At 64.2% G+C, this 57,671-nt stretch carries 45 protein-coding genes and 1 tRNA gene (2 of these 46 cut by a window edge); 24 read left to right on the top strand and 22 right to left on the bottom strand.

The annotated features are described in order from the left end of the window. On the top strand, positions 1 to 123 hold the 3' portion of the coding sequence (locus F3J43_RS20260) for an AAA family ATPase (protein WP_166890977.1). It extends 1,044 nt beyond the left edge of the window; 123 of the gene's 1,167 nt are visible here — the last part of the coding sequence; the start codon falls outside the window, past its left edge; the stop codon is at positions 121 to 123. A 79-nt stretch (positions 124 to 202) separates the two neighbouring features. On the opposite strand, the gene F3J43_RS20255 is transcribed toward F3J43_RS20260, so the two are convergent. The 7 genes from F3J43_RS20255 to F3J43_RS20225 all read right to left on the bottom strand — a co-directional run bounded on the left by F3J43_RS20255 (position 203) and on the right by F3J43_RS20225 (position 8,570). Further along, complete coding sequence (locus F3J43_RS20255; RefSeq protein WP_166890975.1) at positions 203 to 1,096, bottom strand: ABC transporter permease subunit; 894 nt, start codon at positions 1,094 to 1,096, stop codon at positions 203 to 205. Continuing rightward, positions 1,093 to 2,013 (bottom strand): ABC transporter permease subunit, encoded by a 921-nt coding sequence (locus F3J43_RS20250; RefSeq protein ID WP_166890972.1) that lies wholly within the window; start codon positions 2,011 to 2,013, stop codon positions 1,093 to 1,095. The genes F3J43_RS20255 and F3J43_RS20250 overlap by 4 nt, the downstream gene beginning before the upstream one ends. Beyond that, the gene (gene potA, locus F3J43_RS20245; RefSeq protein WP_166890967.1) at positions 2,010 to 3,152 is read right to left on the bottom strand and encodes a polyamine ABC transporter ATP-binding protein; all 1,143 of its coding nucleotides are present in this window, start codon (positions 3,150 to 3,152) and stop codon (positions 2,010 to 2,012) included. The genes F3J43_RS20250 and potA overlap by 4 nt, the downstream gene beginning before the upstream one ends. Positions 3,153 to 3,224: 72 nt before the next feature. Further along, positions 3,225 to 4,289: a polyamine ABC transporter substrate-binding protein gene (locus F3J43_RS20240; RefSeq protein WP_205297999.1), complete on the bottom strand. Its 1,065-nt coding sequence runs from the start codon at positions 4,287 to 4,289 to the stop codon at positions 3,225 to 3,227. A gap of 191 nt (positions 4,290 to 4,480) precedes the next feature. Continuing rightward, entirely contained in the window at positions 4,481 to 5,578 is a 1,098-nt protein-coding gene (locus F3J43_RS20235) for a polyamine ABC transporter substrate-binding protein (protein ID WP_166890961.1), read from the bottom strand. A gap of 223 nt (positions 5,579 to 5,801) precedes the next feature. Then, a complete protein-coding gene (locus F3J43_RS20230) occupies positions 5,802 to 7,163 on the bottom strand; it encodes an aspartate aminotransferase family protein (RefSeq protein WP_166890959.1) in 1,362 nt (453 codons plus the stop codon). Positions 7,164 to 7,211: 48 nt separating this feature from the next. Further along, the gene (locus F3J43_RS20225) at positions 7,212 to 8,570 is read right to left on the bottom strand and encodes a glutamine synthetase family protein (RefSeq protein ID WP_166890956.1); all 1,359 of its coding nucleotides are present in this window, start codon (positions 8,568 to 8,570) and stop codon (positions 7,212 to 7,214) included. 763 nt (positions 8,571 to 9,333) lie between these two features. Here F3J43_RS20225 and F3J43_RS20220 point away from each other — a divergent pair. Then, on the top strand, positions 9,334 to 10,614 hold the full coding sequence (locus F3J43_RS20220) for a glutamine synthetase family protein (protein ID WP_286184858.1): 1,281 nt from the start codon (positions 9,334 to 9,336) through the stop codon (positions 10,612 to 10,614). A gap of 81 nt (positions 10,615 to 10,695) precedes the next feature. Here the strand turns inward: F3J43_RS20220 and argA are convergent, their stop codons facing one another. Together argA and argE are read right to left on the bottom strand one after the other, a co-directional pair. Then, a complete protein-coding gene (gene argA / locus F3J43_RS20215) occupies positions 10,696 to 11,994 on the bottom strand; it encodes an amino-acid N-acetyltransferase (RefSeq protein ID WP_166890953.1) in 1,299 nt (432 codons plus the stop codon). Between the two features lie 125 nt (positions 11,995 to 12,119). After that, complete coding sequence (gene argE / locus F3J43_RS20210) at positions 12,120 to 13,262, bottom strand: acetylornithine deacetylase (protein WP_166890950.1); 1,143 nt, start codon at positions 13,260 to 13,262, stop codon at positions 12,120 to 12,122. 145 nt (positions 13,263 to 13,407) lie between these two features. Here argE and F3J43_RS20205 point away from each other — a divergent pair, with 145 nt between their 5' ends. Next, the gene (locus tag F3J43_RS20205; protein WP_166890947.1) at positions 13,408 to 14,787 is read left to right on the top strand and encodes a CYTH domain-containing protein; all 1,380 of its coding nucleotides are present in this window, start codon (positions 13,408 to 13,410) and stop codon (positions 14,785 to 14,787) included. A 63-nt stretch (positions 14,788 to 14,850) separates the two neighbouring features. Here the strand turns inward: F3J43_RS20205 and F3J43_RS20200 are convergent, their stop codons facing one another. Next, entirely contained in the window at positions 14,851 to 15,321 is a 471-nt protein-coding gene (locus tag F3J43_RS20200) for an Lrp/AsnC family transcriptional regulator (protein WP_166890945.1), read from the bottom strand. Positions 15,322 to 15,447: 126 nt separating this feature from the next. On the opposite strand from F3J43_RS20200, the gene F3J43_RS20195 reads away from it, so the two are divergent. The 5 genes from F3J43_RS20195 to F3J43_RS20175 all read left to right on the top strand — a co-directional run bounded on the left by F3J43_RS20195 (position 15,448) and on the right by F3J43_RS20175 (position 20,053). After that, entirely contained in the window at positions 15,448 to 15,774 is a 327-nt protein-coding gene (locus F3J43_RS20195) for an ACT-like domain-containing protein (protein ID WP_166890942.1), read from the top strand. A gap of 99 nt (positions 15,775 to 15,873) precedes the next feature. Then, complete coding sequence (locus F3J43_RS20190; RefSeq protein ID WP_166890939.1) at positions 15,874 to 17,556, top strand: GspE/PulE family protein; 1,683 nt, start codon at positions 15,874 to 15,876, stop codon at positions 17,554 to 17,556. A gap of 91 nt (positions 17,557 to 17,647) precedes the next feature. Continuing rightward, positions 17,648 to 17,962 (top strand): DUF2388 domain-containing protein, encoded by a 315-nt coding sequence (locus F3J43_RS20185; RefSeq protein WP_166890936.1) that lies wholly within the window; start codon positions 17,648 to 17,650, stop codon positions 17,960 to 17,962. Positions 17,963 to 18,240: 278 nt separating this feature from the next. Beyond that, the gene (locus F3J43_RS20180; protein WP_166890933.1) at positions 18,241 to 19,644 is read left to right on the top strand and encodes a PAAR domain-containing protein; all 1,404 of its coding nucleotides are present in this window, start codon (positions 18,241 to 18,243) and stop codon (positions 19,642 to 19,644) included. 7 nt (positions 19,645 to 19,651) lie between these two features. After that, a complete protein-coding gene (locus tag F3J43_RS20175; RefSeq protein ID WP_166890930.1) occupies positions 19,652 to 20,053 on the top strand; it encodes a hypothetical protein in 402 nt (133 codons plus the stop codon). A gap of 98 nt (positions 20,054 to 20,151) precedes the next feature. Here F3J43_RS20175 and gcvP read toward each other — a convergent pair whose 3' ends face one another. The 3 genes from gcvP to epsC form a co-directional block, all read right to left on the bottom strand. Next, entirely contained in the window at positions 20,152 to 23,025 is a 2,874-nt protein-coding gene (gcvP, locus tag F3J43_RS20170; RefSeq protein ID WP_166890927.1) for an aminomethyl-transferring glycine dehydrogenase, read from the bottom strand. 114 nt (positions 23,026 to 23,139) lie between these two features. After that, a complete protein-coding gene (gene betT, locus F3J43_RS20165) occupies positions 23,140 to 25,143 on the bottom strand; it encodes a choline transporter BetT (RefSeq protein ID WP_166890924.1) in 2,004 nt (667 codons plus the stop codon). Between the two features lie 190 nt (positions 25,144 to 25,333). Next, positions 25,334 to 26,272, bottom strand: a complete 939-nt coding sequence (epsC, locus tag F3J43_RS20160; RefSeq protein ID WP_166890920.1) for a serine O-acetyltransferase EpsC — start codon at positions 26,270 to 26,272, stop codon at positions 25,334 to 25,336. A 317-nt stretch (positions 26,273 to 26,589) separates the two neighbouring features. Between epsC and tcyJ the strand changes: the two genes are divergently transcribed. From tcyJ to F3J43_RS20115, 9 genes are all read left to right on the top strand, one after another. Next, the gene (tcyJ, locus tag F3J43_RS20155; RefSeq protein ID WP_166890917.1) at positions 26,590 to 27,396 is read left to right on the top strand and encodes a cystine ABC transporter substrate-binding protein; all 807 of its coding nucleotides are present in this window, start codon (positions 26,590 to 26,592) and stop codon (positions 27,394 to 27,396) included. Continuing rightward, on the top strand, positions 27,396 to 28,061 hold the full coding sequence (gene tcyL, locus F3J43_RS20150) for a cystine ABC transporter permease (RefSeq protein ID WP_353618267.1): 666 nt from the start codon (positions 27,396 to 27,398) through the stop codon (positions 28,059 to 28,061). The genes tcyJ and tcyL overlap by 1 nt, the downstream gene beginning before the upstream one ends. 2 nt (positions 28,062 to 28,063) lie before the next feature. Beyond that, positions 28,064 to 28,825, top strand: coding sequence for an L-cystine ABC transporter ATP-binding protein TcyN (gene tcyN, locus F3J43_RS20145; protein ID WP_166890911.1), 762 nt, complete (start codon positions 28,064 to 28,066; stop codon positions 28,823 to 28,825). A 294-nt stretch (positions 28,826 to 29,119) separates the two neighbouring features. Continuing rightward, on the top strand, positions 29,120 to 30,361 hold the full coding sequence (locus tag F3J43_RS20140; RefSeq protein WP_166890908.1) for an SfnB family sulfur acquisition oxidoreductase: 1,242 nt from the start codon (positions 29,120 to 29,122) through the stop codon (positions 30,359 to 30,361). Positions 30,362 to 30,436: 75 nt separating this feature from the next. Further along, complete coding sequence (locus F3J43_RS20135; RefSeq protein WP_166890905.1) at positions 30,437 to 31,618, top strand: SfnB family sulfur acquisition oxidoreductase; 1,182 nt, start codon at positions 30,437 to 30,439, stop codon at positions 31,616 to 31,618. Continuing rightward, on the top strand, positions 31,618 to 33,006 hold the full coding sequence (locus F3J43_RS20130; RefSeq protein ID WP_166890902.1) for an LLM class flavin-dependent oxidoreductase: 1,389 nt from the start codon (positions 31,618 to 31,620) through the stop codon (positions 33,004 to 33,006). Before F3J43_RS20135 ends, F3J43_RS20130 begins: the two co-directional genes overlap by 1 nt. After that, a complete protein-coding gene (locus F3J43_RS20125) occupies positions 32,999 to 33,799 on the top strand; it encodes a MetQ/NlpA family ABC transporter substrate-binding protein (protein WP_166890899.1) in 801 nt (266 codons plus the stop codon). Before F3J43_RS20130 ends, F3J43_RS20125 begins: the two co-directional genes overlap by 8 nt. A gap of 1 nt (position 33,800) precedes the next feature. Beyond that, entirely contained in the window at positions 33,801 to 34,907 is a 1,107-nt protein-coding gene (locus tag F3J43_RS20120) for a methionine ABC transporter ATP-binding protein (RefSeq protein WP_166890896.1), read from the top strand. After that, on the top strand, positions 34,897 to 35,541 hold the full coding sequence (locus tag F3J43_RS20115) for a methionine ABC transporter permease (RefSeq protein WP_166890893.1): 645 nt from the start codon (positions 34,897 to 34,899) through the stop codon (positions 35,539 to 35,541). Before F3J43_RS20120 ends, F3J43_RS20115 begins: the two co-directional genes overlap by 11 nt. A gap of 51 nt (positions 35,542 to 35,592) precedes the next feature. Here F3J43_RS20115 and dibA read toward each other — a convergent pair whose 3' ends face one another. Next, positions 35,593 to 37,488 (bottom strand): phosphodiesterase DibA, encoded by a 1,896-nt coding sequence (gene dibA / locus F3J43_RS20110; protein ID WP_166890890.1) that lies wholly within the window; start codon positions 37,486 to 37,488, stop codon positions 35,593 to 35,595. A gap of 151 nt (positions 37,489 to 37,639) precedes the next feature. On the opposite strand from dibA, the gene desA reads away from it, so the two are divergent. Beyond that, positions 37,640 to 38,824, top strand: a complete 1,185-nt coding sequence (gene desA / locus F3J43_RS20105; RefSeq protein WP_166890887.1) for a delta-9 fatty acid desaturase DesA — start codon at positions 37,640 to 37,642, stop codon at positions 38,822 to 38,824. Positions 38,825 to 38,965: 141 nt separating this feature from the next. Further along, the gene (locus F3J43_RS20100; RefSeq protein WP_166890884.1) at positions 38,966 to 39,955 is read left to right on the top strand and encodes a GGDEF domain-containing protein; all 990 of its coding nucleotides are present in this window, start codon (positions 38,966 to 38,968) and stop codon (positions 39,953 to 39,955) included. A gap of 51 nt (positions 39,956 to 40,006) precedes the next feature. Here F3J43_RS20100 and F3J43_RS20090 read toward each other — a convergent pair whose 3' ends face one another. From F3J43_RS20090 to F3J43_RS20065, 6 genes are all read right to left on the bottom strand, one after another. Then, the gene (locus F3J43_RS20090; protein ID WP_205297992.1) at positions 40,007 to 40,783 is read right to left on the bottom strand and encodes a hypothetical protein; all 777 of its coding nucleotides are present in this window, start codon (positions 40,781 to 40,783) and stop codon (positions 40,007 to 40,009) included. Positions 40,784 to 40,922: 139 nt separating this feature from the next. Next, positions 40,923 to 42,260: a response regulator gene (locus F3J43_RS20085; RefSeq protein ID WP_166890881.1), complete on the bottom strand. Its 1,338-nt coding sequence runs from the start codon at positions 42,258 to 42,260 to the stop codon at positions 40,923 to 40,925. 130 nt (positions 42,261 to 42,390) lie between these two features. Then, positions 42,391 to 43,668 (bottom strand): 4-aminobutyrate--2-oxoglutarate transaminase, encoded by a 1,278-nt coding sequence (gene gabT / locus F3J43_RS20080; protein WP_166890878.1) that lies wholly within the window; start codon positions 43,666 to 43,668, stop codon positions 42,391 to 42,393. A 182-nt stretch (positions 43,669 to 43,850) separates the two neighbouring features. Continuing rightward, positions 43,851 to 45,293 (bottom strand): NADP-dependent succinate-semialdehyde dehydrogenase, encoded by a 1,443-nt coding sequence (gabD, locus tag F3J43_RS20075; protein WP_046853707.1) that lies wholly within the window; start codon positions 45,291 to 45,293, stop codon positions 43,851 to 43,853. A gap of 303 nt (positions 45,294 to 45,596) precedes the next feature. Then, positions 45,597 to 47,270, bottom strand: a complete 1,674-nt coding sequence (locus tag F3J43_RS20070) for an aryl-sulfate sulfotransferase (RefSeq protein ID WP_166890875.1) — start codon at positions 47,268 to 47,270, stop codon at positions 45,597 to 45,599. Between the two features lie 17 nt (positions 47,271 to 47,287). Continuing rightward, a complete protein-coding gene (locus F3J43_RS20065) occupies positions 47,288 to 49,624 on the bottom strand; it encodes a TonB-dependent receptor (protein WP_166890872.1) in 2,337 nt (778 codons plus the stop codon). Positions 49,625 to 49,816: 192 nt separating this feature from the next. On the opposite strand from F3J43_RS20065, the gene F3J43_RS20060 reads away from it, so the two are divergent. After that, positions 49,817 to 50,731: a LysR family transcriptional regulator gene (locus tag F3J43_RS20060; protein WP_166890867.1), complete on the top strand. Its 915-nt coding sequence runs from the start codon at positions 49,817 to 49,819 to the stop codon at positions 50,729 to 50,731. A 63-nt stretch (positions 50,732 to 50,794) separates the two neighbouring features. Here the strand turns inward: F3J43_RS20060 and F3J43_RS20055 are convergent, their stop codons facing one another. Together F3J43_RS20055 and F3J43_RS20050 are read right to left on the bottom strand one after the other, a co-directional pair. Further along, positions 50,795 to 51,700: a TauD/TfdA dioxygenase family protein gene (locus F3J43_RS20055; protein WP_166890864.1), complete on the bottom strand. Its 906-nt coding sequence runs from the start codon at positions 51,698 to 51,700 to the stop codon at positions 50,795 to 50,797. Positions 51,701 to 51,728: 28 nt separating this feature from the next. Further along, positions 51,729 to 52,769, bottom strand: coding sequence for an ABC transporter substrate-binding protein (locus F3J43_RS20050; RefSeq protein WP_166890860.1), 1,041 nt, complete (start codon positions 52,767 to 52,769; stop codon positions 51,729 to 51,731). 299 nt (positions 52,770 to 53,068) lie between these two features. On the opposite strand from F3J43_RS20050, the gene F3J43_RS20045 reads away from it, so the two are divergent. From F3J43_RS20045 to F3J43_RS20030, 4 genes are all read left to right on the top strand, one after another. Continuing rightward, entirely contained in the window at positions 53,069 to 54,655 is a 1,587-nt protein-coding gene (locus F3J43_RS20045; protein WP_205297991.1) for an ABC transporter permease, read from the top strand. Beyond that, on the top strand, positions 54,652 to 55,512 hold the full coding sequence (locus F3J43_RS20040; RefSeq protein ID WP_166890854.1) for an ABC transporter ATP-binding protein: 861 nt from the start codon (positions 54,652 to 54,654) through the stop codon (positions 55,510 to 55,512). The genes F3J43_RS20045 and F3J43_RS20040 overlap by 4 nt, the downstream gene beginning before the upstream one ends. A gap of 183 nt (positions 55,513 to 55,695) precedes the next feature. After that, a tRNA-Arg gene (locus tag F3J43_RS20035) sits at positions 55,696 to 55,772 on the top strand. A 284-nt stretch (positions 55,773 to 56,056) separates the two neighbouring features. Then, a protein-coding gene (locus F3J43_RS20030) for a dipeptidase (RefSeq protein ID WP_166890851.1) crosses the window boundary here: on the top strand, positions 56,057 to 57,671 show its 5' portion. The gene runs 116 nt beyond the window's last position; only the first 1,615 of its 1,731 coding nucleotides appear in the window; the start codon lies at positions 56,057 to 56,059; its stop codon lies off the right edge, out of view.

The following is a 57,671-nucleotide window of genomic DNA, read 5'->3' as shown; positions in this document are numbered from 1 at the left end:
GCGGCGCTGGAGGAGGACGAGGACTGCAACTCGATCCACCTGGAGAAGACCTTGGGGCAGACCGGCATAGCCGGCCAGGGGATGCTCGATGAGCCGGCCTGGAACTGGCCGGACCAAGGCTGAAATGCATCGCGGGGCAAGCCCGCTCCCACCCGTCTGGTGACGGGCCCGTGGGAGCGGGCTTGCCCCGCGACAGGCTGGGTCAGGCCTGGGCGGTAGCCCGGAGCGGACGCTTGACCTGCGTCGGCGCGACGTTCGCCGCGGCGCCTTCCTCGACGGCCAGCTGGATCGCCCGGCGGCGACGCTCTTCGGCCTGGCGGCTGAAGTACCAGACCAGGAAGGTCACCAGCGATACCGACAGCAGGATCAGGCTGGCCACGGCGTTGATCTCGGGCTTCACGCCCAGACGCACGGCCGAGAACACCTCCATCGGCAAGGTGGTCGAGCCCGGGCCGGAGACGAAGCTCGCCAGCACCAGGTCGTCCAGCGACAGGGCGAACGACATCATGCCGCCTGCCGCCAGCGATGGCGCGATCATCGGGATGGTGATCAGGAAGAACACCTTCCACGGCTTGGCGCCCAGGTCCATGGCGGCCTCTTCGATGGACAGGTCCAGCTCACGCAGGCGCGCCGACACCACCACCGCGACATAGGCCGCGCAGAACGTGGTGTGGGCGATCCAGATGGTGACGATGCCGCGCTCCTGCGGCCAGCCGATCATCTGCGCCATGGCCACGAACAGCAGCAACAGCGACAGACCGGTGATCACCTCGGGCATCACCAGCGGCGCGGTGACCAGGCCACCGAACAGGGTGCGGCCCTTGAAGCGGGTCACCCGGGTCAGCACGAAGGCGGCCAGGGTACCCAGCGCCACCGCGGCGACCGCCGTGTAGCAGGCGATCTCCAGCGAGCGCATCACCGAGCCCATCAGCTGGGTGTTGTCGAGCAGGCCGACGTACCACTTCACCGACCAGCCGCCCCACACCGTCACCAGCTTGGAGGCGTTGAACGAGTAGATCACCAGGATCAGCATCGGCAGGTAGATGAACAGCAAGCCGAGCACCAGCATCAGCTTGGAGAATCCGAAGCGCTTCATGCCCGCCCCTCCATCTCTTTGGCCTGGCTGCGGTTGAACAGCAGGATGGGCACGATCAGGATCGCCAGCATCACCACCGCCAGCGCGGACGCCACCGGCCAGTCACGGTTGTTGAAGAACTCCTGCCACAGCACCTTGCCGATCATCAGGGTTTCCGGGCCGCCCAGCAGCTCGGGAATGACGAACTCGCCGACCACCGGGATGAACACCAGCATGCAGCCGGCGATGATGCCGTTCTTCGACAGCGGCACGGTGATCTTCCAGAAGCTGTTGAAGGTACTCGAGCCCAGGTCGGAAGCAGCCTCGAGCAAGCTCTCGTCGTGCTTCACCAGGTTGGCGTACAGCGGCAGGATCATGAACGGCAGGTACGAATAGACCACGCCGATGTAGACCGCCAGGTTGGTGTTGAGAATCTGCAGCGGCTGGTCGATCAGCCCCAGCCACAGCAGGAAGCTGTTGAGCAGCCCGTTGTTGCTGAGGATGCCCATCCAGGCATAGACGCGGATCAGGATCGCGGTCCAGGTCGGCATCATGATCAGCAGCAGCAGGACCGTCTGGGTTTCCTTCCTGGCCTTGGAGATGGCGTAGGCCATCGGGTAGCCGATCAGCAGGCACAGCAGGGTGCTGAAGAAGGCGACCTTGAGCGAACCGAGGTAGGCCGAGATATACAGCTCGTCCTCGGTGAGCAGGCCGTAGTTGGCCAGGTTCAGCACCACCTGGAGCTTGCTTTCGACGTAGGTGTAGATCTCGGTGTACGGCGGGATCGCCACGTCGGCTTCGGCGAAGCTGATCTTCAGGACGATGAAGAACGGCAGCATGAAGAACAGGAACAGCCAGATGAACGGCACACCGATCACCAGGTGCCGCCCCTGCGGAATGATGCGCTGGAGCGCTCGCTTGAGCTTGCGCGGCTTCATGAGCGCAGTACCACGCCGCTGTCGTCTTCCCACCACACGAACACTTCGTCTTCCCAGGTCGGCCGAGTGCCCTGGCGCTCGGCGTTGGCGACGAACGACTGGACGATCTTGCCGGTGGGCAGTTCGACGTAGAACACCGAGTGGCCGCCGAGGTAGGCGATGTCGTGGACCTTGCCACGCGACCAGTTGTGCTCGCAGGTTGGCTGTTCGGTGGTCACCAGCAGCTTCTCCGGCCGCAGGGCGTAGGTGATGTGCTTGTCCTCGACCGAGGTGGTGATGCCGTGGCCGACGTAGATCTTGCGCTCCAGTTCCGGGCTGGCAATGATCGCGTGGCCTTCGGCGTCCTCGATCACTTCGCCCTCGAACAGGTTGACGTTACCGATGAACTCGCAGACCAGGCGGCTGGTCGGCGTTTCGTAGATATCCACAGGCGAGCCGATCTGGGCGATCCAGCCCAGGTGCATGATGGCGATGCGCTGGGCCATGGTCATGGCCTCTTCCTGGTCGTGGGTGACCATCACGCAGGTCACGCCGACCCGCTCGATGATCTCGACCAGCTCAAGCTGCATCTGCGAGCGCAGTTTCTTGTCCAGGGCGCCCATCGGTTCGTCGAGCAGCAGCAGCTTGGGCCGCTTGGCCAGCGAGCGGGCCAGGGCCACGCGCTGGCGCTGGCCGCCGGACAGCTGGTGCGGCTTGCGCTTGGCGTACTGGGTCATGTGTACCAGCTTGAGCATTTCGGCCACGCGGGCGTCGATCTCGGCCTTGGGCATCCTGTCCTGCTGCAGGCCGAAGGCGATGTTCTGCGCCACGGTCATGTGCGGGAACAGCGCGTAGGACTGGAACATCATGTTGATCGGCCGCTCGTAGGGCGGCATGTCGGTGATGTCGACGCCATCGAGGAAGATCCGCCCTTCGGTCGGACGCTCGAAGCCGGCCAGCATGCGCAGCAAGGTGGACTTGCCGGAACCGGAGCCACCCAGCAGGGCGAAGATCTCGCCCTTGCGGATTTCCAGGGACACATCGTCCACGGCTACCGTTTCGTCGAACTTTTTCGTGACCCGGTCGATCTTGACCAGCACCTGCTTGGGTTGCTGGCCACCCTCGAGGGCTTTCTTATAGGCACCGGAGGCAACTGCCATGAGTGAAACTCCCAACAAGATTTATGTGCCCACCCGGCCTGTGTCTGCAGGGGCCGTGGCGGGCCTGGATTGTTACTTGCCCGACTTGACCTTGGTCCAGCTGCGGGTCATCAAACGTTGCACCTTGGGTGGCAACTCGGCGTTGACGAACATCTTGTCCAGCACTTCCTGCGGTGGGTAAACCGCGGCGTCAGTCCTCACGGCCTGGTCCATCAGGTCGCCAGCCTTGGGGTTCGGGTTGGCGTAACCGACGTAATCACTGACCTGGGCGATAACCTCAGGCTTCAGCAAATAGTTGATGAAGGCATGGGCCTCCTTGACGTTGCTCGCGTCCTTGGGGATCGCCAGCACATCGAACCAGAGGTTGCCACCTTCCTTCGGGATGGCGTAGGCCAGCTTCACGCCCTTCTTGGCTTCTTCGGCACGGGCCTTGGCCTGGAACACGTCGCCGGAGAAACCGGCAGCCACGCAGATGTCGCCGTTGGCGAGATCGGTGATGTATTTCGAGGAATGGAAGTAGGTCACGTAGGGACGCACGGCCAGCAGCTTCTTCTCGGCGTCGGCGTAGTCCTTGGGGTTGCTGCTGTTGGGGTCGCGGCCCATGTAGTTGAGCACCGCCGGCAGCATCTCGTCGGCGGAGTCGAGGAACGCCACGCCGCACTTGCTGAGCTTCTTCATGTTCTCGGGCTCGAACAGCACCGCCCAGGAATCGATCTTGTCGGTACCCAGCGCCGCCTTGACCTTCTCGACGTTGTAGCCGATGCCATTGGTGCCCCACAGGTAGGGGACGGCGTACTGGTTGCCCGGGTCGTTCTTCTCCAGGCGCTTCATCAGCGTCGGGTCGAGGTTCGCGTAGTTGGGCAGCAGGTTGCGGTCGAGCTTCTGGAACGCGCCCGCCTTGATCTGCTTGCCGAGGAAATGGTTGGACGGCACGACCACGTCATAGCCGGTGCGACCGGCCAGCAGCTTGCCTTCCAGCGTCTCGTTGCTGTCGAAGACGTCGTACTTGGGCTCGATTCCGGTTTCCTTCTGGAAATCGGCGAGCGTGGTGGGGCCGACATAGTCGGACCAGTTGTAGATGTGCACCGTGGGCGCCGCTTGGACGCTGCAAGCCAGCGTCAGACCCGCTCCAGCCATCAAGGCCTTGCGAAATACAGAAATAGACAAGTGGGTGGTCCTCACAATCAGTGCCTCAAGTGGCGGAAAATCTCGGCCGCACACGCAAAACCGGCGCGCAACTTACCTTCACGGCGTGGATGCCGCAAACTTATTTGCCTTGACTCGCCTCCAGGCCGGCAAACACCGGCCCGGAGGGTGCTGCAACGGGCTTACTTGCCCGACTTGATCTTGGTCCAGCTGCGGGTGATCTCGCGCTGGGCGGTCTTCTCCGGGGCCTTGATGGCGTACAGCTCGGCCTTCACTTCATCGGACGGGTAGATCGCCGGGTCGCTGGTGATGGACTTGTCGACGAACGGGGTCGCCGCCTTGTTGCCGTTCGGGAAGCGCACGGCGTTGGTGATGGCAGCCATGACCTCAGGCTGCAGCAGGTAGTCCATGAACTTGTAGGCGGCCTCGACGTTCTCGGCATCCTTCGGAATGGCGACCATGTCGTAGAAGGTACCAGCGCCTTCCTTCGGAATGGTGTAGCTCAGCTTGACCTTGTCGCCGGCCTCGTGGGCACGGGCCTTGGACTGCTCCAGGTCGCCCGAGTAGCCCACGGCCACGCAGATGTTGCCGTTGGCCAGGTCGGAGATGTACTTGGAGGAGTGGAAGTAGGTGATCGACGGACGAATGCTGAGGAACAGGTCCTCGGCTTTCTTCAGGTCTTCCTTCTTGGTGCTGTCGCTCGGCAGCCCCAGGTAGTGCAGCGCGGCCGGGATCATCTCGGTCGGCGCATCGAGGAAGCTCACGCCGCAGCTCTTGAGCTTGGCAATGTTCTCGGGCTTGAACACGGCGTCCCACGAGTCGATCTTGTCCACGCCCAGCGCGGCCTTGACCTTCTCCGGGTTGTAGCCGATGCCGATGGAGCCCCACATGTACGGGAAGGCGAACTTGTTGCCCGGGTCGCTGGCATCGCCGACGGCCTTGAGCAGGGCCGGGTCGAGGTTCTTCCAGTTGGGCAACTTGGAGCGGTCCAGTTCCTGATAGACGCCAGCCTTGATCTGCTTGGCCAGGAAGTTGTTGGACGGCACGACGACATCGTAGCCGGACTTGCCGGCCAGCAGCTTGGCTTCAAGGGTCTCGTTGCTGTCGAAGACGTCGTAGACCACCTTGATGCCGGTCTGCTTCTCGAAGTTGGCCACGGTGTCCGGGGCGATGTAGTCCGACCAGTTGTAGACGTGCAGCACCTTGTCGTCAGCCTGGACAGCGGTCGCCAAGGTGCCCATCAGGGCGGCGGCCAGCAGCGTCTTGCCCATTTTCTTCATGCGTTATGCTCCAGAATTTATTATCAAGCCATCTGTTCAGCAGCCGGATCCCACGGGTCACGCGCTGGGCGACTAAACAGCCGCTAGTCTGGCAAGTTACAAGGCGCTGTTTCAACAGAAGCAGGGCCTTGTAACGACTTAATGTCACCTCGCCAGCCCAGGTTTTGCACGATAAGTGCCTGCACGACGCTCGGCGACTTTTCGTATCAACCCTAGCAGACCGTCATTTGATCGCTTCGAGCGTCAAATCCAGGCACTTGCGCGCCTTTTCCACCAGTTCGTCCACTTCCTCGCGGCTGATCACCAGCGGAGGGGCAATGATCATGGTGTCGCCCACCGCGCGCATGATCAGGCCGTTGTCGAAGCAGAAGGTGCGGCAGATCATGCCCACGCCCTTGCCTTCGTAACGGGTGCGAGTGGCCTTGTCCTTGACCAGCTCGATCGCGCCGAGCAGGCCCAGGCCGCGCACCTCGCCCACCAACGGGTGGTCCTGCAGCTCACGCAGACGTTTTTGCAAGTACGGTGCCACTTCAGTGCGGGCCTTCTCGACGATCTTCTCGTCGCGCAGGATGCGCAGGTTTTCCAGGCCCACCGCCGCCGCCACCGGGTGGCCGGAGTAAGTGAAGCCGTGGTTGAAGTCGCCACCCTCGCTGAGAACCTTGGCCACCGTGTCACGCACGATCACACCACCCATGGGGATGTAACCGGAAGTGAGGCCCTTGGCGATGGTCATCAAGTCGGGGGCAAGGTCGTAATAGTCGGAGCCGAACCACTCGCCGGTACGGCCGAAGCCGCAGATCACTTCGTCGGCGACGAACAGGATGTCGTACTTGGCGAGGATCTCCTTGACCTTCGGCCAGTAGGTTTCCGGCGGAATGATCACGCCACCGGCACCCTGGATCGGCTCGGCGATGAAGGCGGCGACGTTGTCCTCGCCGACTTCGAGAATCTTCTTCTCCAACTGCTCGGCAGCCCACACGCCAAAGGCGTCCGGGGTCATGTCGCCACCCTCGCCGAACCAGTACGGCTGCGGGATGTGCACGATGCCCGGGATCGGCAGGCCACCCTGCTCGTGCATGCCGCTCATGCCGCCGAGGCTGGCGCCGGCCACGGTGGAGCCGTGATAGCCGTTGACCCGGCCGATGATGGTCTGCTTGTGCGGCTTGCCCTTGAGTGCCCAGTAGTGACGGACCATGCGCAGCACGGTGTCGTTGCCCTCGGAGCCGGAACCGGTGAAGAACACATGGGTCATGCCCTTGGGCGCCACGTCGGTGATCGCCTTGGCCAGCTTCAGCGCTGGCGGGTGGGCGGTCTGGAAGAACAGGTTGTAGTACGGCAGTTCGCGCATCTGCGTCTCTGCCGCCTGCACCAGCTCTTCACGGCCATAGCCGACCGCCACGCACCACAGGCCGGCCATGCCGTCGAGGATCTTGTGCCCCTCGCTGTCCCACAAATGCACGCCCTGCGCCTTGGTGATGATGCGCGGCCCCTTTTCCTTCAACTGCTTGTAGTCGCTGAAAGGAGCCAGGTGATGCTCGCCGCTCAGGGCTTGCCATTCACGGGTTTGCGGGTTGTTGACGCTCATGTGCCTCTCCATTTTCCGGTGGCCGCCCGCAGGCGGCCTCAGGGTTGATCACACAGCAAACAGCAGGAACTCACGCTCCCAGGAGCTGATGACGCGCTTGAAGTTCTCATGCTCGGCGCGCTTGGTGGCGACGTAGCCGGTGATGAATTTCTTGCCCAGGTACTGCTCCAGCGCGCGGCTGTTCTCCATCCGCTCGAGGGCGTCCTCGATGGTCAGTGGCAGGCGCAGGTTGCGCCGCTCGTAGCCACGGCCCTGCACCGGCGCGCTGGCTTCGATGCCCTCGACCATGCCGATGTAGCCGCACAGCAGGCTGGCGGCGATGGCCAGGTACGGGTTGGCATCGGCGCCCGGCAGACGGTTCTCGACACGGCGGTTCTGCGGGCCGGCATCCGGCACGCGCAGGCCGACGGTACGGTTCTCCTCGCCCCACTCGACGTTCACCGGCGCCGAGGTGTCGGGCAGGAAGCGGCGGAACGAGTTGACGTTGGGCGCGAACAGCGGCAGCGCCTCGGGGATGAACTTCTGCAGGCCACCGATGTGGTTGAGGAACAGCGCGCTCATGCTGCCGTCCTCATTGCTGAAGATGTTCTTGCCGGTGGCCACGTCGACCACGCTCTGGTGCAGGTGCATGGCACTGCCGGGCTCGCCGGTCATCGGCTTGGCCATGAAGGTGGCGGCCACGTTGTGTTTGAGCGCCGCCTCGCGCATGGTGCGCTTGAACACCAGGATCTGGTCGGCCAGGTGCAAGGCGTCGCCGTGACGGAAGTTGATTTCCATCTGCGCCGTGCCGTCTTCATGGATCAGTGTGTCCAGATCCAGCTGCTGCAGTTCGCACCAGTCGTAGACATCCTCGAACAGCGGGTCGAATTCGTTGGCGGCCTCGATGGAGAACGACTGCCGACCGGTTTCCGGACGGCCGGAGCGGCCCACCGGCGGCTGCAGCGGGAAGTCAGGGTCTTCGCTACGCTTGGTCAGGTAGAACTCCATCTCCGGCGCGACGATCGGCTGCCAGCCCTTGTCGGCGTACAGCTTGAGGACCTTCTTCAGCACGTTGCGCGGCGACAGCTCGACCGGGTTGCCCTTCTTGTCGTAGGTGTCGTGGATCACCTGGGCGGTCGGTTCGATGGCCCAAGGCACGAGATACACCGCGTTCTCGTCGGGACGGCAGATCATGTCGATGTCGGCCGGGTCGAGCAGTTCGTAATAGATGTCGTCGTCGACGTAGTCGCCGGTCACGGTCTGCAGCAGCACACTCTCTGGCAGGCGCATGCCCTTCTCGGCGATGAACTTGTTGGTGGGCGAGATCTTGCCGCGGGTGATGCCGGTCAGGTCGCTGATCAGGCATTCCACTTCGGTGATCTTGTGCTCTTTCAACCAATCGGTGAGCTGGTCGAGGTTGGTACTCATAAATACCTCAGGAGGTAATGTGGCCCGGTTGCTGGGAACCGACCGCCACTGACGCCAGGCGTCGGACAAAGTCGACGCGCACGGCGTCGAGGGGCCTGGACAGGCCCGCGCCTTGATTCTGTATGGAGTGCAGGGCTAAAGCAAAACCCCTCGCTCGGGATACCAGCGGATATACGCCGAGGAAGGGTATACGGGCTGGGAACGAAGGGCAGAGAGAAAGGAAGACGTACGCCAAAGCGTTACGAGGCATGGTCTTTTTATGCAAACCGTCAATTATTGCGAGCAGAGCGACCGCCCATTGATGCAGGCGCGCAATGACCGGACGGCAACCGGGAGAAATACCTGGACGCACTGCGGGCGCAGTGCTGGCAGGTCTCGACAGGCGGACCATGTGACCCTCGTATTATTGTGTTCTGGGTTGTCGCCGAGCTTAGCCTCGTTCATTTTTTTACACAACCACTCCGTAAAAAATAAAACACGCTGTGCTCTGGATAACCTTTCGCAGCGAAAATAGCGGATAATGGCACGCCCCGATATGCGGCAAATCTGCCGTAGATGTGCCATTTAAGGGCATCATGGGGCTGGCTTGACTTCACCTGGTCTTTCCGATTGACTGGGGTTGCAAGCCCCCCTTGATTGATATTTTTAACAAAAAAGGTGTTGCATCATGTCGGTACCCCCGCGTGCCGTTCAGCTTAACGAAGCGAACGCGTTCCTTAAGGAACATCCTGAGGTTCTCTACGTTGACCTTCTGATTGCAGATATGAATGGTGTGGTGCGCGGCAAGCGCATCGAGCGCACCAGCCTCCACAAGGTTTACGAGAAAGGCATCAACCTGCCTGCCTCCCTCTTCGCCCTGGATATCAACGGCTCGACCGTCGAAAGTACCGGCCTTGGCCTGGACATCGGCGATGCCGACCGCATCTGCTACCCCATCCCCGGCACCCTCTCCAACGAACCCTGGCAGAAGCGCCCTACCGCGCAGCTGCTGATGACCATGCACGAGCTCGAGGGCGAGCCCTTCTTCGCCGACCCGCGCGAAGTGCTGCGCCAAGTGGTGAGCAAGTTCACCGAGATGGGCCTGACCATCTGCGCCGCGTTCGAGCTGGAGTTCTACCTGATCGACCAGGAGAACGTGAACGGCCGCCCGCAGCCACCACGCTCGCCGATCTCGGGCAAGCGCCCGCAATCGACCCAGGTGTACCTGATCGACGACCTCGACGAATACGCCGACTGCCTGCAGGACATCCTCGAAGGCGCCAAGGAGCAAGGCATCCCGGCCGACGCGATCGTCAAGGAAAGCGCCCCGGCGCAGTTCGAGGTCAACCTGCACCACGTCGCCGACCCGCTCAAGGCCTGTGACTACGCGGTGCTGCTCAAGCGCCTGATCAAGAACATCGCCTACGACCATGAAATGGACACCACCTTCATGGCCAAGCCCTACCCGGGCCAGGCAGGCAACGGCCTGCATGTGCACATTTCCGTGCTGGACAAAGATGGCAACAACATCTTCACCAGCGAGGATCCCGAGCAGAACGCCGCGCTACGTCACGCTGTCGGCGGTGTGCTCGAGACCCTGCCCGCCTCGATGGCGTTCCTCTGCCCCAACGTCAACTCGTACCGCCGCTTCGGCGCGCAGTTCTACGTGCCCAACGCACCGAGCTGGGGCCTGGACAACCGCACCGTGGCCCTGCGCGTGCCGACCGGTTCGCCGGACGCCGTACGCATCGAGCACCGCGTGGCCGGTGCCGACGCCAACCCGTACCTGATGATGGCAGCGGTGCTGGCCGGCGTGCACCACGGCCTGACCAACCAGATCGAACCGGGCGAGCCGATCGAAGGCAACTCGTACGAGCAACTGGAGCAGAGCCTGCCGAACAACCTGCGCGATGCCCTGCGCGAGCTGGACGACAGCGAGATCCTCAACAAGTACATCGATCCGAAGTACATCGACATCTTCGTCGCGTGCAAGGAGAGCGAGCTGGAGGAATTCGAGCACTCGATCTCCGACCTCGAGTACAACTGGTACCTGCATACCGTGTAAACGAAAACGCCGCCCACAAGGGCGGCGTTTTTCATTGCACTAGCGCCAACTCAACCGCTCCTGCAGGCGTCATATCCACTCTCAGAGCGATTTTTCGAAGATCTTCGAATTGCGCTGGTAGTTGTACAGCGATGCCCGTGCCGCCGGCAGCCGCTCCACTTCGCTCGGCGCGAAACCACGCTCGCGGAACCAGTGCGCGGTCCGCGTCGTCAGCACGAACAGCGTATTGATCCCCAGCTTGCGCGCCCGCGCTTCGATGCGCTCGAGCAGCTCGTCGCCGCGCCCGCCATGCCGGTATTCCGGATTCACCGCCAGGCACGCCAGCTCGCCGGCCTCGGAGTCGGCAATCGGATACAGCGCCGCACAGGCGATGATCATGCCCTCGCGCTCGACCACGCTGAACTGTTCGATTTCCCGCTCCAGTACCTCCCGCGAGCGACGCACCAGGATGCCCTGCTCTTCCAGCGGGCTGATCAATTCCAGCAAGCCGCCCACATCCTCGATGGTCGCCTCGCGCACCACCTCGAACTGCTCCTGGGACACCAGGGTGCCACCGCCACCGCGGGTGAAAAGCTCGGTGAGCAGCGCTCCGTCCTCGGCGTAGCTGACGATATGGCTACGCGCCACGCCACCCTTGCAGGCCTCGGCGGCAGCGTCGAGCAGTTCGCCCTGATAATCGCTGCCCAGGCGTAGCAGGTGCGGTGCAACCTGCTGCGGACGCAACTCGCGCACCAGTTGCCCATGCTCATCCAGCAGCCCCGGCTCGGCTCCGAACAGCAGCAGCTTGTCGGCGCCCAGCTCGATGGCGGCGCGGGTGGCTACGTCTTCGCAGGCCAGGTTGAAGATCTCGCCAGTAGGCGAATAGCCCAGCGGCGACAGCAATACGATGGAGCGCTCGTCGAGCAGGCGGTTGATACCTTTGCGATCGACCCGGCGCACCTCACCGGTGTGGTGGTAGTCCACCCCTTCGAGCACGCCGATCGGCCGTGCGGTGACCAGGTTGCCGGACGCCACCCGCAGCCGCGAACCCTGCATCGGCGAGGCCGCCAGGTCCATCGACAGGCGCGCCTCGATGGCCAGGCGCAGGGCGCCGACGGCATCGATCACGCAGTCCAGCGTCGCCGCATCGGTGATGCGCATGCCACGGTGGTAGTGCGGGGTCAGGCCACGAGCGGCCAGGCGGCTTTCGATCTGTGGCCGCGAGCCATGGACCAGTACCAGGCGAACGCCGAGGCTGTGCAGCAGCACCAGGTCGTGGACGATATTGCCGAAGTTGGGATGTTCGACGCCGTCACCGGGCAGCATGACCACGAAGGTGCAGTCACGGTGGGCGTTGATGTAGGGGGACGCATGGCGCAGCCAGTTGACGTAATCGGGCATGACGAGGCCTGTGGATAAGTGAACGGAGAACGGAAGGGCGCACAACGTTCGAAAGTCATCGTCGGAACAGGCTTGCGGTCACGCGCGGTCTCCTCTAGGCAGGAACGAATCAGGTCGGTTGACGTTTAGCTCAGGCAATAGTGCCGTATCAGGTCACGCAATAGACGCACGGTAGGCTCGATACGTGACATTTCAAGGTGCTCGCCGGGCTGATGGGCACAGGCGATATCGCCCGGGCCGAGGACGATGGTCTGGCAACCGAGCTGCTGAAGATAAGGGGCTTCGGTGCCGAAGGCCACTGCTTCGGCGCGATGGCCGGTCAGCCGCTCGGCCAGGCGCACCAGTTCGCTGTCGGCAGCCTGCTCGAACGGCGGCACCTCCGGGAACAACGGCGCGTAGTCGATGCGTACGTCGAAGCGTTCGGCCAACGGCACCAGCTTGCTGCGAATCGCGGCGCGCAGTTGCTCGGCATCCATCCCCGGCAACGGTCGCAGGTCGAACTCCAGAGCGCACTGGCCACAGATACGGTTAGGGTTGTCGCCGCCATGGATGCAGCCGAAGTTGAGGGTCGGGGTGGGTACGCCGAACTGCGGGTTGCGGTACTTGTCCTGCCAGCCCTGGCGCAGCGCCATCAGCTCTCCCATGACCGCATGCATGGCCTCCATGGCGCTGCGACCCAGGCTCGGATCCGACGAATGGCCGCTGCGTCCGAGGATATCGATGCGATCCATGAGGATGCCCTTGTGCATGCGGATCGGCCTGAGCCCGGTGGGCTCGCCGATCACCGCCGCGCGACCGAGCGGCTGACCGGCTTCAGCCAGGGCGCGGGCACCCGACATGGAGCTTTCCTCGTCACAGGTAGCGAGGATCAGCAATGGCTGCTTGAAGTCGTGCGCCAACAGCGGCGTCACGGCCTCGATGACCAAGGCGAAGAAACCCTTCATGTCGCAGCTGCCCAGGCCCACCCAGCGGCCATCGACCTCGGTCAGCTTGAGCGGGTCGCTGCTCCACAACTGTGGATCGTACGGTACCGTGTCGCTGTGCCCGGCCAGCACCAGGCCTCCGGGGCCGCTGCCGCGGCTGGCCAGCAGGTTGAACTTGCCCGGGCTGACAGGCTGGATCTCGCAGGTGAAACCCAGGTCGCCCAGCCAACCGGCCAGCAGGTCGATGACCGGGCGATTGGACTGGTCCAGCGCGGGCTGGGTGCAGCTGACCGAGGGGGTGGCGATCAGGGCGGCGAACTGGTCTTTCAGCGACGGCAACGGCATGCGCAAGCTCCTCGGAAGCGTGGCTCATCATAACAACGCCAGCGCCTCGCAAGGCAACCCGGGCAGGCCCGCGCCCACAAACAAGGATTCATGGCGCAAGTGCTGTAGACTGCCCAGCAACGATGCCCCTCCTTCCGAGCCCGCGATGCACAAAGAAACCGAACTCAAACTCCGCGCCAGCCGCGAGACCCTTGCCGCCTTGCGCGAGCACCCCCTGCTGAAGAAGCGCAACAAGTCCGGCTGGCAGACCCGCGAACTGCTCAACCAGTACTTCGACACCCCGGCGCGCGACCTGTCCGCCGCCCGCGTCGCCCTGCGCCTGCGCCGCGATGGCGAGGTCATCATCCAGACCCTCAAGTGCCGCGGCCAGAGTGTCGCCGGCCTGTCCGAGCGCAACGAGTTCGAGTGGCAACTGGACAAGGTCAAGCTCGACCTGAAGAAGCTCGACGCCAGCTGCTGGCCCGAGCAACTGGCCGAACTGGACAAGAAGACCATCAAGCCGCTGTTCACTACCGACTTCACCCGTGAATACGCCGAGATCGCCTGGGGCCGCGGCAAGGCCAAGGTGGTGATCGAGGCCGCGCTCGACCAGGGCTTCGTGGTCGCCGGCAAGCGCAAGGAAGAAATCTGCGAGCTGGAGCTCGAACTGCGCGAAGGCGCGCCCGAGGCCCTGCTGGAACTGGCCGCCGAGCTGTCAGCCAGCCTGGCGCTGATGCCGTGCGACATCAGCAAGGCCGAGCGCGGCTACCGCCTGCTCGAACCGGACAGCTACGAGCTGGACCTGCCAAGCACCGAACTGGACGCCGAGATGGCGCTGGACGACGCCTTCGCCGCCCTCGCCTGGCAGTTGCTGGGCAGCAGCCAGCGCCTGGCCGAACAGTACCGCCACAATGGCCACTGGCGCCTGCTGCAGGACTGGGTCCGCAGCCTGGCCGAACTGCGCGCCCTCACCGCCAGCCTGGGCCAGGCGGCGCCACGCCCGACCACCCGCGCCCTGCGCGCCAGCCTCGACGCGCTGCTGGAAGACTGGCGCCCGCTGGTGCAGGCCGGCAATGACGATGAAGACATCCGCCGCGCCGCGCCCGAGCAGTTCGCCGAGGAACTCGAGGATGTGCGCTGGGGTCAGTTCTCCCTGGAAACCGCACGCTGGCTGAGCGCCCGGGCCTGGACCAGCGAACGCAAGGGCCGTGGCGAACGCCAGGGCAAGGCGCAACTGGCCAGCTGGCTGCATCACCTGCTAGGCGAGGAGTCCCGTGCCCTGAAGCTGCCGCTGTATGTGCAGCGCCCGGAAGACCTGGCCGAACAGCTGCCGCGCCTGGAAAGCATCCAGGTGTGGATGCACCACGCCCGCCAGGTGCTCGACCTGCCTCAGCTGGACCGCCTGTATGGCGAACTGAACAAGCTGCACCAGCTGGCCGAGCAGCCGCTGCTCGAGGAGCACAAGGACGCACTGCTCGAAGACCGTATCGAGCAGGCTCGCGCCATCGAGCAGAATCGCGCCTGGAAGCACCTGCTCAAGGCCTGATGATGCACGTCGCGGTACAAGCCCGCTCCCACACGGGGGCGGGCTTGTACCGCGTTGCAGCGCTCAGCGCCCCAGCGGCAGGCTTGTGGTGCTCTTGATCTCCGACAGCGCCACGATCGAATTCACCTCCTGGATGCCCGGTACGTTCGATAGCTTTTCGAAGAAGAACTGCTCATAAGCTTCGATATCCGAAGTGACGATGCGCAGCAGGAAATCCACCGCCCCCATCAGCACATAGCATTCCAGCACTTCGGGAAAGCCGCGGATCGCCTCGGTGAATTCGGCGAAGTTCGAACGCCCGTGGGCATTGAGCTTCACTTCAGCGAAGATCTGCGTATTCAGCCCCACCTTCTTGCGATCCAGCAGCGTGACCTGGCCGCGAATCACGCCTTCTTCCCTCAGCCGCTGGATCCGCCGCCAGCAGGGTGATTGCGACAACCCCACGCGTTCGGCGATCTGCGCGCTGGAGAGCGAGGCGTCCTCCTGCAGCAGTTCGAGAATGTGCCGATCATAGGCGTCGAGCCCAGCGTGCATAATTTCTCCCGAATATCTTCACTTATAAAATTGAACAATTCGCCAGTTAGGCCGTATCGGCGAATGATAGCGAAGAAATGCCCCGCATCACGTGCAAGAATTTCCCGACTTTCGCGGAGATCCAGCATGAATGCACTCGAACGGCCCCTCACCCTGCCTCGCCTCGACGCCTGGGCCGCCAACGCGGTCCACTGCACCGTGCACTACCGCCTGCAAGCCGAAGCCGAACCCGACAGCCTGTGCCGGGTGCTCAACCTGTTCGCCCTGCAGTTCCTCACCCCGCACAATGTGCAGGTCAGCCAGCATGACGACCTGCTGGACGTGCAGATCGGCGTCGGCGGCCTGAGCTGGCATCGTGCCGAAGTGATCGCGCAGAAGCTGCGCAACCTGGTCTGCGTCAGCGAGGTCTGCCTCGCCAACCTGCCACAGCTGGCGGAGGTCGCGGCACGCTGAGCTGTACGACGCAAGATCCAGAAACCCTTTGCCCCGCCCACCCCGCCCTTGCCCGGCTAGCCTTGTCCTGGCCTCCGTTCGCCAGGCAAGGATGCCACCATGCTCGCCAACGCCGCCCATGACCTTGATCTCAATCGCCTGCTCGACGCCCTGCTGGCCGACCGGCGCATAGTTGCCGGTGATGTCCTCGAAGTGCTCGAGCGAGCCAAGGCTCGCCCCGACGAGCATCCCCTCGAAGTGATTGCCGAGCTGGCACCAGTAGACGCGCAACAGCCTCACCGTCCCCTGCGGCTCGATACCTTGTGTCGTTGGCTGGCAGACCGGGTTGGCCAGCCCTTCCTGCAGATCGATCCACTGCAGGTCGACCTGGTCCGGGTCGCCGGCCTGATGTCCGCCGGGTTCGCCCAGCGCCATGGCATTCTCCCCGTGGCCGTGGACGACGACAGCGTCACCGTGGCCAGCGCCCAGCCCTATCGAAATGCCTGGGAAGCGGACCTGGAGCGCAGCCTGGGCAAGACCGTGCACCGAGTGTTCGCCAGCCCGCAGCAGATTCGCCAGCTTGGCCCGACCTTTTTCGACCTGGCCCGCTCGGTGCGCGGCGCCGGCCATCAGTCCGCGCGCCGGATCGGCGAACTGGAGCAGTGGCTGGAGCTGGGGGCCAGGCAGCCACAGACCGCCAACGACGATGCCCACGTCGTCAATATCGTCGACTGGATGCTGCAATACGCCATCGAACAACGCGCCAGCGATATCCACCTGGAGCCACGCCGCGAGCAAGGCCACCTGCGCCTGCGCATCGACGGCCTGCTGCATGCTGTCTACGCCTTCCCGACAGGCGTCACCCTGGCCATGGTCAGTCGCCTGAAACATCTGGGGCGAATGAACGTCGCGGAAAAACGCCGGCCCCAGGACGGTCGCCTGAAGACCCGCCTGCCCAACGGGGCCGAGGTCGAACTGCGCCTCTCCACCCTGCCCACTCCCTTCGGGGAAAAACTGGTACTGCGCTTGTTCGACCCGCAGCACCAGCATGAAGACCTGCAATGCCTGGGCCTGGATGGTACGGTGCTGGCACAGTGGCTGGCGCTGCTGGAGCAGCGCCAGGGCATCCTGCTGGTGACTGGCCCGACCGGCTCGGGCAAGACCAGCACCCTGTATGCCAGCCTTCGCCACCTGGCTACCCCACAGGTGAACCTGTGCAGCATCGAAGACCCCATCGAACGCCTGGAACCTGCGCTCAACCAACTGCAGGTCCAACCTGCCCTTGACCTGGACTTCGCCAGCGGCGTACGTGCCCTGCTGCGCCAGGACCCGGACATCATCATGATCGGCGAGATCCGCGACCGGGAGACGGCCCAGGTTGCGGTCCAGGCCGCGCTCACCGGCCACCTGGTGCTGTCCACCCTGCACACCAACGATGCCTGCGGCGCCATCACCCGCCTGCAGGAGCTGGGGGTGGCCGACTACCTGATCAAGGCCAGCCTGCTCGCGGTCATGGCCCAGCGTCTGGTGCGCACGCTGTGCCCCGCCTGCCAGGGCGCCCGGGCGGCAGCGGGGGCGGCGTGCCACACCTGCCGCGGCACGGGCTTCCATGGACGTACGGGCCTGTTCGAGCTGCTCAGGCTCAGCGACAGCCTGCGCGAGCGGATCACACCCGCCACCGATCTTGCCGGACTGCATCGGCAGGCCATCACCGAAGGCATGCGCGAACTCAGGCGACATGGGCACAACAGGATAGAGCAAGGCCAGACCACGGCCATGGAAGTGATGCGCGTCTGTGGATAACTGCAAACGCCCTTGTGGGGCCGGGAACTTGGAGCAACTACAATGAATCAAACCGGCATCCCAACCCCCTCATCTTTCGAGGTCTTTCATCATGCGTCTCAAAACAGCCATCGCAGCCACTGTCCTGTTCGCGCTGCCGATCGGCTCCGCCATGGCCGACACCTTCTGGCGCAACATCATCTCCTCCGGCGCAACCACCGCCTCTACCTACCTGACCTTCAAGGACCACAAGCTGATCGTCGCCGCCCAGGACGACGCCGGCAGCTTCGTCGCCAGCGACGGTGCTATTCGCGGGCCGTTCCTGGAGGCTGCCATCAACCAGGTTCGCGCCGACAACCCGGGCGTGCAGGCCAGCGACATGGAACTGGCCAACGCCATCCTGGCCAAGAATGCGGTAGCCGAATAATCCAATCGCGGGGCAAGCCCGCTCCCACGATTCCGACGTGGGAGCAGGCTTGCCCCGCGAAGCGGTCCTAGCGATACGCCTCCACCGGCACACACGAACAGCACAGGTTCCGGTCCCCATACATAGCTCCAATGCCTCTACAAGCCGCCCCATTTCCAAACGGCATCGCAGTACAAATCGCCAAATGCCGTAGGACCTTTCTCTAACCCTCCTGAGCAGGAAAAAGTCAGTTTCCTGGCTGCTAGCGTCCGGGCTTCCACTCACAAGGAAGCAGCAGCATGAGCCAGCGCATGAACATCTTCGGCAAAGGCCAAGGCCTGGACGGCGATCTCACCAGTACTGATGCCACCTGTATCGCTGGCCAGGCACGCGGTACTTTCCATGGCCGCCGCTGGCTACTCGAAGGTGACCGTACCACGCCATGTCCGCAGTGCGGCAAGGAAGGCACGATCGTCGATGGCGAGTCACGCTGGCTTCAGGATGGCATCCCTGTCGCTGTAGATGGCACACCCGTGCAATGCGGGTGCCCAGCCGGTAGCAACTACGTCTTGGCTGCAATGAGTCAGCAAGTCACGGCTCTAGCGAATTCGGCACACCTGCCCACCTCCGATAGCGTGCATGGCAACGCTCCACGCCAACCACAGGCCTTTGTTCGCGCCACATCGCCCATGGCTTCGGCCACCCCCGGCGGACTTGAACCCGGTTTTCACATCGTGCAACGCAGCACCTCGTTCCCTCAGTTGCTCATGCAACTGTTCGAGGTACGCGGCTCGCTGCCAGTCGCCCGCTTGCAACGCCTGAACCCCACCTTCGCTCAAGGCTTCAAGGCCGGTGAGCTCTTCGTCATCGGCGACCCGGACAATACCCATGCCTGCACCCGCGAAGAGGCCGAGTTGATGGCCGCAGCGCAGAGGGCACGGGAGGCACTGACGGAAATGAACGCCGAGGAGGCGGATTTCATGATGCGTCACCAGAGCGATATTGCAGGCCTGCTCGCAGATGCAAGCTTATCGATGGGCGTTGTCCAGACGATGATGGCCAGATCACTTGAGGATTTGCAGGGCACACTGCGCGGTATAGAGCACTTGCATCAGCAACAATTTCAAAAGTACGGCCACCTGAAAAGCCCAGAGTTCTTCAGTGCGCGCAAAGAGCTCTTCCAAAAACTGGATGCACAGTTAAAGATCACCTTTCTCAACAAGCATATGGAACTTGGCAGCCATGATTCCTTGCGCAGAGACCTTGGTATATCAAGCAAAAGCCTGGTCCATCATTGGAGCAAGGCCGGCGGAACGGGACAAATTCCGGGTTACTCGACGCACTTGGACAAGTTGGCAAAAATGTCAAACTACCTGAAATATGGAGGGAGCGTAGGGATTATCCTCGGTGGTTCTTCATCGCTTTTGAAAGTCCAAGAGGCATGTCTAGCCGGCGAAACGACAGCCTGTAAAAAAATTCGCTTCACTGAGTCTGGCAATTTTGCAGGGGGTCTTGCTGGCGGTACGGCTGGCGGCATTTTCGCAAACGCTGTAGCCGGGGCGTGCCTTAGCCTTGGCCCGGTCAGTGCAACGGTCTGCGTCATAGCCATAACTGGCGCAGCAGTCTTGGCAGGGAGCGTGAGCGGAATGACGGCGGGAGAAGTCACCGGCGATGTCCTTTTTGAATCCCTGTACTCGGAGTGACTACAACATGAGCCTACTTGTTGAATTGGCATCATCCTCGAAGTCCTGGAAGCTTTTCATTGCCCTTACCCCGTGGGTGATTCTGCTAACAGGGCTTTTCATAATTGCTCGCCTGGCATGGACCAAAAATCTGAACATCATGCTCGCAGCCTTGAATAGCAGTGATTGGCTAAGGCTTCAATGCGCTATATGGTGTATGTTTGGGCCTTGGGGGAAATTAATGATAACCGGCACCATCGCAGGCTTACTGCATTGGCCAACCAAACAAATGCACATACGTCTTGGGAAAATAAAAAAAGAAGAAATAGATAAATTCCCAAAACCTCTGAAATATCAGCTCCTCATCGGCGAACTCCTCATAGCTATCGGCGCATTGCTATGCGCCATAACTTATCATGCCTATTCTTAAATACGACAAATCACCGAGCGACAGCCAGCAGCAGACCGCCCGATGAGCAGATCGCTCTCTTGGGGGGCTCGCTACCGATTAACAGGGCACAGTTCCTTTCAGCGATATGCCTCCACCGGCACACAGGAACAGAACAGATTCCGGTCCCCATACACGTTGTCGACCCGGTTCACCGCCGGCCAGTATTTATGCTGGCGTGCGTGAGCACTGGGGGCGATGCCCTGCTCGAGGCTGTACGGCCGACTCCACGGCGCCAGCACATCGGCCAGGGTATGCGGCGCATGCTTGAGCGGGTTGTCCTCGGCCGGCCAGTTACCCTCCTGGACCTCGGCGATCTCCGCCCTGATCGCCAGCATCGCCTCGACGAAGCGGTCCAGTTCGGCCTTCGACTCGCTCTCGGTGGGCTCGACCATCAGCGTGCCTGGCACCGGGAACGACATGGTCGGCGCATGGAAGCCGTAGTCCATCAGGCGCTTGGCAACGTCCTCCTCGGTGATGCCGGTCAGCGCCTTGAGCGGGCGCAGGTCGAGGATGCATTCGTGGGCCACGCGCTGGTTGCGCCCGCGGTAGAGCACCGGGAAGGCATCGCGCAACTGGCTGGCCAGGTAGTTGGCGCTGAGGATCGCCACCTCGCTGGCATCCGCCAGCTGCGGCCCCATCATGGCGATGTACATCCAGCTGATCGGCAGGATGCTCGCACTGCCCCAGGGCGCGGCGCTGACTGCGCTGTTGTTCGGGTCCAGCTCGGGCACCGGTACCACCGGATGGCTGGCGACGAACGGCTTGAGGTGGGCACGGATGCCGATCGGCCCCATACCCGGCCCTCCGCCGCCATGGGGGATGCAGAAGGTCTTGTGCAGGTTCATGTGCGAGACGTCGGCGCCGATGTCCGCCGGCCGTGCCAGCCCTACCTGGGCATTGAGGTTGGCGCCGTCCATGTACACCTGGCCACCGTGCTGGTGGACCACCTCGCAGATCTCACGGATGCCCTCCTCGTACACACCATGGGTCGAGGGGTAGGTGATCATCAGGCATGACAGCCGTTCGCCGGCGGCCTTGGCCTTGTCCTTGAGGTCATCGAGGTCGACGTTGCCGTCCTCGTCGCAATCGACGATCACCACCTCCATGCCGGCCATCTGCGCCGACGCCGGGTTGGTGCCGTGGGCCGACGACGGGATCAGGCACAGCGTGCGCCCTGGCTGGTGCCGGCTGCGGTGGTAGCGGGTGATGGCCATCAGGCCGGCGTACTCGCCCTGGGCCCCGGAGTTGGGCTGCATGCAGATCGCGTCGAAACCGGTGATCGCGCACAACCAGTGTTCCAACTCCTCGATCATCGCCCGGTAGCCCTGCACCTGGGCAGCCGGGGCGAACGGATGCGGCAAGGCGAACTGCGGCCAGGTGATCGGGATCATCTCGCTGGTGGCGTTGAGTTTCATGGTGCACGAGCCCAGCGGGATCATCGACTGGTTCAGTGCCAGGTCCTTGTTTTCCAGCTGCTTGAGGTAGCGCAGCATCTCGGTCTCGCTGTGGTGCAGGTTGAACACCGGGTGCTGCAGGATCGGCGTGCGCCGCACCAGGGCGCCGGGAATGCCTTCGGGCAGTGCCTTCTGGTCCAGTTCGGCGATCGTCAGGCCATGGTCGACACCGAGGAAGATGTCGAACAGCCGCAGCACCGTCGTCTCGTCACAGGTTTCATCCAGGCTCACCCCCAGGTGCCCGCGCCCGAGGATGCGCAGGTTGATCCGCGCATCCTCGGCGCTCTCGATGATCGCTGCCTGGGTACCGCCGACATCGAGGGTGAGGGTGTCGAAAAAGTGCTGGTTGAGGCGCTTGATGCCCTTGCCCTCGAGCCCGGCGGCGAGGATGAAGGTCAGCCGGTGCACGCGCTGGGCGATGCGCCGCAGGCCTTCCGGACCGTGGTAGACCGCGTAGAAGCCGGCAATATTGGCCAACAATACCTGGGCGGTGCAGATGTTGGAGTTGGCCTTCTCGCGGCGAATGTGCTGCTCGCGGGTCTGCAGGGCCATGCGCAGCGCGGTGTTGCCCCGGGCGTCGCGAGACACACCGATGATGCGCCCGGGCATGGCTCGCTTGTAGTCGTCACGACAGGCGAAGTAGGCCGCGTGGGGCCCCCCGTAGCCCATGGGCACGCCGAAACGCTGGGTCGAGCCGAGCACCACGTCCGCACCCAGCTCGCCGGGCGGCGTCAGCACCACCAGGCTGAGGATATCGGCGGCGACGCAGGCCAGCGCCTGCTGGCCGTGCAGCTGATCGATCAGCGGGCGCAGGTCGCGGACCTCGCCATGGGTGTCCGGGTATTGCAGCAAGGCACCGAACACCTTGTGCCTGGCCAGGTTGTCCACGCTATCGACGATCAGTTCGAAGCCGAAGCCTTCGGCGCGGGTACGCAGCACCGATAGCGTCTGCGGGTGGCAGTGCTCGTCGGCGAAGAAGGCGTTGCTCTTGCTGCGCGCCACGCGCCGCGCCAGGGCCATGGCCTCGGCGGCGGCGGTGGCCTCGTCGAGCAGCGAGGCGTTGGCCAGGGCCAGGCCGGTGAGGTCGATGACCATCTGCTGGAAATTCAGCAGCGCCTCCAAGCGCCCCTGGGCGATCTCGGGCTGATAGGGCGTGTAGGCGGTGTACCAACCCGGGTTCTCCAGCACGTTGCGCAGGATGACCGTGGGAGTAACAGTGGCGTGGTAGCCCATGCCGATCAAGCTGGTCCACAGCTCGTTCTGCGCCGCGTAGTCGGCGAGCCGGGCCAGCGCGGCCTGCTCGTCGAGGGCCGGGGGCAGGTCGAGGGGGCGGTTGAAGCGGATGCCGGGCGGCACGGTCTGCTCGATCAGCTCACGGCGGCTGGCAACGCCCAGCGCCTCGAGCATGGCCTGCTGCTCCCGGGCATCGGGGCCCAGGTGGCGCGACAGGAACGGGTTGGCGACGTGCAGCTGGTTCAGCGAGGGCGACTGGGACATGGCGACGATCTCTTCCTGTACCCGGACTCATGGAGACTTACAAGTCTAGGAAGGGATCGCCCATGTTGCGGGAAAACTTGCCCGGGGCCGTGATCGGCGGCCCCGGACAGCCCGCTAGCGGACCAGGTGCAGGAACTGCATGTGCCGTTCGTACTGGTCGAGGATGTCGTTGATGATCTGCTCCTTGCTGTAGCCGACCAGGTCGTAGTTCTGGCTGCCTTCGCTCAGGTGCACTTCCGCCCGGTAGTAACGGCGGTTCTTCAACTCCTGGGTCCCCAGCCCGCCCAGGGCGAACGAGGGCGTGAAGTAGCCACGCATCTGCACCTGGTAGATGAACGGCTGCTCTTCGCCATGGCCGATCTTCAGGCTGACGTTGTCGTGGCTCGGGTCGTCCTGGGTGATCAGCACCAGGCCCTTCTGCTCGAACACCTCACGCACGTCGGCGATTGCCGGGCGCACCACGTCGTCCATGAAGCGGTACACCTCGTCACGCGACGGGAAGTGCACCGCCTGGCTCAGGCGCTGGCGCCAGCCACCACGACCGCGCCGGGACTGGGCGAACGGTGCCAGCGAGTGCATCTGCGCGATCTGCCGTTGCGACTCCAGGTAGAAAGCCTTGTGCAGGCCCCACATCATGCACAGCAGGATCAGCGAGAACGGTAGCGAGGTCAGCACCACCGCCGACTTCAGCGAATCGATGCTGCCGGCGAACAGCAGTCCGCTGGTGATCAGCGCAGTCATCGCACCCCAGAAGATTCGCAGCCAGTTCGGCCCGTCCTCGTCGGCGCCACCCCCCTTGGCCGACAGCGTCGACAGCACCACGGTGCCGGAGTCGGCCGAGGTGACGAAGAACACGAAGCTGATGAACACCGTCACGGCAATCACCGTCTTGCTCCAGGGGTAGGTTTCCAGCAGCAGGTACAGGCTCATCGACGGGTTGTCGAGGGCCGACTGGCCGAGGGCGGTCATGCCGTGGTCGAGCACCTGGCTCATGGCGCTGTTGCCGAAGATCGACATCCACGCCAGGGTGAAGCCCAGCGGGATCAGCAGCACGCCGAAGACGAACTCGCGAATCGTCCGGCCACGCGAGATGCGCGCGATGAACAGGCCCACGAACGGCGCCCAGGCAATCCACCAGGCCCAGTAGAACACCGTCCAGCCTCCCAGCCAGTCACGGTTCTCGCCGTAGGCGTAGACATCGAAGCTCTTGCGCGGCAAGGCGCCGAGATAGTCGCCGAGGTTCTGGATCAGGGTATTGAACAGGTGCTGGGTGGGGCCGGCGAACAGTACGAACAACAGCAGGGCACAGGCCAGGAACAGGTTGATGTCGCTCATCACCCGCACGCCTTTCTCCACTCCGGCGACCGCCACGGCCACCGCCGCGCCCATCATCAGGGTGATCAGCATCACCTGGATCCACTGGCTGTGGCTGATGCCGAACAGGTAGTCGAGCCCGGCATTCAGGTGCAGCACGCCGAAGCCCATGTCGGCGCCCAGGCCGAACACCGTGGCGATGATGCCGAAACCGTCCACTGCATAGCCGATCGGGCCGTTGATACGCTTGCCGATCAACGGATACAACGCCGAACGCAGGGCCAGCGGCAGGTTGTGCCGGTAGGCGAAGTAGGCCAGCGCCATGCCGACGAAGGCGAACACACCCCAGCCGTGCAGGCCCCAGTGCAGGAACAGGATCTGCATCGCCTGGCGCCCGGCCTCGGCCGTGCCCGCCTCGCCTTGGGGCGGTTGGAGCATGTGGGTCAGCGGTTCGGAGACGCAGAAGAAGAACAGCGTGATGCTGATGCCGGCGGCGAACAGCATGCCGGCCCAGGACAGGTAGCTGAACTCGGGCTCGTCATGGTCGGCACCAAGCTTGATCTTGCCGTAGCCGGACAGCGCGGTGACCACCACGAAGACCAGGTACAGGGTCATGGCCAGCATGTAGTACCAGCCGACCGTGTTGGCCGCCCAGTTCTGCGCAGCCTGCAACCACTCGCCCGCCGCTTGCGGTTGGGCGATGACCACCAGGCCGAAGATGAGGATGAAACTTGCCGCGAAGTAGAACACCGGAGGGTTCATGCGGATCTTGCCATTGGCAAGGTCGGGGGTCGGTGCACTCATGAAACAGGCACCTCGTCGGAGGACGTGAGGTTCGGATTGAACGGGTTCAGCAAAGGCAATCCCTCCTGATGAACACCGGCAATGGACCAGCGTTTTTCGTTGAACAAGCGTTCAAGTTAACCATGGATCGCGTTTCAATGCGACCGTGCGGAGGCGGGCCAGCCCGCCCCCACAAGCCGAAAGACCCAGGCTAGAGCGCTTTCCTGCCCTCGCAATCCAGCTGCAGATTGGCCTGGGTGATGTTGCTGTCAGCCGGCACACTGCGGGTCAGCCAGACATTGCCGCCGATGGTCGAGCCCTTGCCGATGGTGATCCGCCCGAGGATCGTCGCGCCAGCGTAGATCACCACGTCGTCCTCGACGATCGGGTGGCGCGCCAGGCCCTTGTGCAGGGTGCCCGACTCGTCGCTGGAGAAACGCTTGGCCCCGAGGGTCACAGCCTGGTAGATGCGCACCCGCTCGCCAATGATCGCCGTCTCGCCGATCACCACGCCAGTGCCGTGGTCGATGAAGAAGCTCGGGCCGATCTGCGCGCCGGGATGGATGTCGATGCCGGTGGCCGAGTGCGCCAGCTCCGAGCTGATTCGCGCCAGCAGCGGCAGGCCAGCCCGGTACAGGTGGTGGGCCAGGCGGTGATGAATGATGGCCAGGATGCCCGGGTAGCACAGCAGCACCTCGTCGACGCTACGCGCCGCCGGGTCACCGTGATAGGCCGCCAGCACGTCGGTGTCGAGCAACACGCGCAGGGCCGGCAGGGCGGCGGCGAAGTCCTGGATCAGGCGCAGGGCGTGAGCGTCGACATCGCTGGCGTCGGTCTTGCCGTGGCGCGCGGCGTAGCGCAGTTCCAGGCGGGCCTGGGCCAGCAGTGCGGTGAGCGCGGCATCGAGGGTATGGCCGACATAGAAGTCCTCGCTCTCCTCGCGCAGGTCCACCGGGCCCAGGCGCATGGGGAACAGCGCACCGCACAGTTGCTCGAGGATCTGCCGCAGCGCCTCGCGCGACGGCAGTTCGCGCCCGCCCTGCTCGCCACTGCTGCGGCCATTGCTACTGCGCCACTGCTCACGGGCACTGCGCAGGCCACTGACGATGCCCTGCAATTGCCAATGCCCGATTGATGGTTGTTCGCTCACGCTGTTCTCCTGGCAGGCCATTATCCGAGTGTTCGTTCCTTGTGGAGCAAGTTCGCACCCACAGGGTCACTCCTGTAGGGCAAATACGATACGACATATCCCCCTCTTGGAAAAAACAACGCTTTATTCCATCCTGCGCCAAGTCGAGCATAAGCAACGCTGACGGGCTTTTCATTCGTGACTACCCTCAGTGTTGCCAGCTCATGACGAAAGGCAATAAGTGAATAACAAACTGATTTTTTATTATTTCCCAGCCTATACAACCCACCCCTATAGTCGCCACCCACTACTTTCACAATAAGCGCGGGGCCAGCCACATGATCCGATTCAGCAAACCGCTTCTCAACGCCAGCCTGGCAGTGTTGCTTGGCGCAGGCCTGCTTGGCCAGGCCTTCGCCGGCGAGCAACTGAAGACCATCGAAGAAAAGGGCGTGATCAACGTCGGCCTGGAAGGGACCTACCCACCGTTCAGCTTCCAGGACGAGAACGGCAAGCTGGCCGGCTTCGAGGTCGAGTTCTCCGAACTGCTGGCCAAGGAGCTGGGGGTCAAGGCCAAGATCCAGCCGACCAAGTGGGACGGTATCCTCGCCGCCCTCGAGTCCAAGCGCCTGGACGTGGTGATCAACCAGGTGACCATCTCCGAGGAGCGCAAGAAGAAGTACGACTTCTCCGAGCCCTACACCGTCTCGGGCATCCAGGCCCTGGTGCTCAAGGGCAGCGACAACGAGAAGAACATCAAGACGGCCGCCGACCTCGGCGGCAAGAAAGTCGGGGTTGGCCTGGGCACCAACTACGAGCAGTGGGTGAAACAGGATGTACCGACAGCCGATGTCCGTACCTACGAAGATGACCCCACCAAGTTCGCCGACCTGCGCAACGGCCGTATCGACGCCATCCTGATCGACCGCCTGGCGGCACTCGAGTACGTCCAGAAAACCGCGAAAGACAAGAAACCCACCGCGCTCGCCGGCGAGAAGTTCTCCAAGCTCGAATCGGGCGTGGCCCTGCGCAAGGGCGAGCCTGAGCTGCTGGCGGCGATCAACAAGGCCATCGACAAGCTCAAGGCCGATGGCACGCTGGCCAAGCTCTCCGAGAAATACTTCGGTGCCGACGTGACCCAATGATCGCTGAAACCCTGCAACTTGTTGTCGACTCCGCGCCCTTCCTGCTGAAAGGCGCCGGCTACACCGTGCTGCTCAGTGTCGGCGGCATGTTCTTCGGCCTGGTGCTGGGCTTCGGCCTGGCACTGATGCGCCTGTCGAAGATCCTGCCGCTGGACTGGATCGCGCGCGTCTACGTGTCGTTCTTCCGCGGCACGCCGCTGCTGGTGCAACTGTTCGTGATCTACTTCGGCCTGCCGCAGATCGGTATCGAGCTCGACCCGATCCCGGCCTCGCTGATCGGCCTGTCGCTGAACATGGCGGCGTACATCTGCGAGATCCTGCGAGCGGCGATTTCCTCGATCGACCGTGGCCAGTGGGAGGCCGCCGCCAGCATCGGCATGACCCGCACCCAGTCCATGCGCCGGGCGATCCTGCCCCAGGCCCTGCGCACCGCCCTGCCACCGCTGGGCAACAGCTTCATCTCGCTGGTCAAGGACACCGCCCTGGCGGCGACCATCCAGGTGCCCGAGCTGTTCCGCCAGGCCCAGCTGATCACCGCGCGGACCTTCGAGGTGTTCACCATGTACCTGGCCGTGGCCGTGGTCTACTGGATCCTGTGCAGCATCCTGGCGCACTTCCAGAACCGCATGGAAGCACGGGTCAACCAGCACGACCAGGAGCACTGAAAATGATCGTAGTAGAAGGCCTGACCAAGCAGTTCAAGGGCCAGACCGTGCTCAAGGGCATCGACCTGAGCGTGCAGCCCGGCGAGGTGGTGGCCATCATCGGCCCCAGCGGCTCGGGCAAGACCACCTTCCTGCGCTGCCTGAACCTGCTGGAAACACCCGACGCCGGGCGTATCCAGATCGGCGCCATCAGCATCGACGCCAACCGCCCCCTGGGCAGCCAGCAAGGTGCGATCCGCCGCCTGCGCCAACAGGCCGGGTTCGTGTTCCAGAACTTCAACCTGTTCCCCCACCGCACTGCCCTGGAGAACGTCATCGAAGGGCCGGTGATCGTCAAGAAGACGCCGCGCGACCAGGCCATCGAACTGGGCAAGCGGCTGCTGGCCAAGGTCGGCCTGGCTGGCAAGGAAGACGCCTACCCCCGACGCCTGTCCGGTGGCCAGCAACAACGGGTGGCCATCGCCCGTGCCCTGGCCATGGAGCCGGAGGTGATCCTGTTCGACGAACCCACCTCGGCACTCGATCCCGAACTGGTCGGCGAAGTGCTGGCGACCATCCGCGGCCTGGCCGAAGAGAAGCGCACCATGATCATCGTCACCCACGAGATGAGCTTCGCCCGTGACGTGGCCAACCGGGTGATCTTCTTCGACAAGGGCGTGATCGTCGAGCAGGGCGAGGCCAAGGCGCTGTTCGCCAATCCCAGGGAAGAACGCACCCGGCAGTTCCTGCGCAAGTTCCTGGGGACCGCCGCCGCACAGGACTGAGCGCCAACCATGCAATCGCGGGGCAAGCCCGCTTCCACAAGGGCGTGGGAGCGGACTTGCCCCGCGTTTTTTATCCCCACGACTCGGCAGTTCTTCTATCAATATTCCTAAACGTTAGTTCATAAACTTTTTATAAACGAATAGGGTATATGAACCGGACCACCGGACCAGCAAATGTCTGTCGCCATCCACTGAGGCGACGCATCCAACTTTTGTGAGGTAAGGAATGGTCAGGATCACAATCACCCCAGTGCGCAACGCCAGGGCATTGAGTGCAGCCAAGGAGCGGTACTGATGTCCAGCCAGCCACATACCCCCTTCACCAGCGATCTCGACAGCTCGCCACTGCTGCTGCCCGCCAAGGTACTGCGCAACGACGAAGAGGCCCTGCAGGCCGCCCGCGAACTGGCCGACCTGGCCCGCCAGCAGGCGGCCCGTCGCGACCAGCAGCGCAAGCTGCCATGGGCCGAGATCGAGCAGTTCACCCGCAGCGGCCTGGGCAGCATCAGCGTGCCCAAGGCCTTCGGCGGCCCCGAGGTATCGTTTGCGACCCTCGCCGAAGTGTTCCGCCTGATCAGCGCCGCCGACCCGGCGCTGGGGCAGATCCCGCAGAACCAGTTCGGCCTCCTGCACCTGCTGCGCCTGAGCGCCACCCAGGCGCAGCAGGAGACGCTCTTTCGCAGCGTGCTCGACGGCTGGCGCATCGGCAACGCCGGCCCTGAACGCGGCACCAAGGACACCCTGACGCTCAAGGCGCGCATCACCCGCGACGCTGACGGCTATCGCATCAGCGGCGAGAAGTTCTACTCCACCGGCGCCCTGTTCGCCCACTGGGTAGCGGTCAAGGCGCTCGACGACGAAGGCCGCCAGCGCCTGGCCTTCGTTCGCCGTGGCAGCCCCGGGCTGCGTATCGTCGACGACTGGTCCGGCTTCGGCCAGCGCACCACCGCCAGCGGTACCGTGCTGCTCGACCAGGTGCCGGTGGACGCCGACCTGGTCATCGATACCGGGCGCCAGCGCGAGGTGCCGAACATCCAGGGCGCCGTCTCGCAACTGATCCAGGCCGCCATCGACGCAGGGATCGCCGCCGCCGCGATCGACGATGCGATCCATTTCGTGCGCGAGAAATCGCGGCCGTGGATCGAGGCCAAGGTCGAACGCAACAGTGACGATCCCTATGTGATCGCCGACGTCGGCCGCCTGAAACTCGACCTGCATGCCGCCGAGGCCCTGCTGCGCAAGGCCGCCAAGATACTCGACGCCGTCAACGCCGGCCCCATCGACGCTGCCGCCGCAGCACGCGCCTCGATTGCCGTGGCCGAGGCCAAGGTGCTGACCACCGAGATCGCCCTGCAGGCCAGCGAGAAGCTGTTCGAGCTGGCCGGCAGCCGCGCCAGCCTCGCCGAGTTCAATCTCGACCGGCACTGGCGCAACGCCCGGGTCCACACCCTGCACGATCCGGTGCGCTGGAAGTACCACGCCGTCGGCGCCTACTACCTCAACGGCACCCTGCCCGCCCGCCATTCCTGGATCTGATTGTCGGCCCGACACAGGCCCCGTCCGCTCCCCAGTGGGGGCGGGCTTGCCCTGCGATGGCCCCCGGAGAGCAACATGACCGCATCCCTCATCACCACCGACGGCGAAGCCCTCGCCGTCGCCGACGAGCTCGCCCAGTACCTGCGCCAGGACAGCGCCGTGCGCGACCGCGAGCGCCGTCTGCCCCACGCCGAGCTCGAACGCTTCGTGCACACCGGCCTGTGGGGCATCAGCGTGCCCAAGGCCTTTGGCGGCGCCGGCGTATCCAACGCCACCCTGGCCAAGGTCGTCGCCCGTATCGCCCAGGCCGACGCTTCGCTCGGGCAAATCCCGCAAAACCACTTCTACGCCCTGGAAGTGCTGCGCGTGAACGGCACACCCGAGCAGCACAAGCGCCTGTACGCCGAAGTCCTCGCCGGCCGGCGCTTCGGCAATGCCCTGGCCGAACTCGGCACGAAGAACGCCCACGAACGCACCACGCGCCTGAGCCGCGACGGCGGCCACTACCGCATCGACGGTCGCAAGTTCTACTGCACCGGCGCGATCTACGCCCAGCGCATACCGACCCTGGTGATCGACGAGCAGGACATCTCGCACCTGGCCTTCGTCCCCGCCGATGCCCCCGGCATCGAAGTGATCGACGACTGGAGCGGCTTCGGCCAACGCACCACCGGCAGTGGTTCGGTGGTGTTCAACCACGTCCCGGTCCGCGCCGAGGACGTGGTGCCGTTCGCCAGCGCCTTCGAGCGCCCGACCACGGTCGGTCCGCTGGCGCAGATCCTCCACGCCGCCATCGACACCGGCATCGCCCGCGCGGCCTTCGAGGACGCCCTGCACTTCGTGCGCACCCGCAGCCGGCCCTGGATCGACTCCGGCCTCGACAAGGCCAGCGACGACCCGTTGACCCTGAAGAGCTTCGGCCACCTGGCGATCCGCTTGCACGCCGCCGAGGCCCTGCTCGAGCGCGCCGGCGAGATCCTCGACATCGCCCAGGCCGACAGCAACGCCGAGACCCTCGCCGCCGCCTCCGTCGCCGTGGCCGAGGCCCGGGCGATCAGCACCGAGATTTCCCTGGCCGCCGGCACCACGCTGTTCGAGCTGGCCGGCAGCCAGGCGACCCTGGCCGAGCACAACCTCGACCGCCACTGGCGCAACGCCCGGGTGCACACCCTGCACGACCCGGTGCGCTGGAAGTACCACGCCATCGGCAACTACTACCTCAACGACGAGAAGCCGCCACGCCGGGGGACCATCTGATGGCCAGGGAAATCCTCCTCAACGCCTTCAACATGAACTGCATCGGGCATATCAACCACGGGCTGTGGACCCACCCGCGGGATACCTCGACCCAGTACAAGACCCTCGCGTACTGGACCGATCTCGCCCGCCTGCTCGAGCGCGGGCTGTTCGACGGCCTGTTCATCGCCGACATCGTCGGTACCTACGATGTCTACGGGCAGTCGGTGGAGGTGCCGCTGAAGGAGGCGATCCAGCTGCCGGTCAACGATCCGCTGCTGCTGGTCTCGGCCATGGCCGCAGTGACCCGCCACCTGGGCTTCGGCCTGACCGCCAACCTCACCTACGAGGCGCCCTACCTGTTCGCCCGGCGCCTCTCCACCCTCGACCACCTGAGCGACGGCCGGGTCGGCTGGAACATCGTCACTGGCTACCTCGACAGCGCCGCGCGGGCCATGGGCCTGGAGCAGCAGCCCGAGCACGACCGCCGCTACGACCAGGCCGACGAATACCTGCAAGTGCTGTACAAGCTGCTCGAAGGCAGCTGGGACGACGACGCCGTGGTCGCCGACCGCGCGCAGCGCGTCTACGCGCGGCCAGACAAGGTGCGCAAGGTCGAGCACCACGGCGAGTTCTACAAAGTCGACGGCTACCACCTGTGCGAACCCTCGCCGCAGCGTACTCCGGTGCTGTTCCAGGCCGGCAGTTCGACACGCGGCCTGGCCTTCGCCGGCAACCACGCCGAATGCGTGTTCATCAGTGGCCAGGACAAGGCGGCCACCCGCGCCCAGGTCGACAAGGTCCGCGCTGCGGCCAAGGCCGCCGGGCGTGATCCGCAGGCGCTCAAGGTATTCATGGGCATCAGCGTGGTGGTCGCTCCCAGCGAGGCACAGGCTCGCGCCAAGCATGCCGAATACCTGAGCTACGCCAGCCCCGAGGCCGGCGTGGCGCACTTTGCCAGTTCCACCGGCATCGACTTCTCGCGCTACGGCCTGGACGAGCCGATCGGCTTCACCCAGGGCAATGCCATCCAGTCCGCCACCCGCCAGTTGCAGGACAATGCCTGGACCCGTCGCCGCCTGCTCGAACAGCACGCCCTGGGCGGACGCTACGTGATCCTGGTTGGCGATCCGCAGCAGGTGGCCGAGCAACTGATCGCCTGGATCGACGAGACTGGCCTGGATGGCTTCAACCTGACCCGCACCGTCACCCCGGAAAGCTACGAGGACTTCATCGACCTGGTGGTGCCCGAACTGCAACGCCGTGGCCGCTACAAGACTGCCTATCGTGAGGGCAGCCTGCGCCAGAAGCTGTTCGCCACGTCCCAGCCTCACCTTCCCGCCGACCATCCTGGCGCCGCTTACCGAAACCCGATCCCTGCCCCGACTGGAGCCCTGCGCCATGCTTGAGAAACTGTTCCGCCCCATCGCGGCCCTCGCCTTGGGCCTGGGCCTTTCCACCGTCGCCCTGGCCGCCGAGCCGTTGAAGATCGGTACCACCGCGGCCTTCGCCATACCGCTGGAAGCGGCGGTGGAAGAGGCCCACAAGCAAGGCCTGGAGGTGAAACTGATCGAGTTCAGCGACTGGATTGCGCCGAATGTCAGCCTCAACAGCGGCGACATCGACGTCAACTACTTCCAGCACATCCCGTTCCTCGAGAATGCCAAGGCCGCTGCCGGCTTCGACCTGGTCCCCTATGCCCCGGGCATCATCAACAACGTCGGCCTGTACTCGAAGCGGTACAAAAGCATCGAGGCACTGCCCGAAGGCGCCAGCGTGGCCATCGCCAACGATCCGATCAACAGTGGCCGAGGCCTGCAACTGCTGGCCAAGGCCGGACTGATTACCCTCAAGCCCGGCGTGGGCTACAAGGCCACCGAGGACGATATCGTCGCCAACCCGAAAAAGCTCCGGATCCTCCAGGTCGAGGCGGTGCAACTGGTCCGCGCCTATGACGATGCCGACCTGGTCCAGGGCTATCCGGCCTACATCCGCCTGGCCAACAGCTTCGACGCCACCTCGGCGCTGCTGTTCGATGGCCTGGAGAACAAGGAGTACGTGATCCAGTTCGTCATCCGCCCGCAGGAAAAGAACGACCCGCGCCTGGCCCGGTTCGTCGACATCTACCAGCACTCGCCGGCCGTGCGCGCAGCCCTGGACAAGGCCCACGGCACCCTCTACCAGGCCGGCTGGGAAGGCTGACATGAGCCAGGCCAGCGCCCTCAGGGCGCCCGTTCCCAGCACCCCGGCCAAAGCCCCGGAAACCGCGCTGCGCCCGGAGGTCAACCAGGCCCACGTGCGCTTCCTCGGCCTGGGCAAGACCTACCCGGGGCAGACACAGCCGGCCCTGCAAGGCATCGACCTGAACATCCGGCGTGGCGAGATCTTCGGCATCATCGGCCGCAGCGGCGCCGGCAAGTCGTCGCTGTTGCGCACCATCAACCGCCTGGAACAGCCCAGCCAGGGTCGGGTACTGATCGACCAGGTGGACATCGCGCCGTTCGACGAGGATCGGCTGGTGGCACTGCGCCGGCGCATCGGCATGATCTTCCAGCACTTCAACCTGATGTCGGCCAAGACCGTATGGCAGAACGTCGAGCTGCCACTGAAAGTGGCTGGCGTGGCCAAGGCCGAGCGCCAGCGTAAGGTGCGCGAACTGCTGGAGCTGGTCGGCCTGGCGGAAAAACACCAGGTCTACCCGGCGCAGCTATCGGGCGGACAGAAGCAGCGGGTCGGTATCGCCCGTGCCCTGGTCCACGACCCCGAAATCCTGCTGTGCGACGAGGCCACGTCGGCACTCGACCCGGAAACCACGGCGTCGATCCTCGAATTGCTGCGCGATATCAACCAGCGCCTGGGCCTGACAGTCGTGCTGATCACCCATGAAATGGCGGTGATCCGCGATATCTGCCAGCGGGTGGTGGTGCTCGAGCGCGGCGAGATCGTCGAGCAAGGGGAGGTATGGCAGGTATTCGGAGCGCCCCGCCACGAAGTCACCCGCACCTTGCTGGCACCGCTGCAAACGCGCCTGCCGGCGGCCTTGCAGGCCAGCCTGCGGGCCAGTCCGAGCAGTCGTCACGCGGCCGTGGTGCTCAAGCTCGACCTGGTCGGCGAGCCAGAGCTGAGCGCGTTGTTCGCCGAACTTGGTGGTCGTGTGCGCCTGCTGCAAGGCGGGATCGAGACCATCGGCGAACAGGCCCTGGGACAACTGGTGCTGGCGGTGCGCGAGTCGCCGCTGGACACCCATCAACTGCTGGAACGCGCCCGACGCTGGGCCAACGACGTGGAGGTGCTCGGCCATGTGGACTGAACGCTTGCTGCAAGGCCTGTTCGACACTCTGCTGATGGTCGGCGTGTCCTCGCTGGTGGCGCTGCTGGTCGGTGTACCGATGGCAGTGCTGCTGGTCACCAGCGACAAGGGCGGGATCTTCGAGGCGCCCGTGCTGAACCGGACGCTGGGCGCCATCGTCAACCTGTTCCGCTCGATCCCGTTCCTGATCCTGATGGTCGCGCTGATTCCCTTCACCCGCCTGGTGGTGGGCACCACCTACGGCGTCTGGGCCGCGGTGGTACCGCTGACCATCGCCGCCACGCCTTTCTTCGCGCGGATCGCCGAGGTCAGCCTGCGGGAAGTGGACCATGGCCTGATCGAGGCCGCCCAGGCCATGGGTTGCCGCCGCTGGCACATCGTCTGGCACGTGCTGCTGCCCGAGGCGCTGCCTGGCATCGTCGGCGGCTTCACCATCACCCTGGTGACGCTGATCAACTCCTCGGCCATGGCCGGAGCCATCGGCGCCGGAGGGCTGGGGGATATCGCCTATCGCTACGGTTACCAGCGCTTCGACAGCCAGATCATGCTGACGGTGATCGTCATGCTGGTGGCGCTGGTGGCGGTGATCCAGCTAGGTGGCGACCGTCTGGCCAAAGGCTTGAACAAGCGTTGACCGAGGCGGGCCTCAAGCGTGACGGGCGCTGGCTTGCCCCGCGACCAGCGCTCAATCCCAGTGCAATTGGGCTGCAGGCACCGGCCGGCCGAACCAGTAACCCTGCCCCTGCTGGCACTGCTGTTCGAGCAGGAAGCGCGCCTGCTCGGCCTGCTCGATGCCTTCGGCGTGCACCTTCATGCCCATGCTTCGGGCCAGGGCGATGATTACCCGGACAATGGCGATGTCGTCCTCGTCGCACGGCAGCCCGGCAACGAAGCCCTGGTCGATCTTCAGCTTCTGCACCGGCAGCCGCTTTAGCCGCAACAGCGAGGAATAACCGGTACCGAAGTCATCGATGGCCAGGTTCAGCCCCAGCTCGCGCAACCGGTGCAACTGCTCCAGCGCCACCTCAGGGTCTTCCATCACCGCACTCTCGGTGACCTCCAGCTCGAGCAACGCCGGGTCCAGGCCAGTCTCGTGCAACACATCGGCCACCTGCCGGTAGAGTTCACGCTGGCTGAACAGGCGGCTGGAGATGTTCACCGCGACGAACGTCAATTGCCGCCCCTCGGCCTGCCACTCGACCATCTGTCGACAGGCCTGGCGCAATACCCAGGCGTCTATTTCGGCGATCAGGCCGGTACGCTCGGCGATGGGAATGAACTCGGCCGGCGAGACCAGCCCCCGCTGCGGGTGCTGCCAGCGCACCAGCGCCTCGACACCGATCATGCGTGCGGTGAACAGGTCGTGAACCGGCTGGAAGAACACACGCAGCTCTTGCTGCTCCAGGGCCCGACGCAGCTCACCAGCCGTCTCCACCCGGTGCTGGGCGTGAGCGGTCAGTTCCTCGGTGTACAGCGCGTAGCAGGCCCGCCCGTTACCCTTGGCCTTGAACAGCGCCGAGTCGGCGTTGCGCAACAGTTGCTCGGCACTCAGGGCATCGCTGGGGAACAAGCTGATGCCGATACTGGCACTGATGAACAGGCGATTGCCCTCAAAGCAGAAAGGCTCGCGCAAGCGCTCGATGATGGTCTGTGCCAGCTTGCCGGCCTGGCCGACCTGCTGGCAGCTTTCCGCCAGCACGCCGAACTCGTCACCGCCCAGCCGCGCCAGGGTCACGCCATTGCCCAGCAGGTCGCGCAGACGCTCGCCGACCAGCTTGAGCAACTGGTCGCCAATGGTATGGCCAAGGCCATCGTTGATGCTCTGGAAGTGATCGAGGTCGAGCAGCAGCAAGGCACAACCACGCTTGTTGGCCTGGGCGGCGGCCAGCGCCTGTTCGACCCGGTCGTTGAACAGCAGGCGGTTGGGCAGAGCGGTCAGCGGATCGTGATGCACCAGGTAGGCCAGTTCTTCCTCGGTGTGCTTGATCGCGCTGATGTCGCTGAACACTGCGACATAGTGGCTGAGCGCACCGCTGTCGTCGCGAATGGCGCAGATGGTCTGCCACTGCGGGTAGATCTCGCCGCTTTTGCGCCGGTTCCAGATCTCGCCGCTCCACTCGCCCTGGTCGGCCAGCGCGGCATAGATCTGCTGGTAGAACGGAGCCCCGTGACGACCAGACTTGAACTTGCTCGGGCGCTGGCCGATGACCTCGTCCTGCTGGTATCCGGTGATGCGCATGAAGGCCCGGTTGACGTGCACGATCAAACCGTTGCGGTCGGTCACCAGCACGCCTTCCAAGGTACTGTCGAAGACCGCCGCGGCCATGCGCAGGCGCTCGCGGTCCTCGCTGCGCAGGCGCGCACCGATACCGATGAAGTTGAGCAGGCGGGCACGCGAGAAGAAAATCAGCAAGGCGCTGAGCAGCACCCAGACCACGACATTGATCTGCCGCCCCACGGTCAGCGCCAGCGGGTCCTCGGACATGCCGCGCAGCACGACTTCGGACAGCACCAGCCAGAGGATCGAAAGCACCACGTAGAGCCCGGCCATGCGCAAGGCGTCGCGAACGGAAACTGACATGTCGGGTGGATGAGCCCATGAAAAAGGAAGGGGCATTATAAGGGCTGAAACACCCTGTGACTTCCTATCAAAAAGGGCGACTGGTTTTATTTCCCCGCCAAGGGATAATGCGAGCGCTGTTCCCCCTGTTTTTTCGAGGGTCTTTCCCCCTATGTGGTACTACGGTTTGCTCGACTTGTCGGCCTGGCAACTGGTCGCGGTCACCCTGCTGATGACCCACCTCACCATCGTCAGCGTCACCATCTACCTGCACCGCTATTCGGCCCACCGCGCGCTGGAACTGAACGCGGGGCTCAAGCATTTCTTCCGCTTCTGGCTGTGGCTCACCACCGCGCAGAACACCCGCGAATGGACCGCCATCCACCGCAAGCATCACGCCAAGTGCGAAACCCCGGACGACCCGCACAGCCCGGTGCACAAGGGGCTGGGCACGGTACTGCGCAAAGGTGCCGAGCTCTACCGCGCCGAGGCACGCAACGAGGAAACCCTGCGCATCTACGGCAAGAACTGCCCGGACGACTGGATCGAGCGCAACCTCTACACCCGCTACAAACTCGGTGGCATCGTCCTGATGGCGGTGATCGACCTGCTGCTGTTCGGCACCATCGGCATCACCATCTGGGCGATCCAGATGATGTGGATTCCGTTCTGGGCCGCTGGCGTGGTCAACGGCCTGGGCCATGCCATCGGCTACCGCAATTTCGAATGCCGTGACGCGGCCACCAACCTGGTGCCCTGGGGCATCATCATTGGCGGCGAGGAACTGCACAACAATCATCACACCTACCCCAACTCGGCCAAACTCTCGGTTCGCCGCTGGGAGTTCGACATGGGCTGGATGTGGATCCGCCTGCTGAGCATGCTGCGCCTGGCCAAGGTGCAGCGCGTCGCGCCGATCGCCCATCGGGTCGAAGGCAAGGCTTCGCTGGACATGGACACGGCCATGGCCATCCTCAACAACCGCTTCCAGATCATGGCCCAGTACCGCAAGGTGGTGATCGGCCCGCTGGTGAAGCAGGAGCTGGACAAGGTCGATGCCTCGGTGCGTCATCGTTTCCGCCGCGCCAAGCGCCTGCTGTCGCGGGAAACCAGCCTGTTGCAAGACCGCCACCACGTGCGCATCGAGTCGATGCTGGCCCACAGCCAGGCACTCAAGACCATCTACGAAAAGCGCCTGGCGCTACAGCAGATCTGGGCCCGCACCAGCGCCAACGGCCATGACATGCTCGCTGCCATGAAGGACTGGGTACACGAGGCCGAGGCCAGCGGTATCCAGTCGCTGCGCGACTTCGCCGCTCAGCTCAAGACCTACTCGCTGCGCCCCAACAGCGTCTGATCACCGTTGATCGACATGCCCCGCAACGGGGCATGTCGCTCCGGAACTTCCCTCCCGCAAAAGAACTCAAATTCGGCATATCGCCCGCGTGGCGGGCCGGACCGTGGCCGCACGCCCATCGTCGAGAACCGTTCCGTGCTCATGGCCAAAGACCTTCCACCTACGCATACCGGGACTCCGCGTCCCGAAGCCGCCCAGACCCTGCTTGCCCTGCTCCACGCCCAGGGCGAGGTTGCTCGCCTGAGCGAACGTGAACAGCTCTATTCATCGCTGCTCGACAGCGTCAATGCCGTGCTCTGGGCCTTCGACTGGGAGACCCGCCAGGTGCTCTACGTCAGTCCCGCCTACGAACGCATCTTCGGTCGCCCAGCCAGCCTGGTCATGGCCGACTACAACGAATGGCGCGATGCCATTTACCCGGATGACCTGGAATACGCCGAACGCAGCCTGGCCCAGGTATTGGTCAAGGGCACCGTCGAAGATCGTGAGTACCGCATCCTCAACGCCGCCGGTGAAGTACGCTGGCTCAGCGACAAGTGCTACATCAACCAGCAGCGTGAGGGTGACCAGCGGGTGATCATCGTCGGCATCGCCGAAGACATCACTGAAAAGAAGCAGCTCGAAGGTGAGCTGCAACGCCTGGCCACCACCGATGTACTCACCCAGAGCAGCAACCGCCGGCATTTCTTCGAGTGCGCCCAGCAAGCCTTCGACAGTGCCCGCGAAGACGGCACGCCGATGGCGTTCCTGCTGTTGGATATCGACGACTTCAAGCAGATCAATGACAGTTACGGCCACCAGGAAGGTGACCAGGTACTGCAACGTATCGCCGACAGCGGCAAGGCCGTGCTACGCCGTGGCGACCTGTTCGGCAGGATTGGCGGCGAGGAGTTCGCTGCAGTGTTTCCAGGCTGTACCGCACAGGTAGCCGAGCAGATTGCCGAGCGATTGCAGCGGGAAATCCAGCGGTTGAGCTTCAGCCACGGCGAGCAGGTGTACGGCGTGACCGTGAGCCAGGGGCTGACCGGGCTACTGGATCAGGACGAGACCCTGGACAGCCTGTTCGCCCGGGCGGACGCGGCCATGTACCGCGCCAAGCGCCAGGGCAAGAACCAGATCGTGAAAGGCTGAGCGGATCATCCACACGTCAAATGCGGCATGCTGCTCGGCCTACGGCGAAGTTCACCTCGAAGCGACTGCGCACCACTCGTAATCGATTGGGCCACTACGTGGTCCGGCCAATATCCCCTCAGGCTCTTGTTCCCGACCGTCCTTGAAACCGACTTCGAGAAAGTGTCGTTGCTGATCGGTGATCGTCCCCGCCAGAGCGATAGCCTGGGCTGTGTAGCGTTGGATCAATGCAGCTTTCCTGGAGTCTTTCGAATAGCTCATGGGAACCTCTGAGATGTGGAGAGTACTTTGCCGGCTCATTGCCGCAACGGGTATCACCAGGTGTCCCGCTGGATCCCGGGCGAAGCCAAGCGACCGATAAAGGGGTACTGCACCGGGATCGGGTTGCTGAATCTCGATTCGCGAGTACTTGAGCATCCTTGCATACTCGGCGACCGCCAACAGCGACAGCGACGCCACCAGCCCTCTCAATGGGTTCAGACCTGGCCTGCCCTCGAAAAGGATGATCTTGATGCAACGCCTGCTTTGCCGAGGACTGGCATAGCAGAGGCCGCAGAGCGCTCGCGCAGACCACAACGCCAGGTCGAAACCCTTGAGATCACACTCCACCCATCGCGGCACCTCTTCCCAGGGGAAATGGTGCGTCTGCTCGCCCCACTGCTGAAGTGCGTCAATAGTCTTGTGGCAGATGGGCTCTAAACACACCTTGTCGATGTCCAGCCCAGGCCTGGGGACAAGCTGGCTTGTGCAGAGCGCCTGATGGGCGAGCTTTCGCGCTTGGGATCGATAGACCTGATAGCGCAGGCCGCGGTATCTGTACGTGCTCATCTTCAGCCGCAACCTCTCTGCCATTGCGTGGTGGAGTGACAGGAAAGCTACGCCTGGAGAGCGTCTGTGGAAACGAACAGCCATCCGCAACAGCTGTAGGAGCGATCCCAAGCCTGATACAAACCCTACACTGCTGCGATCAGGCCTGGTGTTCCTTGCCGCCTGCTGGTTCGGCGCTTGCCGTTGCAGGCTCGCTCATCGCGGCTTGCGGCTGGCTTTCGGCAGCCTGTGCCGCCTGCCGCTCGGCCTCTTCCCGGGCCTGCGCCTGTGGGTCGACCTTGCGCAACCGTGACAGTTCCGGGAGTCCGAGCTTGAGCAATCGGGCAGTCTTGTTGCTGGCAACCTTCTCCAGCCCCTCGCTCGGTTTCAACCGCGACAGCTGGCCTGCCAGGTTCATCGCCAGGATCTCCCGCGAGTACACCCCACCGCCAAGCTGGTACACCGCCGCGATCAGCTCGCGCAGGTCCAGCGGCAGGCGCCAGCGGGTCCGCAGTGCCGAGCCGAACGGCGCGCCGAACGCGTTGAGCGACAACTGCACCTGGTCCTCGTCCAGTTCGCCTCCCGCCAGGCGCCACTCCTGCAAGGTACGCAGCACCGCCAGATCACCCAGGCAGTGCAGCAAGCCGGCACAATAGCAACGCCCCTCGTCCACCTCGAGCATGCGCGCCAAGCTGCGCGCGTATTCGGCAGTGTGCAGCGAGAGGTTCCAGTATTGCGCGGCATGTCGCGCCAGCAGCGGGTCGCTCAACCGGGCGCTGCGCTTGAGGGTCAGGCCAAGGATGAGGTTCATGCTCTGGGTGCTGCCCAGCGTGTTCAGCGCCTGCAGCAAGGTCTGCACCGGAGCCTCGCGGTGCAGGGCAGCACTGTTGGCCGCGGCGATCAGCACACCGGTGATCTGCGGATCGCTGCGAACCTCCTCCTCGAGCACCTTGAGGTTGAGGCCGTGCGGGTTGAGCGCCCGCTTGATCGCCACCTGCACGTCCGCGAACAACGGGCCACCGTCGGCCGTGGCACGGCGCTGCTCGAGGTAGTCTGGCAACTGCGCGCCAGGCTGCAGCGGCGGCACCGGGCAGGCAATCTGCTCGCCGACTTCCAGCAGCAGGTTTTCCAGGCGCTTGCGCAGGTTGTCCAGGTCGAGCGGCTTGCTCAGGTAGGCAGTGGGATGCAACGGCAGCGCCTCGCGTACGCTGGCGCTGTCGGTGCGGTCGCTCATGAGAATGAATGGCAGGCCGGGCTTGTCGCCCTTGGCGCGCACCTTGCGCAGCAGGTCGAGGCCGTCGAGCCCGGCCAGCTCGCGGGCAGCGATGATCAGGTCGGGCTTGGCCGACAACGCGCTCAGCGCCTGGGAGCCGTCGGCGCAGACCTGCAGACGGGCGTCGCAACGCACGCTGAGCAGCATCTCGCGGAGCATGTCGCGCACCCAGGGATCGCCCTCGGCGATCAGGACACAAGGGGGTACGGGGTCGGCGGCGCTCATGAGCAAGTCTCCAGATATGACGCGCGGTCCATCGCAGCTTCCAAGGAATCCTCCTACAACCTTAGCGCCTGATGCCGACTGACGGCATAAAAAAACCCGCCGAAGCGGGTTTTTCTGCAGCGGGTCACACTCAGGCGAGTTCGGCGAAGCACGCCTCGATGATCGCCAGGCCCTTGTCCAGCAGCGCATCTTCCGCAGTCAGCGGCACCAGAATACGCAGGACGTTGCCGTAGGTACCGCAGGACAGCAGGATCAGGCCCTTGTCGCGGGCCTTGGCCACGACCTGGGCAACGGCGGCGGCGTTCGGGGTGTGGGTGCCTTTCTCGAACACTTCCACCGCGATCATCGAGCCCAGACCACGGACGTCGCCGATGATCGGGTGCTTCTTCTGGATTTCACGCAGGCCAGTGGTCAGACGCTCACCGACGGCCTTGCTGCGATCCAGCAGTTTCTCTTGCTCGAACACGTCGAGTACGGCCAGGGCCGCGGCGCAAGCGATCGGCGAACCGGCGTAGGTACCGCCCAGGCCACCCGGGGCAATGGCGTCCATGTACTCGGCCTTGCCGCACACACCGGCCAGCGGGAAGCCGCCGGCGATGGACTTGGCGAAGGTGGTCAGGTCAGGCGCGACGCCCATCTGTTCCATGGCGAAGAAGGTGCCGGTACGGCCAGCGCCAGTCTGCACTTCGTCGGCAATCAGCAGGATACCGTGCTTGTCGCACAGTTCGCGCAGACGCTTCATCAGCTCTTTCGGCGCTGGCAGGAAACCGCCTTCGCCTTGTACTGGCTCGAGGATGATCGCGGCGATGTCGCTCGGCTCGGCATCGTTCTTGAAGATGCGCTCGACCGAGGCAATGGCGTCGTCGACGCTGATACCGTGCAGCTCGCTCGGGAACAGGGCGCGGAAGATGCCACCTGGCATCAGGCCCATGCCAGCGGAGTACGGCACGACCTTGCCGGTCAGGCCCAGGGTCATCATGGTGCGGCCGTGGTAGCCGCCGGTGAAGGCGATCACGCCGGCGCGGCCAGTGGCGGCACGGGCGATCTTCACGGCGTTCTCAACGGCTTCGGAGCCGGTGGTCACCAGCAGGGTCTTCTTGTCGAAGTTGCCTGGGACCAGCTTGTTGATCTTCTCGCACAGCTCGACGTAGGGCTCGTAGGCCAGCACCTGGAAGCAGGTGTGGCTGACCTTGGTCAGTTGCTCTTGCACGGCGGCGACCACTTTCGGGTGCAGGTGGCCGGTGTTCAGTACGGCGATGCCACCGGCGAAGTCGATCAGTTCGCGGCCTTCAACATCGATCACCGTCGAGTTCTTCGCGGTATCGACGAAGATCGGGTGAATCTGGCCAACGCCACGTGGGACGGCGGCGACACGACGTTGCATCAAGGATTCGTTGGTCTTGCTCATAGTGCCCTCAATTGCGCCCATTCCAGGCGCTTTTATTCGGGGGTGGCTGGACGCATGCGCGCACAGTATTCGTTGATCGACTGCCACGAATGCCCTGGCCACCGGGTACCGCTATGTCAAAAAGGCCAGCGAGGCGTCGCTCTCGCGCCCCGCTGGCAGAGGTAAAACCGTTTACCTGGCGATCAGACGCTGATGCACAGGTATTTGATCTCGAGGTAGTCCTCGATACCGTACTTGGAACCTTCGCGACCCAGGCCCGAAGCCTTGATGCCACCGAACGGCGCGACTTCGTTGGAGATCAGGCCGGTGTTGATGCCGACCATGCCGTATTCCAGAGCCTCGGCGACACGGAACACACGGCTCATGTCACGGGCATAGAAGTACGAGGCCAGACCGAATTCGGTGTCGTTGGACATGGCGATGACCTCAGCCTCGTCCTTGAAGCGGAACAGCGGGGCCAGCGGGCCGAAGGTCTCTTCCTTGGCGACGGCAGCAGTCTTCGGTACATCGACCAGGATGGTCGGCTCGAAGAAGTTGCCCTCGATCAGCTTGCCGCCGGACAGCACCTTGGCGCCCTTGGCGACGGCGTCCTCGATGTGCTCCTGGACCTTGGCGACAGCCTTGCCGTCGATCAGCGGACCAGTGGTGGTGCCTTCTTCCAGGCCATTGCCGATCTTCAGCTTGGCCACGGCAGCTTTCAGTTTCTCGGCGAACGCGTCGTACACGCCGTCCTGCACGTAGATACGGTTGGCGCACACGCAGGTCTGGCCGTTGTTGCGGTACTTGGAAATGATCGCGCCCTCGACCGCCTTGTCCAGGTCGGCGTCGTCGAACACGATGAACGGCGCGTTGCCGCCCAGTTCCAGGGACACTTTCTTGATGTCCTTGGCGCATTCTTCCATCAGCTGGCGACCGATCTCGGTCGAGCCGGTGAAGGACAGCTTGCGTACCAGGGAGTTGCCGGTCAGTTCGCTGCCGACTTCGCCAGCGCTGCCGGTGATCACGCTCAGCACGCCAGCCGGGATGCCGGCGCGGGTAGCCAGCTCGACCAGGGCCAGGGCGGAATATGGGGTCTGCGAAGCAGGCTTGAGCACCATGGTGCAACCGGCGGCCAGGGCCGGGCCGGCTTTACGGGTGATCATCGCGGCCGGGAAGTTCCACGGGGTGATGGCAGCGGTGACACCGATCGGCTGCTTGATGACGATCAGGCGCTTGTCTGGCTGGTGGCCCGGGATGACATCGCCATAGACACGCTTGGCTTCTTCGGCGAACCACTCGATGAACGAAGCGGCGTAGGCGATCTCGCCCTTGGCTTCGGCCAGCGGCTTGCCTTGCTCGGTGGTCATCAGGCGCGCCAGGTCGTCCTGGTGCTCGATCATCAGCTCGAACCAGCGGCGCAGCTTGCCAGCACGCTCCTTGGCGGTCAGCGCACGCCAGGCCGGCAGGGCCTTGTCGGCGGCTTCGATGGCGCGGCGGGTTTCGGCGGCGCCCATCTTCGGCACACTGCCGATCACTTCGCCGGTGGCCGGGTTGGTCACCTTGATGGTCTGGCCGCTGTCCGCATCCAGCCACTCACCATTGATGAAGGCTTGCTGGCGGAACAACTGAGCGTCTTTGAGCTGCATGTCGGCTTCCCTTAACTGCGAATTTTGATTGTTGAAAAGGCGCCCCCATGAGGGGGCGGCCGTCAGGAATTCGTGCACCAGGGTGTTCGACGCCTGGGTGCCGAGCGTTTGAAATCTCAAACGGAATGCTAAGCGGGCGCCAGGGTGTTGGACAATAGGCTGTTCAAAAAAAAGAACGAGTGGTCGAGATTCAGATCAGTGGCAAAAACATCGCGGGGCAAGCCCGCTCCCACAGGTCCTTGCGCAACCTGTGGGAGCGGGCTTGCCCCGCGATTGGGTCCTGGCAGTCCAGGCCAACGAACGTCAGAACACCTTGGCGAGGTCGATCACCAGTGCCCGGTAACCCACGCTGCCCGGCTGACGGCTGTGCACTTTCAGTTCCACCGCCACCTCCTGGGTCCCGCGGCGCACTTCGTTGAGCACCGTGGTGGTCAGTTTCTCAGGGGTGAGGAAGTTCACCGATGCCGAGTAGATGAACTGGGTATCGGTATCCGCCCGGTACGCCACCACCGAGGTGATCGGGCTGTACCATTCGTCACCGCGCTCCTTGCCATACTGCCAGAGCTGCTCGACCGTGCCCTTGGCTGCGTCGATCCTGTACTCCACCGCACGGCTGTAGTTGCCGGACAGTTTCGTCGGCGCGAAGTCCCGGCCCCAGCCGTTGTCGAACACCGTGAGCGTGCCACGTCCGGTCAGCCAGGCGGTGTGCTGGGTCCAGGACCATTCGAAGCCCTCGCCAACAGGCTTGAGCACCTTGTCCTGCAGGCGCGCCGGCCAGCCTTGCGGCGCGGCCAGGATCCACTTCACCTGCTTGTCGCGGCCGATCTTCACGACCCCCTGATGGCGTGCTGAAACGATGATGCTGTCGTCATCGGCGTCGTAGTCGATGGCGTTGACATGGGCCCAGTTGCGTCCGGTGCCCACCCCCGGGGTATCACCGAACGGCAGGTCGCCCTCGGCCAGCTCGTTGGCCAGGCGGTCGTCCTGTTTCTGCACGCCATCGGGCAGTTGAATCGCAGCCTTGCCCAGGGTCTCCAGCAGGTCGCCGCGATACGGATCGAGGATCTGGTTGAGGTCCCAGAAGTCGAGCACGTCACCGGCCTCGCTGACCTCGATGATGTGGTCGCGAATCGAACGCACGCGCTTGCCGTCGGGACGGCGGTAGTCGCTGGTGCCCACCCGCAGCAGGTAGCTGCCACTGGGCGTCTCGCGGATCTCGTGGGAAAAATCGGCGAACTTGTCCGGCAGGTTGCGCTGCCAGATGCGCCGACCGAGCAGATCGTACTTGGAGTAGGTCTGGCCCTGGCCCCAGATCAGCTTGCCGTCGCGCGTCTGGTGGAAACCCATGGTGCCGCCCAGACCGTCGCGACGGTTGGAGTCGTGGATCTGCTCGATGTCCAGGTACCAACGCACGTCACCATTGCTGTCAGCAATCCAGTTGTTCCCCACCGAGTCCCACTCGGCGGCGCCGCCCAGGCCGTTCCACTTGAAGGCGCGACCACCTGGAATATCGGCCAGCAGGTGGTTGAACAGATACAGTCGCTGCTCAAAACCCGGCGCGACCTTGATCGGCTCCACCTCGGGCAGCGCCGCGGTCTGTTTGGCCACCACCGGCAGGCGCACTGCCGGGGCATAGATCTCATACCGTTCGCGGACGCGCTCGCCATCGAGCTTGTAGCTCACCTCGACCTGGTTGACGTGGTCCGGGTAAAGGCCGAACACCGGGATGCCGCCGTAGGTCCACAGCGAGCGGTCGGACACCTCGTAGGCGATATCCACGCCGCGTTCGCCGCGCGCCAGTACACGGACATGCACGGCGCCAAGGCGGCGGCCACCGTCGCGGATGATCGCGGTCAGCGGCGCCAGGCGGTACGGGTTGACCACCACATCGCCGAGCAGCGCTTCGTTACGTTCAGGCACCTTGGCAGTGAGGCAGGCGCCTTCGGGCAGGTCGTGGGGTTGGGTCTTGGCGTTCATGGCAAAGCTCCTTGTGCTCAGAAGTCGTAACGGGCGGTGGCACCGACGGTGCGCGGAGTGCCGAGCACCCCGGCGTAACCGCCGTTGGCGGAATTCCACAGGCTGGTGAAGTAGGTCTTGTCGCCGGCGTTCTTCACCCACAGCGACAGGTCGAGCACGCCATCGCCCTGGTCCAGGCGTACGCCGGTGGACAGGTTGACGATGGCGTAGCTGGGGATCTGGCCGTAGTCGGAATCATCGATGGTGCCCACCGCCCTCGAACGGAAGGCATAGCTGGCGGTGACGTAGGGCTCGATACGTTCGGCCAGTTGCCACTTGTACTGGCCGTTGAGGTTGGCGATGTACTTGGAGGCGCCCACCACCTGGTGCCCGGACAGGTCGCAGGTGGCGGCGGCGTTGGCCAGGCTCACTTCCGGAGGGCAGGGCGCATCGTCGTACTCGGTGTAGCGCACGTCGTTCCACGAACCGTTGAAGTTCAGCGTCAACCCGCGCAGCGGTGCCGCCGTGGCCTCGAACTCCAGGCCTCGGGAGCGCACGCTGCCGGCGTTGGCCAGGTACTGCACGCGGTTGACCTGGTCGTAGACATTGGCCTGGTAGCCGTTGACCTGGGTCCAGAACAGGTTGGCGTTGAGCTGCAGGCGGTTGTCGAGCAAGGTGCTCTTGACCCCGAGCTCGGCGTTGTTGGCGCGCTCGGTGCCGACCAGCAGCGAATCGGTACCCAGTCGCGGCGCCGCGCCGACCGTCAGGTTGACGCCCCCGGACTTTTCGCCGTGGGACAGGCTGGCATAGCCCAGCACGTCATCGCTGAAGCGGTAGCTCAGGCTGAGCAGGCCGGATGGCGCGAAGCTGTACTGGTTGAGGTCGCCCGAGTCGTAGGCCCCCACCCGCCCCTGGCGAGCCGCGGCCGCAGCCCCCGTGACAGTGGTTCCGCCGACCGGCGCATCGCGGGTCACCCAGGCGCTTTTCTCCTCATAGGTGCCACGCACGCCGGCGGTGAAGTCCAGTCGCTCGGTCAAGTGCCAGGTACCCTGGGCAAACAGCGCGTAGCTGTCGGTATCGATATGGCCATTGCCGATCGTGGTGACGTTGGCCAGGGCGCCGGCCGGCGTCAGGTTCCAGATATCCGCCTGCGGACCGTTGTAGGTGAACGACTTGTTGTCCAGGTCCTGCTTGAAGTAGTACGCGCCGAGTACATAGTCGAAGAACCCGCCGGTGGGCGAAGCCAGGCGGATCTCCTGGGAGTACTGCTTGTCGCGCACCGACACGCCGGCGTTGTGGAACACCGGCACGTTCAGGCCGTCATCGTTGCGCGGGGTGAAGTCCCACCAGCGATAGGCGCTGATCGAGGTCAGGGTGAAGTCGTTGGGCAGGGTCCAGTTGGCCTCCACCGAGGTGCCGCCCTGGAACACCTTGACCATCTGGTCGGCGTCGAAGTTGACCTTGCGATCCTTGCCCGACACCAGCGTGGCCCCCGCCTGACGGGCCAGGCTCTCGTAGCGGTTGACCCCGTTGAAGGTCGGCCCGGTGCTGTACAGGCTGAGGATGCCGTTGTCGGAATGCTCTTCGTTGTACTCGCCGATCCAGCGCAGGTTGAAGGTTTCGCTGGGCTTGAACAGCAACTGCGTGCGGAACCCCTGACGCTTGCCACCATTGAGGTCATGGCCGTTGTAGACGTTCTTCACATAGCCGTCGTCCTCGGTGTGATACGCGCTGATGCGCCCGGCGAGGGTGTCGGTCAGCGGCCCGGAGAAACTGCCCTGGGTCTGCCAGTAGCCATCCTCGCCAAGCGACGACTGCACACTGCCCTCCTGGTGGAAAGTCGGCTTGCGGCTGGTGATGTTGATCACCCCGGCAGTGGTGTTCTTGCCAAACAGCGTGCCCTGAGGGCCGCGCAGCACCTCCAGTTGCTCGACGTCGAGCAGGTCGAACACGGCCATGCCCGGGCGCCCGAGGTAGACGTTGTCCAGGTACACGCCGACGCTGCCTTCCAGACCATCGCTGGCCGGGTTGTTGCCCAGGCCGCGAATCGAGATGCTCGACTGGCGGGCGTGCACGTAGGACACGTTGGTGCTCGGCACCAGCTGTTGCAGGTCCTGTACCCGGTAGATGCGCTGGGTTTCCAGGGTTTCGCTGTTCAGCACGCTGATGGGCGTGGGCACGCTCTGCGCGCTTTCCTCGCGGCGCCGGGCATTGACGGTGACGGTATCGAGCCTGGCGTCCTGTGCTACGACAGGCGCGGAGGGTACCGGCTCATCGGCGAAGCTGCCGCCGGCGGCGGCCAGCAACACCCCGGCCGCCAAGGGTTGCAGGGTGAACAACGACGTGCGCGTCGGCCAACGGGAAGGTCGGGACATGCAAATACTCCTTGAGGCATGGGCCCAGGCGAGCATTTCCGTTGGCGGAACCGAATCGCGGTCAGGCAGGCTTATATTCTTTTAAGAAATATAAATATTTGTAATTCATATTTTGTGGAATAAGTGACTCCCTTTATAAGGTTCCCAACCCTTCCCAGCAATTGCATTGCACCGAAAGTTTCCATGTAGAAAATGCATATCGACCTCCGCCAGCTTCGCCATTTCATCGCCCTCGTCGAGCACCGCAGTTTTGTCGCTGCGGCGGCCGCGGTGAACCTTTCGCAGTCGGCCTTCAGCCGCAGCATCCAGACGTTGGAACACAACGTCGGCTGCCGGCTGGTGGACCGCGCCAGCAAAGAGCTGGCGCCGACCCGCCAGGGCCTGCTGGTGCTGGAGCATTCGCGGCGGCTGGTGCATGGGGCGCACAACCTGGTCAACGAGATCCACCAGTTCAACGGCGCCACTACCGGCGTGGTGCGCTTCGGCTCGGGACCGGCACCCGCCGGGGGCCTGGTACCCCGGGCCGTGGCGCGCTTCGTCGGCGAATACCCGGCGGCACGCACGTGCTTCCAGGTGGATAACTGGCAGGCATTGAACCGTCGGCTGGTCGCCGAGGAGATCGAGTTCTTCGTCGCCGACACCCGCCAGTTCGAAGCCGACCCGGATTACCAGGTACACAAGCTGACGCCGCAGCGCTGGCATTTCTGCTGCCGGGTCGGGCATCCGCTGACCCGGCTGGCCGAGGTCAAGGCGCGAGACCTGTTCGACTACCCACTGGCTACCACCTTCCGGCCACCGAACATCCGCAAGATCCTCAGCGACCTCAGCGGGCGCCAGGACTTCCTGCCCAGCGTGGAATGCGAACATGGCTATGCGCTGCTCAACGTGGTGCTGCAGTCGGACACCCTCGGCATCGCCTGCAGCGCGAACCTGCGGGCGTACGAAGGAGAGCGGGGCTTGGTGGCACTGCAGCTGGCGGACCTGGCGCCGGAACAGGAGGAGGCGTTCTACACCCGCTACGGGGTGGTGAGCCGGGTCGGCCATGGCTTGTCGCCATTGGCGCAGGGGCTGGTCAGGCAACTGGTTGCCTGTGACGCCGAGGGTTGAAGGACCAACGCTTGTCCCGCGATGCGCGCAGTCATCGCGGGGCAAGCCCGAACCCGCGAAGGTTCAGCCCTGGCGCGTGGTCCGGCTCGACTGCCCATCCACCCCCACCGGCACCTCACCGGCCAGGGTCACCCGCCGCACGATGCGCGGCTGGGTGCCGTAGTCGTCCACAGCGTAGTGCTGGGTCGCGCGGTTGTCCCAGATCGCCACGTCCCCCGCCTGCCAACGCCAGCGCACGGTGTTCTCCAGCCGCGTCACGTGGCCCTGCAGCAGCGCGAACACATGTTGCGAGTCGGCCAGCGAGTAGCCCTTGATGCGCTTCACGAAGTGCCCCAGTTGCAACACTCGCTCGCCACTGATCGGGTGCACCCGTACCACCGGGTGCTCGGTCTCGTACACGGTCGAGGTGAACACCTTGCGGTAGCGCTCCAGCTTGGCCGGATCGACATCGGGCTTGACGCTGGCATAGTCGTATTCGTTGCTGTGCACCGCCCACAACTGGTCGGCCAGGGCGCGCAGGGGCTCAGGCAGTTCCTGGTAGGCCGCCGCGGTGTTGGCCCACACCGTGTCGCCCCCCGAAGCCGGCGCCACCACGCTGCGCAGGATCGATGCCTTGGGATAGGCGTCGACGAAGGTCACATCGGTGTGCCACGAGTTGGCCCGCTGGCCCTCGGCGCCGTCGAGCTGGAGCAGGTAGCGAGTGCCATCGACCACCGGCACGGTGGGGTGGGCGATGGGCTCGCCGAGCAACTGGGCGAAGGCCTCCTGGCCCACATCGTCAAGATGGTCCTGGCCACGGAAGAAGATCACCTTGTACTGCACCAGGGCGGCCTGGATGGCATCGATCGTGTCGGGGTCGAGGTCGGCCGACAGCCTGATGCCACGGATTTCGGCGCCGATGCGACCGGCGACGGGGTGGATGTCGAGTTCGAGGGTTTGCGGCGCGGTGGCCAGTGCGGCGTTGCTCATGGTCGTGCTCCTCAGGGTTGTTGGCGAGTCAGCGGGCGGCCTGGATGGCCTGGTCGTGTTGCAGGGCAGCATCGAGAAAGCGCGGCTCGATCCAGTCGGCCACCTGGAAACCGTGGCGGATCAAGCGCTCCCTGGCCGCCAGGTCCACGCCTTGTTGCAGCAGGCCGACGAAGCCGGCATCCAGGCGTGGGTCGAAATAGTCGGCGAGGTTTTCCTCGGCCAGGTCGTCGCGCAGGATGCTCTTCGGCCAACTGGCGCTGTTGGCTACCAGCTCGACATAGGCGTCACGGTTGTGCTCGTCGCGCAGCCACTTCACCGCCTGCTGCTGGGCATTGACCAGGCGCTGGGTGAGGTCGGGATGCTCACGGATGAAGGCACCCGTGCCGAGCAGCACCGCCTGGGTACTGCCTGCGCCCTTGAGGTCGCGGGAGTTGACCGGCAGCTCGACCAGGCCGCGTTCGCGTAGCGACAACAGGTTCGACAGCCCCCAGGTGGCATCGATCTGCTTCGCCGCCAGGGCAGCGTTGGCCGCATTGAAGTCGAGGTTGATGACTTTCAGCTCACGTTCGGACAGTCCCTGGCTGGCCAAGGCACTGGCGAACGACAGCTGGTTGGCGGTGCCGCGGAACACCGCGACGCGCTTGCCCTTGAGATCCTGCAGGCTGTGGATGCCCGAGCCCGGGACCACGCCCAGGTAACTCTTCACCCCACGCACCCCGGCCGACAGCACCCGGGTATCGAGGCCATTGGCCTTGCCGATGATGGCCGCCAGGTCACCCAGGTAGGCGAAGTCCGCCTGGCCGTTGGCCAGGGCCTCGTTGACCACCGGGCCTGCGCCCTTGAAGAAACGCCAGTCGATGCGGATGCCGTCCCTGGCGAATTCCTTTTCCAGCAACTGCTGGTCGCGCAGCACATCCACCACGCCGCCCGCGGCAGGCTTGCTGCCCGCGCTGAGATCCGGCACGGCAATGCGGATCACATCGGGTTGAGCCGCATGGGCGACTGCAGGCAAGGCACTCAGCAGACCGGCGAGCAACGGGGTAAGCAAATGACGCAAGGGGGTTTTCATGGCAAGGCTCCTTGGCAGGCTGCCACCGGCGATGGCCGGCGCTTTGGCCAGAAGCTAGGCAGGTCTGGTTAGAACCTACAAAGATCAAAATTTCATTTTTTAGTAACCAGATGACATAAACGAGACGCCGTGCGGGTCTGCCGGAGGCTTGCGCAAAACGCATGGAAAATATGAGGAAAACGCAACGGAACTGGGCTTTCGCAGGTGCAGGACACATGCTCTTATCTCTTTTGTATCGCTTATGTGATTTTTTAATTCCATATGTGAATAAATAAAGATCGGTTTGGGAGATGAGCCGAATGAGCGAACTACTGAGCGGAAGTGGACGACGCCCCTGGGCGCTGCTGCCAGACCGTTCCCTCGGCCGCCTGGGCAACGCGGTTGTGCCGTGGATTGTGCCGCTGGCCATCGCGACGCTCTGGGTCGTCGCCAGCCACGAACACTGGATGAGCGAGCAGATCCTGCCGGCTCCCTCACAGGTTTGGCAGAGCGCTCTGGAGTTCGGTGCCGACGAACTCTGGGGCCACCTGTGGATAAGTCTTCAGCGCCTGCTCTGGGGCCTGTTGGCGGGGATCTCCAGCGGCCTGCTGCTGGGCACCTGGCTGGGTGCTTCGCAGCGGGCTCAGGGCCTGGTCCTGCCGACGTTCGTGGCCCTGGCGCAGATTCCGACATTGGCCTGGATTCCGCTGTTCATGCTGTTCTTCGGCATCGGCGAATTGCTCAAGCTGGTGGTGCTGATCAAGGCCGTGGTGGTGCCGGTGACCCTGCATACCCTGGTCGGTGTACGCGATGCCCAGCCCAAGCTGCGCGAGGCCGCCGCCGCCCTGCGCCTGCCTCGCCACCTGCTGTTCCAGCGCCTGCTGTTGCCAGCCGCCCTGCCCGCTTTCCTGGCCGGCGTGCGCCTGGCCCTGGCCACCGGCTGGACTTCGTTGCTGGCCGTGGAGCTGCTGGCCTCCAGCGAAGGCATCGGCTACCTGATGGTCTGGGGTCGCCAACTGTTCATGCTCGACCTGGTGCTGCTCTGCATCCTGGTGATCGGCCTGGTCGGTGCCCTGATGGACCGTGGCTTCTCGCGGCTGGAGCGGACCCTGCTGTACTGGCCGCAACCCGCGACCGGCGAACAGCCCCGCAACAGCCTGTCACGGGGCTGGCAGGGCCTGCTGCTGCCAACGGCGCTGTTGGCGCTGTGGCAGGCTGCCAACAGCCTCGGCTGGGTGGATGCCAACATTCTCAGCTCGCCGCTCGAGGTACTGCACAGCCTGTTCGCCGGCCTGCAGGATGGCTCGCTGCCCGAGGCCTTGCGCCTGAGCCTGCAACGCACCCTGGCCGGGTTGTTGCTGGGCGGGATTGCCGGGTTCGGCCTGGGCCTGCTGCTGGGGTTGTCAGTGACAGCCGAACGCCTGCTCGGTCCAAGCCTCTCGGCGCTGCGCCAGGTGGCGCTGTTCGCCTGGGTGCCGCTGCTCACCGCCTGGTTCGGCCTGGGCGAGGGCGCCAAGCTGGTGTTCGTCGGGCTGGCAGCGTTCTTCCCGCTGTTGATCGCCACCCAGAGAGGGGTCGCCAGCCTGTCGCCCCAGTTGGGCGAGGCGGCGCAGGCACTGCGGCTCGACCTGCCCCATCGCCTGCGCTTGCTGGTGCTGCCTGGCGCCGCCCCAGCGATCTTCGCCGGGCTGCGCCTGTCACTGATCTACGCCTGGCTGGGCACCATCGGCGCCGAGTACTTCATGCCCTCGGACGGCGGTATCGCCAGCCTGATGATCGGCGCCCAGCAACTGTTCCGCATGGACCAGGTGATGGCCGCCATGCTCCTGATCGGCCTGGTCGGCGCTCTGCTCGGCCACCTGGGTCAACGCCTCGAATCACACGCCACGCGCTGGAGATCCGCATGAACGCCTTCATCACCCCGACCGTCGATGCGGCCAACCAGGCCGACGCCACCCCGCCACTGGTCAGCTTCGAACGGGTCGGCAAGACCTTCACCGTGGATGGCCAACCCTTCGAGGCCATCCGCGACTTCGAGCTGTCGATCAACCCAGGCGAGTTCATCGCCATCGTCGGTGCCTCCGGCTGCGGCAAGTCGACCCTGCTGCGCCTGCTGCTGGGGCTGGACACCGACTATCGCGGCCACATCCGCGTCGATGGGCAGCCGCTGCACGGCATCGGCGGCGAGCGCGGCATCGTGTTCCAGGAACACCGGCTGTTCCCTTGGCTGACGGTGACGCAGAACATTGCCCTGGGCCTGGTCAACGAGAAACTGACCCAGGGCGAGAGGGCCCGACGCGTACACGAGTTCGTGCAGCTGGTGGGCCTGGCCGGTTTCGAATCGGCCTATCCGCACCAACTGTCCGGTGGCATGGCCCAGCGCGTGGCAATTGCCCGGGGACTGGTGGCCAGCCCACGGATCCTGCTACTGGACGAGCCCTTCGGCGCGCTGGACGCGCTGACCCGCCAACAGCTGCAGGACGAGCTGCTGGCGATCCGCGAGCGCTCCGGCATCACCATCCTGCTGGTCACCCACGATGCCGAGGAAGCCACCTACCTGGCCGACCGGGTCGTGGTGCTGGCACCGCGCCCAGGGCGGATCAAGGCGGTGGTCGAAGTCGACCTGCCGCACCCAAGGTTGCGCACCGGGGTGGCGCTGCATGGGCTGCGGGAAAAGGTGCTGCGGCAGATCACCGGCGCCGATCACCTTCCAGCGACGACACGCCGGATCGAGGGGCTGCGGCCAGAACTCATCGCCCTCTAGGTCGTATCCGGCCCGGCCCCACGTCAGTTGATCGATGCCGATGCCCGACGCACCAGGGAAGGGCGTTGGATGGGCCTTGCCAAGCAGCGCTCCCGACGCCACAGCCTGCCGGCCCCAGGGAAAAACAGCCTTGGATCAAGGCGATAGACTCCACCGACACAGATGGGTATCATGCCCCCCGTTGCACTCGTAGCTCAGCTGGATAGAGTACTGCCCTCCGAAGGCAGGGGTCGTGGGTTCGAATCCCGCCGAGTGCGCCATCTTCCTCGCCCGCTCCCAAGCGGGTCGCGCTTCGCAAGCCTTTCTCCCCGAATTCCCCGATACCTGGTTCTTGCCACGCATGCCGGCAGGCGCATGGTGTCCCAACGAAAAATCGCCATGGTCCGCTGCCACTCCTCGAGAGGACCGGGCAGCCGAGTCGCTGGCATTGTGCATGACTGCACAATGCCACCTCTCCCGCGAAGGTGGTCATTGGTGTTAGCGTGGGCATCTTCCCGTTTGCGTAAACGGGCACTCTCCCCCTTGCAAAGGAATGCGCACGTCCATGTCATTTTTCAAGCTTTCCGCCGCGTCCCTGCTGCTGGCCAGCGTGACCATGGCTTCCCTCCCGGCCCAGGCCAACCTGTCCCAGCAACAGTCCGCGGCCATCGTCAAAGCCTACGACGGCACTGATCCGGCCGACTTCAAGCAGTTCCTCGGCAAGCTGGCCGGCAGCGAACTGGCCAAGGTCGACCAGCTCGACGAAACCCTCAAGCTGTACCTGGCCAGCAAGCCGCTCAACGCCGAGCAGCAGGACGAGATCAACCGCCTGCTGGGCCTGTACACCCGCATCAAGTACGGCAAGGCCGCCACCGAGACCCTGCGCGAGCTGGTGGAGATCCCCACCGTGCGCAAGGACGGCGTGCCACAGCACGAAAACCCCGAGTTCCTCAAGATCGCCGACAAGATCAAGGCCCTTGCCGAGGGCTTTGGCCTGCAGTTTCGCAACATCGACAACCGGGTCTACGAGATCACTCTCGGCGAAGGCAAGGAAGTCATCGGCATCCACGCCCATGCCGACGTGGTGCCGGTGAATCCGGACAACTGGAAGCTCAAGGACGGAACCAAGCTGGATCCGTTCAAGGTCACCCTGGTTGGCGACCGCATGTATGGCCGTGGCACCGAGGACGACAAGAACGGCATCGTCGTCGCGCTGTACGCGCTGAAAGTCGCCAAGGACGAGAAGCTGCCCCTGGCCCGCCAGTTCAAGCTGCTGGTGGACACCACCGAGGAAACCACTGGCGACGCGATCCCCTATTACTTCGCCCGCAATGCCACTCCGGACTACAACCTGGCCCTGGACGGCGGCTATCCGGTGGTGATCGCCGAGAAGGGCTATGGCACGGTCATGGCCACCTTCGCCAAGCGGGCCGGTAGCGGCAAAGGCGCCGAAGTGATCAACCTGACCGGCGGCCTGGCCACCAACCAGATCCCCGGCAGCTCGGTGGCAACGCTGGTCGGCGACAAGCCGGCCGAACTGGCCAAGGCCCTGGAAAAAGCCGGTGCCGACTACGTCAAGCGCCACGGGGGCGACTTCAGCATCGACGCCAAGGTCGACGACAAGCAGGTCCTGCTGACCGTCACCGGCGTATCGGCACACTCCTCCGAGCCCGAGTCCGGGGTCAACCCGGTGGCTCGCATGCTCGATTTCCTCAACGGCGTACAAAAGCAGGTACCGCTCAAGCACAACCACATCACCGATGCCGCGCGCTATGCCAGCGACAACTGGGGCCTGGATTACCTGGGCAAGAAGCTCGGGGTGGGCTTCAACGACACGTTCATGGGTCCGCTGACCACTTCGCTGACCTTCGTCGGCATGGATGACAAGGCCCTGAAACTGGCGGTGAACCTGCGTATTCCCAAGGGCAAGTCGCTGGACACCCTCAAGTCCGAGATTTCCGACAAGCTCGGCACCTGGGCGCGCGGCAGCCACACCTCGGTGGCCTTCGACTACACCTTGGACGAGCCGATGTATCGCAACCCCGAGGGTGAATGGGTCAAGGCCCTGTTGGCAGTGGCCAGCGAGAACCTGGGCATGAAGCATGAGTTCGGCAGCTCCGCCGGCGCCACCTCGGTGCATGACTTGCCCAACGGCGTGCAGTTCGGCCTGGCCATGCCAG

The sequence above is a fragment of the Pantoea sp. Cy-639 genome, assembly GCF_011752525.1.
GTDB lineage: Bacteria > Pseudomonadota > Gammaproteobacteria > Pseudomonadales > Pseudomonadaceae > Aquipseudomonas.
This window is presented reverse-complemented; position numbering and strand designations above follow the sequence as displayed.

Excerpts from the sequence above, each read along its gene's own strand:
- F3J43_RS20255 (WP_166890975.1), bottom strand. The coding sequence starts at position 1,096 with ATGAAGCGCTTCGGATTCTCCAAGCTGATGCTGGTGCTCGGCTTGCTG.
- F3J43_RS20250 (WP_166890972.1), bottom strand. The coding sequence starts at position 2,013 with ATGAAGCCGCGCAAGCTCAAGCGAGCGCTCCAGCGCATCATTCCGCAG.
- potA (WP_166890967.1), bottom strand. The coding sequence starts at position 3,152 with ATGGCAGTTGCCTCCGGTGCCTATAAGAAAGCCCTCGAGGGTGGCCAG.
- F3J43_RS20240 (WP_205297999.1), bottom strand. The coding sequence starts at position 4,289 with ATGGCTGGAGCGGGTCTGACGCTGGCTTGCAGCGTCCAAGCGGCGCCC.
- F3J43_RS20235 (WP_166890961.1), bottom strand. The coding sequence starts at position 5,578 with ATGAAGAAAATGGGCAAGACGCTGCTGGCCGCCGCCCTGATGGGCACC.
- F3J43_RS20230 (WP_166890959.1), bottom strand. The coding sequence starts at position 7,163 with ATGAGCGTCAACAACCCGCAAACCCGTGAATGGCAAGCCCTGAGCGGC.
- F3J43_RS20225 (WP_166890956.1), bottom strand. The coding sequence starts at position 8,570 with ATGAGTACCAACCTCGACCAGCTCACCGATTGGTTGAAAGAGCACAAG.
- F3J43_RS20220 (WP_286184858.1), top strand. The coding sequence starts at position 9,334 with ATGAATGGTGTGGTGCGCGGCAAGCGCATCGAGCGCACCAGCCTCCAC.
- argA (WP_166890953.1), bottom strand. The coding sequence starts at position 11,994 with ATGCCCGATTACGTCAACTGGCTGCGCCATGCGTCCCCCTACATCAAC.
- argE (WP_166890950.1), bottom strand. The coding sequence starts at position 13,262 with ATGCCGTTGCCGTCGCTGAAAGACCAGTTCGCCGCCCTGATCGCCACC.
- F3J43_RS20205 (WP_166890947.1), top strand. The coding sequence starts at position 13,408 with ATGCACAAAGAAACCGAACTCAAACTCCGCGCCAGCCGCGAGACCCTT.
- F3J43_RS20200 (WP_166890945.1), bottom strand. The coding sequence starts at position 15,321 with ATGCACGCTGGGCTCGACGCCTATGATCGGCACATTCTCGAACTGCTG.
- F3J43_RS20195 (WP_166890942.1), top strand. The coding sequence starts at position 15,448 with ATGAATGCACTCGAACGGCCCCTCACCCTGCCTCGCCTCGACGCCTGG.
- F3J43_RS20190 (WP_166890939.1), top strand. The coding sequence starts at position 15,874 with ATGCTCGCCAACGCCGCCCATGACCTTGATCTCAATCGCCTGCTCGAC.
- F3J43_RS20185 (WP_166890936.1), top strand. The coding sequence starts at position 17,648 with ATGCGTCTCAAAACAGCCATCGCAGCCACTGTCCTGTTCGCGCTGCCG.
- F3J43_RS20180 (WP_166890933.1), top strand. The coding sequence starts at position 18,241 with ATGAGCCAGCGCATGAACATCTTCGGCAAAGGCCAAGGCCTGGACGGC.
- F3J43_RS20175 (WP_166890930.1), top strand. The coding sequence starts at position 19,652 with ATGAGCCTACTTGTTGAATTGGCATCATCCTCGAAGTCCTGGAAGCTT.
- gcvP (WP_166890927.1), bottom strand. The coding sequence starts at position 23,025 with ATGTCCCAGTCGCCCTCGCTGAACCAGCTGCACGTCGCCAACCCGTTC.
- betT (WP_166890924.1), bottom strand. The coding sequence starts at position 25,143 with ATGAGTGCACCGACCCCCGACCTTGCCAATGGCAAGATCCGCATGAAC.
- tcyJ (WP_166890917.1), top strand. The coding sequence starts at position 26,590 with ATGATCCGATTCAGCAAACCGCTTCTCAACGCCAGCCTGGCAGTGTTG.
- tcyN (WP_166890911.1), top strand. The coding sequence starts at position 28,064 with ATGATCGTAGTAGAAGGCCTGACCAAGCAGTTCAAGGGCCAGACCGTG.
- F3J43_RS20140 (WP_166890908.1), top strand. The coding sequence starts at position 29,120 with ATGTCCAGCCAGCCACATACCCCCTTCACCAGCGATCTCGACAGCTCG.
- F3J43_RS20135 (WP_166890905.1), top strand. The coding sequence starts at position 30,437 with ATGACCGCATCCCTCATCACCACCGACGGCGAAGCCCTCGCCGTCGCC.
- F3J43_RS20130 (WP_166890902.1), top strand. The coding sequence starts at position 31,618 with ATGGCCAGGGAAATCCTCCTCAACGCCTTCAACATGAACTGCATCGGG.
- F3J43_RS20125 (WP_166890899.1), top strand. The coding sequence starts at position 32,999 with ATGCTTGAGAAACTGTTCCGCCCCATCGCGGCCCTCGCCTTGGGCCTG.
- F3J43_RS20120 (WP_166890896.1), top strand. The coding sequence starts at position 33,801 with ATGAGCCAGGCCAGCGCCCTCAGGGCGCCCGTTCCCAGCACCCCGGCC.
- F3J43_RS20115 (WP_166890893.1), top strand. The coding sequence starts at position 34,897 with ATGTGGACTGAACGCTTGCTGCAAGGCCTGTTCGACACTCTGCTGATG.
- dibA (WP_166890890.1), bottom strand. The coding sequence starts at position 37,488 with ATGTCAGTTTCCGTTCGCGACGCCTTGCGCATGGCCGGGCTCTACGTG.
- desA (WP_166890887.1), top strand. The coding sequence starts at position 37,640 with ATGTGGTACTACGGTTTGCTCGACTTGTCGGCCTGGCAACTGGTCGCG.
- F3J43_RS20100 (WP_166890884.1), top strand. The coding sequence starts at position 38,966 with ATGGCCAAAGACCTTCCACCTACGCATACCGGGACTCCGCGTCCCGAA.
- F3J43_RS20090 (WP_205297992.1), bottom strand. The coding sequence starts at position 40,783 with ATGAGCACGTACAGATACCGCGGCCTGCGCTATCAGGTCTATCGATCC.
- F3J43_RS20085 (WP_166890881.1), bottom strand. The coding sequence starts at position 42,260 with ATGAGCGCCGCCGACCCCGTACCCCCTTGTGTCCTGATCGCCGAGGGC.
- gabT (WP_166890878.1), bottom strand. The coding sequence starts at position 43,668 with ATGAGCAAGACCAACGAATCCTTGATGCAACGTCGTGTCGCCGCCGTC.
- gabD (WP_046853707.1), bottom strand. The coding sequence starts at position 45,293 with ATGCAGCTCAAAGACGCTCAGTTGTTCCGCCAGCAAGCCTTCATCAAT.
- F3J43_RS20070 (WP_166890875.1), bottom strand. The coding sequence starts at position 47,270 with ATGAACGCCAAGACCCAACCCCACGACCTGCCCGAAGGCGCCTGCCTC.
- F3J43_RS20065 (WP_166890872.1), bottom strand. The coding sequence starts at position 49,624 with ATGTCCCGACCTTCCCGTTGGCCGACGCGCACGTCGTTGTTCACCCTG.
- F3J43_RS20060 (WP_166890867.1), top strand. The coding sequence starts at position 49,817 with ATGCATATCGACCTCCGCCAGCTTCGCCATTTCATCGCCCTCGTCGAG.
- F3J43_RS20055 (WP_166890864.1), bottom strand. The coding sequence starts at position 51,700 with ATGAGCAACGCCGCACTGGCCACCGCGCCGCAAACCCTCGAACTCGAC.
- F3J43_RS20050 (WP_166890860.1), bottom strand. The coding sequence starts at position 52,769 with ATGAAAACCCCCTTGCGTCATTTGCTTACCCCGTTGCTCGCCGGTCTG.
- F3J43_RS20045 (WP_205297991.1), top strand. The coding sequence starts at position 53,069 with ATGAGCGAACTACTGAGCGGAAGTGGACGACGCCCCTGGGCGCTGCTG.
- F3J43_RS20040 (WP_166890854.1), top strand. The coding sequence starts at position 54,652 with ATGAACGCCTTCATCACCCCGACCGTCGATGCGGCCAACCAGGCCGAC.